The sequence below is a fragment of the Rhodovulum sp. DZ06 genome, from assembly GCF_050586345.1.
Classification (GTDB): Bacteria; Pseudomonadota; Alphaproteobacteria; order Rhodobacterales; family Rhodobacteraceae; genus JBOCEF01.
Genome location: NZ_JBOCEF010000033.1, coordinates 1 through 55,443 on the forward strand (window position 1 = coordinate 1; position 55,443 = coordinate 55,443).

General features: G+C 73.5%; 44 protein-coding genes. 22 read left to right on the plus strand and 22 right to left on the minus strand.

What is annotated here, in order from left to right; all coding sequences use genetic code 11:
- Positions 1–167: 167 nt before the first annotated feature.
- Entirely contained in the window at positions 168–860 is a 693-nt protein-coding gene (locus tag ACQ5SO_RS14205) for a hypothetical protein (RefSeq protein ID WP_430942273.1), read from the plus strand.
- 34 nt (positions 861–894) lie between these two features.
- Here ACQ5SO_RS14205 and ACQ5SO_RS14210 read toward each other — a convergent pair whose 3' ends face one another.
- From ACQ5SO_RS14210 to ACQ5SO_RS14265, 12 genes are all read right to left on the minus strand, one after another.
- Positions 895–1,791 (minus strand): FAD:protein FMN transferase, encoded by an 897-nt coding sequence (locus tag ACQ5SO_RS14210; RefSeq protein ID WP_430942274.1) that lies wholly within the window; start codon positions 1,789–1,791, stop codon positions 895–897.
- A complete protein-coding gene (locus ACQ5SO_RS14215; protein WP_430942275.1) occupies positions 1,788–3,875 on the minus strand; it encodes a 4Fe-4S binding protein in 2,088 nt (695 codons plus the stop codon). Before ACQ5SO_RS14215 ends, ACQ5SO_RS14210 begins: the two co-directional genes overlap by 4 nt.
- Before the next feature lie 313 nt (positions 3,876–4,188).
- Positions 4,189–5,202, minus strand: coding sequence for a tetraacyldisaccharide 4'-kinase (lpxK, locus tag ACQ5SO_RS14220; protein WP_430942276.1), 1,014 nt, complete (start codon positions 5,200–5,202; stop codon positions 4,189–4,191).
- On the minus strand, positions 5,199–6,488 hold the full coding sequence (locus ACQ5SO_RS14225; protein WP_430942277.1) for a 3-deoxy-D-manno-octulosonic acid transferase: 1,290 nt from the start codon (positions 6,486–6,488) through the stop codon (positions 5,199–5,201). The genes lpxK and ACQ5SO_RS14225 overlap by 4 nt, the downstream gene beginning before the upstream one ends.
- The gene (locus ACQ5SO_RS14230) at positions 6,485–7,303 is read right to left on the minus strand and encodes a lysophospholipid acyltransferase family protein (protein WP_430942278.1); all 819 of its coding nucleotides are present in this window, start codon (positions 7,301–7,303) and stop codon (positions 6,485–6,487) included. Before ACQ5SO_RS14230 ends, ACQ5SO_RS14225 begins: the two co-directional genes overlap by 4 nt.
- A 29-nt stretch (positions 7,304–7,332) precedes the next feature.
- Entirely contained in the window at positions 7,333–7,575 is a 243-nt protein-coding gene (locus ACQ5SO_RS14235; RefSeq protein ID WP_430942279.1) for a DUF4170 domain-containing protein, read from the minus strand.
- A gap of 448 nt (positions 7,576–8,023) precedes the next feature.
- Positions 8,024–8,839 (minus strand): 3'(2'),5'-bisphosphate nucleotidase CysQ, encoded by an 816-nt coding sequence (locus ACQ5SO_RS14240; RefSeq protein WP_430942280.1) that lies wholly within the window; start codon positions 8,837–8,839, stop codon positions 8,024–8,026.
- A gap of 4 nt (positions 8,840–8,843) precedes the next feature.
- Positions 8,844–10,205: a TldD/PmbA family protein gene (locus ACQ5SO_RS14245; RefSeq protein ID WP_430942281.1), complete on the minus strand. Its 1,362-nt coding sequence runs from the start codon at positions 10,203–10,205 to the stop codon at positions 8,844–8,846.
- Complete coding sequence (locus tag ACQ5SO_RS14250; RefSeq protein ID WP_430942282.1) at positions 10,205–10,618, minus strand: MAPEG family protein; 414 nt, start codon at positions 10,616–10,618, stop codon at positions 10,205–10,207. The genes ACQ5SO_RS14245 and ACQ5SO_RS14250 overlap by 1 nt, the downstream gene beginning before the upstream one ends.
- A gap of 362 nt (positions 10,619–10,980) precedes the next feature.
- Complete coding sequence (locus tag ACQ5SO_RS14255) at positions 10,981–11,676, minus strand: orotate phosphoribosyltransferase (RefSeq protein WP_430942283.1); 696 nt, start codon at positions 11,674–11,676, stop codon at positions 10,981–10,983.
- Between the two features lie 126 nt (positions 11,677–11,802).
- Entirely contained in the window at positions 11,803–13,029 is a 1,227-nt protein-coding gene (locus ACQ5SO_RS14260) for an alpha/beta fold hydrolase (protein WP_430942284.1), read from the minus strand.
- 317 nt (positions 13,030–13,346) lie between these two features.
- Positions 13,347–13,637 carry an SCP2 sterol-binding domain-containing protein gene (locus ACQ5SO_RS14265; protein WP_430942285.1) on the minus strand — a complete coding sequence of 97 codons (291 nt, stop codon included), beginning with the start codon at positions 13,635–13,637 and terminating at the stop codon, positions 13,347–13,349.
- 235 nt (positions 13,638–13,872) lie between these two features.
- On the opposite strand from ACQ5SO_RS14265, the gene ACQ5SO_RS14270 reads away from it, so the two are divergent.
- The 6 genes from ACQ5SO_RS14270 (at position 13,873) to ACQ5SO_RS14295 (ending at position 21,183) form a co-directional block, all read left to right on the plus strand.
- Positions 13,873–14,493 (plus strand): tetratricopeptide repeat protein, encoded by a 621-nt coding sequence (locus tag ACQ5SO_RS14270; RefSeq protein WP_430942286.1) that lies wholly within the window; start codon positions 13,873–13,875, stop codon positions 14,491–14,493.
- A gap of 335 nt (positions 14,494–14,828) precedes the next feature.
- Positions 14,829–17,801 carry a helicase-related protein gene (locus tag ACQ5SO_RS14275; protein ID WP_430942315.1) on the plus strand — a complete coding sequence of 991 codons (2,973 nt, stop codon included), beginning with the start codon at positions 14,829–14,831 and terminating at the stop codon, positions 17,799–17,801.
- A 109-nt stretch (positions 17,802–17,910) separates the two neighbouring features.
- On the plus strand, positions 17,911–18,282 hold the full coding sequence (locus ACQ5SO_RS14280) for an RNA-binding S4 domain-containing protein (RefSeq protein ID WP_430942316.1): 372 nt from the start codon (positions 17,911–17,913) through the stop codon (positions 18,280–18,282).
- 371 nt (positions 18,283–18,653) lie between these two features.
- Positions 18,654–18,992, plus strand: coding sequence for a ferredoxin FdxA (gene fdxA, locus ACQ5SO_RS14285; protein WP_430942287.1), 339 nt, complete (start codon positions 18,654–18,656; stop codon positions 18,990–18,992).
- 396 nt (positions 18,993–19,388) lie between these two features.
- Positions 19,389–19,904: a CarD family transcriptional regulator gene (locus ACQ5SO_RS14290; protein ID WP_430942288.1), complete on the plus strand. Its 516-nt coding sequence runs from the start codon at positions 19,389–19,391 to the stop codon at positions 19,902–19,904.
- Between the two features lie 472 nt (positions 19,905–20,376).
- Positions 20,377–21,183 carry a tyrosine-protein phosphatase gene (locus ACQ5SO_RS14295; protein WP_430942289.1) on the plus strand — a complete coding sequence of 269 codons (807 nt, stop codon included), beginning with the start codon at positions 20,377–20,379 and terminating at the stop codon, positions 21,181–21,183.
- Positions 21,184–21,418: 235 nt separating this feature from the next.
- Here ACQ5SO_RS14295 and ACQ5SO_RS14300 read toward each other — a convergent pair whose 3' ends face one another.
- Positions 21,419–22,645, minus strand: coding sequence for a glycerophosphodiester phosphodiesterase family protein (locus ACQ5SO_RS14300; RefSeq protein ID WP_430942290.1), 1,227 nt, complete (start codon positions 22,643–22,645; stop codon positions 21,419–21,421).
- Positions 22,646–22,798: 153 nt separating this feature from the next.
- Positions 22,799–23,857: a tRNA dihydrouridine(20/20a) synthase DusA gene (gene dusA, locus ACQ5SO_RS14305; protein WP_430942291.1), complete on the minus strand. Its 1,059-nt coding sequence runs from the start codon at positions 23,855–23,857 to the stop codon at positions 22,799–22,801.
- Positions 23,858–24,253: 396 nt separating this feature from the next.
- On the opposite strand from dusA, the gene ACQ5SO_RS14310 reads away from it, so the two are divergent.
- The 15 genes from ACQ5SO_RS14310 (at position 24,254) to ACQ5SO_RS14380 (ending at position 45,811) form a co-directional block, all read left to right on the plus strand.
- Positions 24,254–24,979, plus strand: a complete 726-nt coding sequence (locus ACQ5SO_RS14310) for a PEP-CTERM sorting domain-containing protein (protein ID WP_430942292.1) — start codon at positions 24,254–24,256, stop codon at positions 24,977–24,979.
- Between the two features lie 80 nt (positions 24,980–25,059).
- A complete protein-coding gene (locus tag ACQ5SO_RS14315; protein ID WP_430942293.1) occupies positions 25,060–25,854 on the plus strand; it encodes a hypothetical protein in 795 nt (264 codons plus the stop codon).
- Positions 25,851–26,354 carry a hypothetical protein gene (locus ACQ5SO_RS14320; protein ID WP_430942294.1) on the plus strand — a complete coding sequence of 168 codons (504 nt, stop codon included), beginning with the start codon at positions 25,851–25,853 and terminating at the stop codon, positions 26,352–26,354. Before ACQ5SO_RS14315 ends, ACQ5SO_RS14320 begins: the two co-directional genes overlap by 4 nt.
- 4 nt (positions 26,355–26,358) lie before the next feature.
- Positions 26,359–27,159: a hypothetical protein gene (locus tag ACQ5SO_RS14325; RefSeq protein WP_430942295.1), complete on the plus strand. Its 801-nt coding sequence runs from the start codon at positions 26,359–26,361 to the stop codon at positions 27,157–27,159.
- A 9-nt stretch (positions 27,160–27,168) separates the two neighbouring features.
- A complete protein-coding gene (locus tag ACQ5SO_RS14330) occupies positions 27,169–27,828 on the plus strand; it encodes a hypothetical protein (protein WP_430942296.1) in 660 nt (219 codons plus the stop codon).
- A 3-nt stretch (positions 27,829–27,831) separates the two neighbouring features.
- Positions 27,832–29,763, plus strand: coding sequence for a trypsin-like peptidase domain-containing protein (locus ACQ5SO_RS14335; RefSeq protein ID WP_430942297.1), 1,932 nt, complete (start codon positions 27,832–27,834; stop codon positions 29,761–29,763).
- Positions 29,760–31,718 carry a hypothetical protein gene (locus tag ACQ5SO_RS14340; protein ID WP_430942298.1) on the plus strand — a complete coding sequence of 653 codons (1,959 nt, stop codon included), beginning with the start codon at positions 29,760–29,762 and terminating at the stop codon, positions 31,716–31,718. Before ACQ5SO_RS14335 ends, ACQ5SO_RS14340 begins: the two co-directional genes overlap by 4 nt.
- Positions 31,719–31,805: 87 nt before the next feature.
- The gene (locus tag ACQ5SO_RS14345; RefSeq protein WP_430942299.1) at positions 31,806–34,931 is read left to right on the plus strand and encodes a virulence factor SrfB; all 3,126 of its coding nucleotides are present in this window, start codon (positions 31,806–31,808) and stop codon (positions 34,929–34,931) included.
- Positions 34,932–34,945: 14 nt separating this feature from the next.
- Positions 34,946–37,648, plus strand: a complete 2,703-nt coding sequence (locus ACQ5SO_RS14350; protein WP_430942300.1) for a virulence factor SrfC family protein — start codon at positions 34,946–34,948, stop codon at positions 37,646–37,648.
- Between the two features lie 19 nt (positions 37,649–37,667).
- Positions 37,668–38,774: a hypothetical protein gene (locus tag ACQ5SO_RS14355; protein ID WP_430942301.1), complete on the plus strand. Its 1,107-nt coding sequence runs from the start codon at positions 37,668–37,670 to the stop codon at positions 38,772–38,774.
- An 11-nt stretch (positions 38,775–38,785) separates the two neighbouring features.
- On the plus strand, positions 38,786–40,765 hold the full coding sequence (locus ACQ5SO_RS14360) for a VWA domain-containing protein (RefSeq protein ID WP_430942302.1): 1,980 nt from the start codon (positions 38,786–38,788) through the stop codon (positions 40,763–40,765).
- Positions 40,762–41,532 carry an ABC transporter ATP-binding protein gene (locus ACQ5SO_RS14365; RefSeq protein WP_430942303.1) on the plus strand — a complete coding sequence of 257 codons (771 nt, stop codon included), beginning with the start codon at positions 40,762–40,764 and terminating at the stop codon, positions 41,530–41,532. The genes ACQ5SO_RS14360 and ACQ5SO_RS14365 overlap by 4 nt, the downstream gene beginning before the upstream one ends.
- On the plus strand, positions 41,529–42,746 hold the full coding sequence (locus ACQ5SO_RS14370) for a hypothetical protein (RefSeq protein ID WP_430942304.1): 1,218 nt from the start codon (positions 41,529–41,531) through the stop codon (positions 42,744–42,746). The genes ACQ5SO_RS14365 and ACQ5SO_RS14370 overlap by 4 nt, the downstream gene beginning before the upstream one ends.
- A gap of 3 nt (positions 42,747–42,749) precedes the next feature.
- Positions 42,750–44,360 carry a formylglycine-generating enzyme family protein gene (locus ACQ5SO_RS14375; protein ID WP_430942305.1) on the plus strand — a complete coding sequence of 537 codons (1,611 nt, stop codon included), beginning with the start codon at positions 42,750–42,752 and terminating at the stop codon, positions 44,358–44,360.
- 137 nt (positions 44,361–44,497) lie between these two features.
- Positions 44,498–45,811, plus strand: coding sequence for an NAD(P)/FAD-dependent oxidoreductase (locus ACQ5SO_RS14380; protein ID WP_430942306.1), 1,314 nt, complete (start codon positions 44,498–44,500; stop codon positions 45,809–45,811).
- Between the two features lie 55 nt (positions 45,812–45,866).
- On the opposite strand, the gene ACQ5SO_RS14385 is transcribed toward ACQ5SO_RS14380, so the two are convergent.
- From ACQ5SO_RS14385 to ACQ5SO_RS14420, 8 genes are all read right to left on the minus strand, one after another.
- Entirely contained in the window at positions 45,867–46,340 is a 474-nt protein-coding gene (locus tag ACQ5SO_RS14385; protein ID WP_430942307.1) for a hypothetical protein, read from the minus strand.
- Positions 46,337–47,221, minus strand: coding sequence for a hypothetical protein (locus tag ACQ5SO_RS14390; protein WP_430942308.1), 885 nt, complete (start codon positions 47,219–47,221; stop codon positions 46,337–46,339). Before ACQ5SO_RS14390 ends, ACQ5SO_RS14385 begins: the two co-directional genes overlap by 4 nt.
- A gap of 4 nt (positions 47,222–47,225) precedes the next feature.
- A complete protein-coding gene (locus ACQ5SO_RS14395; protein WP_430942309.1) occupies positions 47,226–47,600 on the minus strand; it encodes a hypothetical protein in 375 nt (124 codons plus the stop codon).
- 148 nt (positions 47,601–47,748) lie between these two features.
- On the minus strand, positions 47,749–50,427 hold the full coding sequence (locus ACQ5SO_RS14400; protein WP_430942310.1) for a TRAP transporter large permease subunit: 2,679 nt from the start codon (positions 50,425–50,427) through the stop codon (positions 47,749–47,751).
- A gap of 18 nt (positions 50,428–50,445) precedes the next feature.
- Positions 50,446–51,456, minus strand: coding sequence for a TRAP transporter small permease subunit (locus tag ACQ5SO_RS14405; protein ID WP_430942311.1), 1,011 nt, complete (start codon positions 51,454–51,456; stop codon positions 50,446–50,448).
- A gap of 204 nt (positions 51,457–51,660) precedes the next feature.
- The gene (locus ACQ5SO_RS14410) at positions 51,661–52,752 is read right to left on the minus strand and encodes a TRAP transporter substrate-binding protein (protein ID WP_430942312.1); all 1,092 of its coding nucleotides are present in this window, start codon (positions 52,750–52,752) and stop codon (positions 51,661–51,663) included.
- 246 nt (positions 52,753–52,998) lie between these two features.
- Positions 52,999–54,093, minus strand: coding sequence for a TRAP transporter substrate-binding protein (locus tag ACQ5SO_RS14415; RefSeq protein WP_430942313.1), 1,095 nt, complete (start codon positions 54,091–54,093; stop codon positions 52,999–53,001).
- A 431-nt stretch (positions 54,094–54,524) separates the two neighbouring features.
- Positions 54,525–55,295, minus strand: a complete 771-nt coding sequence (locus tag ACQ5SO_RS14420; protein WP_430942314.1) for an SDR family NAD(P)-dependent oxidoreductase — start codon at positions 55,293–55,295, stop codon at positions 54,525–54,527.
- Positions 55,296–55,443 lie beyond the last annotated feature (148 nt).

Sequence of the window (55,443 nt, forward strand, 5' to 3'; positions counted from 1 at the left end):
GCGGTCGCGGGCGCCGCCTGAAACGGCGCGAGACGGTGAAGATGAGGCCCCCCGCCGGGAACGGCGGGGGGTTTTGCATGGAATCAGCGTTAACACGCGAAACCGATCAGTTTTCGGGAACGTTTCTCCTTCACACCTCCGGTCGTGCGGTGTTGCGGAGAAGCGGGATGCGTATGCGAAAGAGGGGCGGCGGCGCCTGGCGGCTCGCCGGGGCGTCGATGCTGGCGGCGGGCGCCGCGGCGGCCCATGAAGATTTTCCGGCCGAGTGGTGCGGCGGGCAGGATTGCCGCTTCGCCGAACCGGGCGAGCTGAACCCTGTCTGCGGCGGGATCGAGGTCGAGGCGCCCGAGGTGCGCTGGACCGTGCCCGCGCAGCAGCTCTCGGTCTGGAACGGCGAGCGGCCCGCGATCTGCGCCAAGTCCCGCAAGCTGAACCTGTGCAACCCCAACAAGGGCGACTGCACCGACCAGGAGGGGCTCGGGCTGCTGATCCCCGAGGACCGGATCGCGGCGCTGCGCAAGCGGATGGCCGCGATCTGCGTCGAGAAGCGCCAGGAAGCGGTGGATCGCGGGCAGACCGTGCCGGGGCTGGATGCGCCGCGGGGCGCCCTGCCGCCCGGGGGTCCGGTCTTCGTGCGCGGGGGCGGGGGCGGCGGTGGAGGCGGCGGCGGCGGAAGCCCGTCGCCCCGGCCCGACCGGGAGCGGCCGGACCGCGAGCCCCCGCCGCAGAAGCCGCCGGAGGCGACGGAAACCCTGACCGAGGAGAAGACGCTCTCCGTCATCCCGGTTCCGCCCGCGCTGCTGCTGATGGCGGCGCCGCTGGCGGCCTTCGGCTGGTTCGCGTCGCGCCGCAAGGGCTAGGCCGGGCCTGCGCCGCCCGCCGCCGCGCCCGCGCTCAGCCCAGCCGCATCTCGCGCCCGTCCGCCAGCCGCGCCAGCATCCGGGCGCCCGGGGCGCGCGCGATGATCCCGGCCGCCCGCCCCGGCCCCGCGGCGCAGAGCGCGGTGGAGAGGCCGTCGGCCAGCGTCGCCGAGGGCGCGCGCACCGTCACCGTCTCGAACCCCTCCGCCGCTGCGCCGCCCGGGGCGAGGATGTGCCCGCCCTGCCCCAGGAGCAGCGCGCCGGGGGCGCTGGTGGCCGCCGCCTCGCCCGCCGCCAGCCCCAGCGTGCCGAAGCCCGAGCCGAGCCGCCAGCCGCCGCCCAGCGCCCGGTACTCCCCGACATTGACCAGCGCGCGGTCGAACCCGTGCGCGGCCAGCGCCGCCGCGGCGCGGTCGGTGGCGAAGCCCTGGGCGATGCCATTAAGCGTAAGCGCCATGCCCGGCCGGTCGAAGGCGACGGCCCCCGGGTCGACGCGCACCCCGTCCCAGCCGACCAGCGCGCGGGCCTGCGCCAATGCCCCAGGCCCCGGCGCGCCGCGGCTCTCGGCCAGCAGGCGCCAGACCGGCTGCACGCTGGGGTCGAAGGCGCCGCCCGAAAGCGCGTGGACCCGCCCCGCCGCCTCCAGCAGCGCCAGCAGCTCGGCCGGGGGCGCATCCAGCCGCCCCGCCGCGTTCAGCCGCACCAACGCCGAGGCGGGATCGAACAGCGAGGCCGCGGCCTCGACCCGCCGGATCGCGTCAAGGGCGGCGGAGAGCGCGGGCTCCGCCCCCGCGCCGCGCAGGGTGATCGACGCCTCGGCCCCGAGCGCCCTGCCCCGCCACTCCACCTGCGGCGCGCGCGCGGCCAGCCCGACGCCTGCCGCGCAGGCGCTGAGGGCGATGAACCGGCGACGGGTCAGAAGGCCCGTCATGCCATCTCCTCCTGCTTCGCCCGCGCCGCCTGCGCCTTGCGGGCGGCGAGGATCAGCGGCACGCATTGCGCGCGGTCGTCATGGATGGTCACGCAGTCGAGGCACTGGAAGCACTCGTCATACTGGATCTTCCCCGACCGCTCGATGGCCTGGTAGCGGCAGCGCGCCTCGCACAGCCGGCACGGGGAGCCGCAGGCCTCGCGCCGCGGGATCCAGGCGCGGATGCGCAGTGCGTCGCCCAGCGCCAGCAGCGCGCCCAGCGGGCAGACATAGCGGCAGAAGCCCTTGAACAGCGTCATCCCGAGGACCAGCCAGAACCCGGCATAGACCACGTAGGGAATGTCGCGGATGAACCAGGTGGTGACGGCGGTCTTGAAGGGCTCGACCTCGACCATCGCGTCGGTGGCGGCGGGCGAGACCAGCGTGGCCACGGCCAGCGCCGCCAGCACGCCGTATTTCACCTTCTTCAGCCGCCGGTCCCAGGCGGCGGAGACCTTGCGCTGCTTCACCCCCGCCAGCCGCCCCGCATGGTGCGCGTATTCCTGCATCGCGCCGTACGGGCAGAGCCAGCCGCAGAAGAAGCCCCGCCCCCACATCACCAGGCCGATGATGGCGCCGCCCCAGATCACCAGGCTGAACGGGTCGTAGAGCAGGAACGCGAAGCTGCCCCCCTCGACACCCGTGCGCATCACCGCCAGCGGCGTGACGATCGAGAGCTGCCCCTGCCCCCACCAGCCGACGAAGACGATGACGAAGCCGAGCACGCCGAGGCGCAGCGCGGTGAACCGCTTCAGCCCCGCCATCCGCGACTGGCGCAGCGCCAGCGCGGCGCCCAGCAGCACCAGCATCCCGGCGGCGACGGCCAGGTCCGCCCCCCGCGCCAGCGCCGCCTCGACCCAGATCGGCATCGGTTCGGGCGGCGGCGGCGGGGCGATGTAGAACTCGGGCGCCGAGCGGATCTCGGCCGAGAAATCCGCGTGCCCCACCTGCGGCATGAAGGAGCCATGTTCGCGCAGCGCCCGCACCGTGATCTCCCACGCCCGCGTCGCGTCGAAGCCAAGCCGGGTGTCGGCGCGCAGGATCATGAACGCCCCCGGCTCGGGGACCGCGTCGTTCAGCCCCCCCAGCAGGTCGGCGTCGCGCAGCGCGATGGGCAGCCCGTCCTGCCGCGCGGACAGCAGCGCAGGCGCGGTGTTGCGCACGAAATCCTCCGCCACCAGCCCGTGGCGGCCGTAATCCATCACCAGGATCGGCGCGTTGAAGGGCTTGATCGACAGGAACTCCTGCAGCTCGGCGAAGGCGTCCGGGGACAGCGCCGCGCGGGCGGCGGCGGGCGGGCCGAGATCCACGACCACGAGGTCGAGATACGCGCCCCCCGGGTCGGCCTTCGCCTCGGGGTCGTCATCTTCCCACAGCGTGCCCGCGAACGCCGCGTCAGCCTCGGCATTGGTCACGAGGCGCCGATGCGCGAGGCCGCGGGCGAAGAGGTCGTCCCAGGACAGCTCCGGCATCATCGCAGGGTCGGGCCGCGGCGGCGCGGCGCCGCCCCCCGCCGGGCCGTCGCGCACCACCTTGAAGGCGGCGGCGAGGATGCTCTCATGCGCGATCCGCACCGAGGCGGTGGCCTTGGTCACGCCATCCAGCGCGATCCCGTCGCCCCCGCCCCCGGCCGCCCCGTACGGCACGCCGACGGTGATCTGGTCCGAGATCGACAGGCCCCGGTACTGGCGCAGGAATTCGTGCAACGGGGCGGAACCGAGGCCCGAGACGAAGATCGGCTCGTTATGCGCGATCAGCTCGACCTCGATGAAGCGCCCCTCGGCGTCGATCTCCACCAGCATGTCGATGGGCGCGCCCGAGAAGCCCGGCAGCGGCGCCAGCGGCGCGGTCTGGAACACGTGGCCCGCATCCGCGCCGTCGAGATTGACCAGCGTCCAGACGCCCTTGTCCGAGACCTGTTCGCCCAACTGGTAGGGCGGCTCGATGCGCGCGGCCAGCTCCTCGGGGGTGAGGAGCTCGGCCGCCTGCGCGGCGGCCCCGGTCGCGGCCAGGAGCGCGGAGAGGAATGCGGTACGCCATTTCATGGCGAGGACGCTGCCCGGCGGCGGGCGGCGCGGGAATAGGACTTTGGTTGGGGGCGGGCGCGTGTGGGGCGCCGCGGGGCGGATTGGCGCGAATTGCGGCGAAGGAACCAATCTGCCCCAAAAAGAGCTCGGGGTGCGATCTACGGCAAAAAACGCCGTCGCACCCCGAAAAGTCAGTGTAAATAGATGAAAATGACCCGAAGGACAGGATTGAAACTCCCCCACGGGTCGGGCCGCGAGATGGCCCAATGGTGGCGGAAATGTGTCCGAGCGTGAAATTTGGATCAAACAGTCGATTTCCGCGTGAAACCGCTCAATCCTTGGGCGTTTGCCCGAGGGGCGCCGCCAGCAGGGCGCGCAGGGCGGCGGCGCCCTCCCCCGCCCAGGCGGCATGGACCGGCAGGGGCATGGCGCGGCCGCGGAAATCGGGCGGCAGGCGGACGGCGTCCTTCTCGGTGGTCACCAGCATCGCCTGCTCGGCCGCGGCCTCCTGGATCAGGCGGCGCAGGGCGCGCGGGGTGAAGGGGGCGTGGTCCGGGAACGGGTGCGCGGCGCGCAGGTCGACGCCGAGGCCGCGCAGCGTGGCGAAGAACTTCTCGGGGCGGCCGATGCCGGCGAAGGCGACGACCCGCTGGCCGCGCCAGTCGATGCCGATGGGGCGCGGCTGCACCTGCCCTTCGAGCCGCGGCAGGGCGGCGAGGGCGGGCCAGTCGGCCAGGACCTGCGCGCGGGCGGCTTCGGGCCCGAGGATCACCGCCGCGTCCGCGCGCGCAAGGCCCGCGGGGACGGGTTCGCGCAAGGGTCCCGCGGGGATGCACATGCCGTTGCCGAACCCCGCCTCGGCGTCCACCACCAGCAGCGACAGGTTCTTGGCCAGCCCGGGGTTCTGGAACCCGTCGTCGAGCACGATGGCCTGCGCCCCCGCCGCGACGGCGGCCTTCGCCCCGGCGGCGCGGTCGGCGCAGACCCAGGTCGGCGCGAAGGCGGCGATCAGCTGCGCCTCGTCCCCCGTCACCTTCGGATCGTCCGACAGCTGCACCCGGTGCGGCGCGCCCTTCGAGGCCGTGCCGCCATGGCCGCGGGTGACGCAATGGGCGGCGACGCCCATCTCCGACAGCTCCTGCAACACGGCGATGGCGACGGGGGTCTTGCCGGTTCCCCCGGCGGACAGGTTGCCGATGCAGATCACCGGGACCGGCGCGGTCCAGTCCGGCGCCCGCGCCACCCTGCGCGCGGTGGCGGCGGCGTAGAGGGCCCCGAGGGGCGAGAGCAGGCGCGCCAGCAGCCCCGGCTTGCGGGACCAGAAGCGCGGGGCGCGGAGCATCATGGCGCGCCCTCCTGCGACGGCGGCGGCAGCAGCGGCGCCAGCAGCGCCATGGTCGCCGCCCGCGCGCCCCGCCCGTCGGGCAGCGCGGACCGGGCGGCGTCGGCCAGTGCGGCGCGGGCGGGCGCATCCCCAAGCAGGCGGATCACCGCATCGGCGAGGGCGGCGGAGGAGCGGACCTCCACCGCCCCGCCCGCCGCGGTGAGCGCGGCATAGTCGGGGGCGAAATTGGCCACGTGCGGCCCGTGCAGGATCGCGGCCCCGATCGCGGCGGGCTCATGCGGGTTATGCCCGCCGGTCTCGGACAGGGAGCCGCCGATGAAGGCGACGGGGGCGAGGCGCAGCCAGGCGCCCATCTCGCCCAGGGTGTCGAGGACATGCACCGCGTCCCCGGCTCCGGGCAGCGCATGTTCGGCGCCCCGGCGCGAGGCGCGCAGGCCGCGGGCGCGCAGGGCCTCGAGGATCTCCGGCCCCCGTTCGGGGTGGCGCGGGGCGATGAGGGTCAGCAGGCCCGGGATCGCGGCGGCGGCGCGGACATGGGCCTCCGCCGCCAGCGCCTCCTCCCCCGGATGGGTCGAGGCGGCGAGCCAGAGGGGGCGTCCGGCGGCGGCCTCGGCCAGCGCGGCGCGGGGGCCGGGAAGGTCCGGCGGCGCGACGCCGCCCTTGAGGGTGCCGGTCACCTCGGCCTTCGCGCCGAGGCCCGCGAGCCGCGCGGCGATCTCGGCGTCCTGCGCGCCGACCGCGTCGAAGGCCCCGAGCAGCGCCCGCGCCATGCCCGGCGCGAAGCGGGACCAGTTGCGGGCCGAGCCCTTCGACATGCGCGCGTTCACCAGCGCCATGGGGATGCCGCGGGCGCGGGTCTCGGACACCAGGAAGGGCCAGAGCTCGGATTCCGCCCAGATGGCGAGGTCGGGATGCCAGTGGTCGAGGAACCGCCGCGCGGCGGGGGCCACGTCGAGGGGCACGTATTGGTGGATGGCCCCCTTCGGCAGCCGCGCCGCCATCAGCCCCGCCGAGGTGACGGTCCCGGTGGTCATCAGGATGTTCAGGTCGGGCCGCGCCGCGCGCAGCGCCTCGACCAGCGTCAGCAGCGACAGCGCCTCGCCCACCGAGGCGCCGTGGAGCCAGACCAGCTTGCCGTCCGGGCGCGGCGCCCCGGCATGGCCGAGCCGTTCGCCGATGCGCGCCGGGTCCTCCTTCCCGCGCGCGGCGCGGCGGGAGAGGAGGGCGCGGCCCAGCGGCTCCGCCACGGCGGAGAGGGCGCGGTAGAGGGAGAGCGCGGCGCTCAAGACCCGGCGCGCTCCGCCTCGGGGCGCTCCGGCTCTGCCTCGGGCGCCGGCGGCCAGGGCGCAAGGCCCCCGCCCGTCACCCCCGGGCGGTCATCCGGGACGATGGGATCGCGGCCGAGGAAGGTGTCGACGCGGTGCGCGGCCTCGAGCATCGCCGCCTCGATCCGCAGCCGGTGCTCCTCGATCGTGGCCGGGTCGTCCGAGGTCGGGGCCGGGACCGGGCGGCCGAACAGGATCACGCCGCGGTCGAACGGAAGCGGCAGCATGAAGCGGTCCCAGCTGCGCAGCACCTTCGCGCGGCGGGTGGCATAGGCCCAGGGATAGACGGTCTTGCCGGTGCGCGCGGACAGCAGCGCGATGCCCGGCTGGCAGCGCATCCGCGGGCCGCGCGGCCCGTCGGGGGTCAGCGCGACGATGACGCGCCGGTCGCCCTTGAGCTTCTCCAGCGCCGCTTCCAGCGCCTCGCGCCCCTGCTTGTCCTTGTCCGGCTTGCGCCGGTCGGCGGAAGAGCCGCGGATCACGTCGATCCCGAAGCGCTTGACCGCGGCGGCGATCAGCTCGCCGTCGCGGTTGGCCGAGATGATGGCGTGAACCTCGAGCTGCCTGGTCATCAGCGCGGGGACGGCCAGAAGGCGGCCGTGCCAGATGCCGAGGATCACGTTGTCGGGGCCGTGGCGGACGGCGTCCTCCGCCTCGGGGCCGAGGATGGTCCAGCGCACGGTCCGGTGCACGAGGCGGATATACCCCGCCCCGAGCCGCGCGGCCAGGCCGCGCAGCAGGGGGTTGGATCGGATGGCGCGCAGGATGTCGGCCATGGGTCAGGCGGCGCCGCCCGGACGGGCGGTCAGCCCAGCTCCTCGGTCGGGGAGACTTCCTGCTCCTCGTCCCGCAGGCGGTGGATATGGGCGATGAAATAGCGCATGTGAGCGTCGTCCACGGTCCGCTGCGCGGCGGCCTTCCAGGCGTCATAGGCGCTGGCGTAGTCGGGGAACATGCCGACGATGTCGATCTTGTCGACGTCCGCGAAGGTGGTTTTCTGGGGGTCGACGAGCTCGCCGCCGAAGACGAGGTGCAGGCGCTGGGGCATGGGGTCGGTCCTCCGGGCTCGGGCCGCGCGCGCCGGGGAGGGGCGCGCCGGTCGGGAACGGGCGTCGGCGCGCGGCGCCGGGCCGTGGTGGAGCAAGGGCGTACCTTGGGCCGGGCGGGCGGTCAATGCGGCGCGCGCGCCCTTTGCATACAGCTGTACGCAATTCACGTTGATGGCGGGTCGGCGGCGGCGTTCGCGGCGCCGTTCGCGGCGCGGCCCGGATCGGCGCGCCCGGCGGCGGCACGCCGCCTCCGACGGCGAACGGGGGGCTTGCCCCCCTGAGCCGGCGGACGCCCCGGGGAGGGGCGCCTTTCCCGGGGAGCGGCCGTCCTCGGGGGGCATGGAGCCCCCGCTCGGCCGTCCGCGCCGCACCGCGCGCGGCAGGCGCGCAATACCAGGGACGGCGCGGCAGGCGCGCAAATCAGGGGGCGGCGCGGATGGGCGCCCCTCAGCCCGCGGCGCCCATCCGCGCCAGCAGCGGCCCGATCAGGCCCGGGGCGGCGGCGACCATGCCGTGGACCCGCGGATGCTCGGCATTGTAGCGCGCCGGGCGCCCGTCGCGGTCGCGCACCACCGCGCCCGCCTCGGTCGCGATCAGGTCGCCCGCGGCCACGTCCCATTCCCAGGCGGGCCGGAAGGTCACCATCGCGTCGAACCGCCCCTTGGCCACCAGGCAGAGCCGCCAGGCCAGCGAGGGCCGGAAGTTCGGCTTGATCCGCGGCGCCCCGCCCGGCCAATGCTCGGCCTTCAGGTGCGGGCCGGAGATCAGCGCCTGCGCCGCGTCCGGGTCCGTCGCGGCCGAGGGCGCGATGCGCGCGCCGTTGAGGAACGCGCCCCCGCCCTCGACCGCCCAGTACGTCTCCTCCCGCGCGGGAAGATGCACCACGGCGGCGCGGATCTTCCCGTCCACCGACAGGGCCAGCGCGTGCGAGAACCCGGCCTCGCCCGCGATGAAGGCGCGGGTGCCGTCGATCGGATCGACGATGAAGACCCGCTCATGCGACAGGCGCTTCGGGTCGTCCTCGGTCTCCTCCGACAGCCAGCCATGGTCGGGCCGCGCGGCCAGCAGGCGGGCGTGCAGCATCTCGTCGACCTCGAGATCGGCCTCGGAGACCGGGCCCAGCCCGCCCTCCTTGTCCCAGCTTTTCGGATCGGCGCGGAAATGGCGCAGCGCGATCTCGCCCGCCGCCTCGGCGGCGGCGCGCAGAAGGGCGAGGTCTTCGGCCCAGGGGGAGGCGCCCGGCGCGGGCGCGGAACCGGCCACGCGGTCAGACCCCGGCGACCGTCAGACCCTCGGCCACCAGCAGGCTCGGCGCGATCACGCCCAGCTCGGGGTTCGGGTCGTCAGCCGCCTCCAGCGCCGCCAGCATCCGGTGCAGGTTGCCGGCGATGGTCAGCTCGTTCACCGGGTAGACCACCGCGCCATCCTCGACCCAGAAGCCCGAGGCGCCGCGGGAATAGTCCCCGGTGGTGCCGTTGATCGAGGCGCCCATCAGCGAGGTGACGATCAGACCCCGGCCCATGCGCGCCGCCATCGCGTCCCGCGCCGCCGCCACCGGCGCGGCGAGGCGCAGGTTGGTGGTGGCGGGCGAGGGCGGCGAGGCCATGCCGCGCCCGGCATTGCCGGTGCTCTGCATCCCCAGCTTGCGGGCCGAGGCGAGGTCCAGCGTCCAGCCGTTCAGCACCCCGTCCGTCACGATCTCGCGCCGCGCGGCGCGCAGCCCCTCGGCGTCGAAGGGGCGCGAGGAGGGGCCGCGGACGCGGTCCGGTTCCTCGATCAGCGTGAAGCCCGCGGGCAGCACCGCTTCCCCGAGCTTTTCCGACAGCCAGGAGGCGCCGCGGGCCACCGCCGCGCCGTTGGCCGCCCCCACGAGGTGATGCAGCAAGGAGGTCGAGACCCGCTGGTCGAACAGCACCGGCACGGCGCCCGTCGGCGCGCGCCGCGGCGACATCCGCGCGACGGCCCGGCGCCCGGCCCGCGTCCCGATCCCCTCGGGGTCCGGCAGCGCGGCGAAGGCGCGGCGGGTCTCGGCGGCGTGGTCGCGCTCCATCTCCAGCCCCTCGCCGGCGATGGCCGAGGCATAGGTGGTGGCATGGGCGCGCGCGTAGCCGCCGGAAAACCCGTTGGTCGCGGCGAGGAACAGCTCGTTGCGCGACCAGGAGGCGCCGGCGCCGTCCATGCGGCTCACGCCCTCGACCGCCGCGGCGGCGGCCTCGGCGGCGAGCGACGCGGCCTCGAGCGCGGCGGGGGACGGGGGGCCGTCGGGGTCGTCGAGCTCCAGCGCGGCGGCGTCCCGCAGGTCCGCCGGGCAGAGCTGCTCGGGATCGGCAAGGCCGCACCACGGGTCCTCGGGCGCGGCCTTCGCCATCGCCACGGCGCGTTCGGCGAGGGCGCGCAGGGTCGGCGCGCGCAGGTCCGAGGCGCTGACGCAGGCCTGGCGCTTGCCGATCAGCACCCGCAGGCCGGCATCCACGCCCTCGGCGCGCTCGGCATGTTCCAGCCGCCCGTCCCGGGTCTCGGCCGAGAGGCTTTCGCCCGCGGCGACGACCACGTCGGCGGCGTCGGCCCCGGCGGATTTCGCCAGGTCCAGAAGCTGGGCGGCGACGTCCTGGAGGTTCGGTTTCGCCATCAGAGCGCCCCCAGCCCGTGGGCGATCAGCCCCAGCGCCGCCACGCCCTGCGCGGCGAAGGTGCAGGCCATGCCCGCCACGCGCAGGTTCAGCGGCATCGCGTCCTTCATGAAGCACAGCGCGTGCAGCGCCCGCCCGACCAGCAGCAGCAGGCCCAGCGCGTGGATCGCCACCGCGGGCGCACCCGCCAGCGCGGCCAGCGTGATCAGCCCGAGGGTGAGGGGGATCGTCTCCACCGCGTTTCCATGGGCGCGCACCGCGCGGTTCAGCGGGTCCTGCCCGCCATCGCCAAGGCTCACGCCCAGCGCCCGGCGCAGGCGCACCACGCGGATGGCGAGCGCCATCACCAGCAGGGTGCAGAGCCCGGCATAGAGCGCCGCGGCCGCGAGGGCCGGGGTCAGGGATGCCAGCATTGGTTCGGCCTCCGGTCAGTCCTGTCGCGGGGCGGGGGCGCCCCACCTCCGAAACGCGCGGGGCCCGGCCCGGCGCGTGCGGGGCGCCGACCGGGATCCGTCCACCCGCAACGGAGGGTTGCAGCGCGGGTCACGGGCCGCCCTGCATCGCTTACAACGGTTAACCACACCTGAAGCGGCGTCGCGAGAGTCGAAAATAGAAAACCCCGCCCGGTTCGGAAACGGGGCGGGTTTTTTTACCGGCACTGTCGCAATGATTGCACAGCTTTCGCCATATGCGCGAACCGGGCTGCCAGGCGGCCGGCGCCCCGTCCGCCTGGCGGACGCGGCGTTCCCGGTCCGTGGAGGCGGAAACGGGCGGATCAGTCCGCCAGTTCCGCGATTCCCCCGTGCGCGCCCGACCAGGCCAGCGGGTCCTCGAGGAACTTCTCCACCTCGTCCAGCACCGCGCCCTCGAACAGGCCCGAGGCGCGGGCATGGGGCAGCACGTCGGCCCAGGTGGCCAGCGCGTGCAGCTCGAGCCCGTGGCCGGCCAGGCGCTCGCGCGTGCCCTTGAAGGCGTCGTAGAAGAACACCACGAGGGTGTGCGAGCACTCGCCCCCCGCGGTGCGGATGGCTTCGGCGAACTTGACCTTGGAGCCGCCCTCGGTGGTCAGGTCCTCGACCAGCAGCACGCGGGCGCCTTCCTTCAGGTCCCCCTCGATCTGCGCGTCGCGCCCGAAGCCCTTGGGCTTCTTGCGCACGTAGAGCATCGGCAGGCCCATGCGCTCGGCGATCCAGGCGGCGAAGGGGATGCCCGCGGTCTCGCCGCCGGCGACGGCGTCGAACCGCTCCAGCCCCGCGTTGCGGGTGACCTGCTGCACGGCGAAGTCCATCAGGGCGGCGCGGATGCGCGGGTAGGAGATGAGCTTGCGGCAGTCGATATAGACCGGCGAGACGAGGCCCGAGGTCAGCGTGAAGGGCGGGTCGGCGCGGAAATGGACGGCGCCGATCTCGATCAGCGACTTGGCGGTGATCTCGGCGGCGGTCTCGGGCGCGGTGTAGGCGGTGGGGAACATCGGCGTCGTCCTTCGCGTCGGCGGGCTGGGGCGGGTTGGCGGGCGGGTCACGCGATAGACGATCCGCGGCCCCGCGCCAAGAGGCCGGAGGGGCGCAGGCGGCGGCGGGCGGCGGCGGGCAGGCTGCTAGAACCCCTCGTCGTGCAGGAACCGGGCGATGGCGCGCCAGATCGCGGCGCCGGGGCCGCGCGCGGGGCTCTCCATGAACCCCTCGTGCCGGGCGCCCTCGATACGCGCGAGGCGCCCGCGCGGGGCCGCGCGCATCCGCGACCGGATCGCGTCCGCCGACACCACCCGCTCGCCCGAGCCGACGAAGGCCAGCATCGGGATGTCGGGCGAGGGGCGGCCGCGCAGCTCGCGCAGCTCGTCGAAGGCGGCCGAGATGAAGCCGACCGAGGGCGCGCCCAGCGTCAGCTCGGGCCGCGCCTCGGCTTGGCGGCGCATCCAGGCGTAATGCTCGGGGTCCTCGGTGAAGGCGTTGCCCTCGAAATCATTGTCGAGGACATAGGTCCCGTTCGGCCCGTCGCTCATCGACACCTCGCGATGCGCCAGGCCCAGCGCCATGGCCCCGAGCGCGAAGCCCCGGGCGAAGAACCCCGCGGCGCCGTCGACGGGCATGCCCCAGAACGGGGCGGAGAAGATCGCGCCCTCGACCGACAGCCGCCCGTCGAGCATGGCGCGCAGGCCGATGGCGCCGCCCATGGAGTGGGCGACGAGGATGCGCGGCCCCGGCAGGTCCTGCACCGGCGCCCAGGCCAGCAGGGCGGCGACGTCGTCCTGGAATTCGTCGAAGCTGTCGACATGGCCGAGGCGCGGGCCGTGGCTGCGGGTCGAGAGGCCCTGCCCCCGCCAGTCCAGCGTCGCGACCCAGAAGCCCATGGCGGTGAAGCGGGCGATCACCCGCAGGTATTTCTCGATGTATTCCGTGCGGCCGGGGAACAGCAGGATCGTGCCGCGCGGCTTCCCCTCCCAGACCTGGGCGGGCCAGATCGCGGCGCGCAGGCGGCGGGGCGGGCCGTCGGCCGCGCCCCCCGCCGCGCCTCCGCCCGAGCGCAGCCAGGCCCGGTGCAGCGGCGCGGCGGGCCTGGGGCCGGTGAAGGCGAGGGCGGCGTAGACCGGGGGCGTGGGGCCGGGGAGCGCGCCGTCCTCCACGGGCACGAGCTGGCCCCGCGGCGGCGCGGCGGCGCTGAGCGAGAGGGCCGCGGCCTCGGGCGGCTGCGCGGGGGCGGCGAGCGCGTCGTCGGGCGCGTCGTCGGGTCCGGGTCCGCGCGGCGCGGCGGCCTCGGCGTCGGCCTCGGGCCCGGCCCCGGTCTCGGGCGCGGACTTCGCGGGGGCGGGGGCGGGATCGGACATGTCGGCTCTCCTGTCGGCGCGGGCCGCTGGCCCGGGCCGCGTGGCTTCGGCGTCTCCCATGGCGGGCAGTCTAGCGGCTCGGGTCGGGCCGCGGCGCGCCCCCGCCCGCGACGGGGCGCCGCGGGGGGCCTGGCCCGCCCGGGCCCGCGGGCGCCGCGGCGCCGGGCGGGGGCGCAGGCGCCGCCCGCCGCCCCCCGAATCGAACGCGCCCCGCCGGGCCGGGGCGGGGCGCGCATCACGGCCCCGGAACGCCCGGGGCGGCCCGCGCCGCCGCCCGCGCCCGGCGGGGCCGGGACGGCGGCGCGGATGTCGGCCCCTCAGCCCAGCGAGGACGCCAGGCCCATGGCGATCGACATGTCGCCGTCGATCTTCAGCTTGCCGGTCATGAAGGCCGAGGTCGGGTCCAGATCGCCCTCCATCATCGCGGTGAACGTGTCCTCGTCGGCGCTGATGGTGCAATCCGCCTCCGAATCGTCAAGCGTCACCGCCCCGTCCTCGACGCGGATGGCGCCGAGATCCGTCACCTCGAATTTCAGCGTCCCGGCCAGGTCGGCCCCGTCCAGCTGTTCGCGCAGCTTCGCCGCCGCGGCCTCAAGCTTCTCGCTCATTTGGGCATCTCTCCCGAAAGTCATCACGGGATCGCGCGCCGGACAGGACGTCCGGCAGTTCGCAATCGCGTCCCGAAGGGCTATGCTGCATATCGTGATGTGGATGAAAACCTTTCCCCGCCGTAACCGCGCCCCGGCCCGCCCGGGCGCCGCAACGGCCGCAACGCCCTGGGCCGCGGCGGTCCTGGCCTGCGTCGCCCCTTTCGCGGCCGCCACGGCGCAAGGAACGGACGGGGTGATTCCCCCGCCCGGCGCGCCGACGCCGCCCGAAATGCTCGCCCCCCTGCCCCCGGATGCGCCGGGGACGGAGTCGCCCGCCGGCGCCGTGGCCGGCGATCTCGCCCCCGAGCGGGGCGAGGCGCCGACCAAGAAGCAGCGCCTCGACGGGCTGTTCGAGGAACTCGCCGCCCTCGGGCCGGATGAGGAGGGCGCCCGCCGCCGCGTGGCCGGAGAGATCGGGCGGCTCTGGTCGCTCTCGGGCTCGGACACCATCGACCTTCTGCTGCGCCGCGGCCGCGAGGCGATGGAGGATGGCGACAACCACCGCGCGCTGGCCCATTTCTCGGCGCTGACGGACCACGCGCCCGGCTTCGCCGAGGGCTGGAACGCCCGCGCCACGGCCTTCTTCCTGCTCGAGGAATGGGGCATGGCGCTGGCGGATATCGAGCGGGCGCTGGAGCTTGAGCCGAGGCATTTCGGCGCCCTCACCGGCCTCGGGGTGATCCTCGAGAAGATCGACCGGCCGCAGGACGCCCTGCGCGCCTGGCGCCGCGCGCTGGAGGTCCACCCGCACCTGGAGCGGGCCGTCGAGGCGGTCGAGCGCCTTTCGGTCGAGGTCGAGGGGCGCGACATCTGATTCGCCCCCCCGGTCCGCCGCCGGATGCGCGGCGGGCCTTTGAAGGAAATCCATCCATGCGCAGCGACGATCTCGCCGCCTTCAAGGCGCAGCTCGAAGCGCAGTTCGAGGCCGACGAGAAGGCCCGGCGCGACAAGGCGCGCGAGAAGGCGCAGGACATGCGCCGCGCCCTGCGCCGCGCCGCCGGGGTGCATGACCCCGCCCCGGCCCCGGCCGAGGCCCGCGGCAAGGGCAAGGGGGCGAAGGCCCCCGCCGCCGCCGCGAAGCGCCCCGCCGCCCCGCGCCCCGCGCCGCCGCCGATCCAGGCGGCGCCCGCGGCCGAGGGGGTCACGGCCATGCTCGGCCCCACCAATACCGGCAAGACCCATTACGCGGTCGAGCGGATGCTCTCGCACCATACCGGCGTCATGGGCTTCCCGCTGCGGCTTCTGGCGCGCGAGGTCTATGACCGCGTCGTCGCCCTGCGCGGGCCGTCCGTCGTCGCGCTGGTGACGGGCGAGGAGAAGATCGCCCCCCCGCGCGCCCGCTACTGGATCTGCACGGTCGAGGCGATGCCGGTGGACCAGGGCCACGATTTCCTCGCGGTCGACGAGATCCAGATGTGCGCCGACCCGGACCGGGGCCACGTGTTCACCGACCGGCTGCTGCACGCGCGCGGCGCGAAGGAGACGCTGTTCCTCGGCGCCTCGACCATGCGCAGCCGAATCGCCGAGCTGATCCCCGGGGCGAAGTTCGAGCGGCGCGACCGCTTCTCCACCCTCTCCTATTCCGGCTCACGCAAACTCTCGCGGATGCCGGGGCGGTCCGCCGTCGTCGGCTTCTCGGTCGACAACGTCTATGCCATCGCCGAGCTGATGCGCCGCCAGAAGGGCGGGGCGGCGGTGGTGATGGGCGCCCTTTCCCCGCGCACGCGCAACGCGCAGGTGTCGCTCTACCAGAACGGCGATGTCGATCACCTGGTGGCGACGGACGCCATCGGCATGGGGCTGAACCTCGACGTCAAGCACGTCGCCTTCTCGGCGTCCTCCAAGTTCGACGGCCGCCGGTTCCGGGACCTGATGCCGCATGAGCTCGGCCAGATCGCAGGCCGTGCAGGACGTTACAAGGATGATGGAACCTTCGGCGTGACCGGAGAGGCCCGCCCCTTCGACCCCGACCTGGCGCAGGCGATCGAGCAGCACCGCTACGCGCCGGTGGCGAAACTGTGCTGGCGCAACGCGCGCCTGTCCTGGGGCTCCATCGACCAGCTGATCCTGTCGCTCGAGGCGCCGCCGACCCTGCCGGGGCTGGTGCGCGCGCGCGAGGCGGACGACCTGATGTCGCTGCGCCTGATGGGCCGGGACGAGGAGATCCGGGCGATGGCCATGGGCCCGTCCGAGGTGAAGCTGCTGTGGGAGGTCTGCCGGGTCCCCGATTTCCGCAAGACCTCGCCGCATGATCATGTAGGATTGCTGTCGCGGATTTACCGGTTCCTCCTTTCCGAACGCGGCTGTATACCCTCGGACTGGATGGCGGGTCAGATCCGCCGCGTGGACCGGGTGGACGGCGACATCGACGCGCTGGCCAAGCGGCTCGCCTATATCCGCACCTGGACCTACGTCGCCAATCGGGGGGGATGGGTCCAGGAGGCGGCGACGTGGCGAGACGCGACCCGTGATGTCGAAGATCGGCTGTCGGATGCACTGCATGCGCGGCTGACCCAAAGATTCGTCGATCGCCGCACCTCGGTGTTGATGCGGCGCTTGAAGCAGAAGGAGGCCCTGGTGGCGGACGTGAACGAAGCGGGCGAGGTGAGCGTGGAAGGTCACCTGCTCGGGCGGATCGATGGATTCCGCTTCACCCCGGACCCCGAGGCGACGGGCGACGAGGCGAAAACCCTGCGTGCGGCCTCGACCGAGGCGCTGGCCTCCGAGTTCTCGCGGCGGGCGGACAAGCTCTACAACGCGCCGGACGCGGAGATCGACCTGACCGACCAGGGCGGGCTGATGTGGGGCGAGCATGCCGTGGGCAAGCTGGTGGCGGGGCCGGACCCGCTCAAGCCCGAGGTGAAGCCCTTCGTCGACGACATCGCCGGCGACGACGTGGCGACGCGCGTGCAGCGCCGCCTGACCCACTGGGTGAACCGGCGGATCGAGGCGCAGTTCGAGCCGCTGATCAAGCTGCGGGACGACGAGGCGCTGACGGGGCTGGCGCGCGGGCTGGCCTTCCAGCTGGTCGAGGCGCTGGGCGTGATCCCGCGCCCGCAGATCGCCAAGGACGTCAAGGAACTCGACCAGGACGGGCGCGCGCAGCTCCGGAAGCACGGCGTGCGCTTCGGCCAGCACACCGTGTTCATGCCGCTCCTGCTCAAACCCGCGCCAACGCGCCTGCGCATCGTGCTGTGGTCGCTGTCCCAGGGCTTCGAGGAGTTCCCGAGCCCGCTGCAGCCCGGCATCGTCACCGCCCCGGCGGATGAGAGCGCCCCCGAGGGGTTCTACCCGCGCGCGGGCTACCGGCTCGCCGGGACCCGCACCATCCGCATCGACATGCTCGAGCGTCTCGCCGATCTCGTGCGCGCCCATGACGGCCGCGCGGGCTTCGAGGCGACGCCGGACATGCTCTCGATCACCGGCTGCACGCTCGACCAGTTCGCCGAGCTGATGCAGGGCCTCGGCTGGAAGGCCGAGAAGGGCGAGCGCCCGAAGGTGAAGGGCCCGGCCGAGACCCCGTCCAAGGCCGCCAAGGCCGAGGCCGAGGCGTCGAAGCCCGAAGAGGCCGCCGAGGGTGAGGCTGCTGCCGAGGCTGCGGCCGAGACTGCGGCCGAGGGCGACGCGCCCGCGGAAGCCGTCGCCGAGACGCCCGTGCCGGACGCGGCGGCTGAAGCGGCCCCCGAAGCGGTGGAGACCGCCGAAGCGGCGCCCGAGGCGCCCGAGGCCGAGGCTGAAGCCGCGGGTGAAGAGCCCGCCGAGATGCAGGTCTTCTACACCTTCACCTGGGCCCCGCGCCCGCGCCATGGCGGCGGCCCGCGCCGTCGTCCCGGCGGCGGCCAGCGCCAGGACGGCGCCGAGGCCGGGGGGCGTGACGGCGCCCGCGAAGGCGGTCGTGGCCGCGAGGGCGGCGGCGGCAAGCCGCGCGGCAAGGGCGGCGACGGCGAGCGTCGCGGCGGCGGCGGCCCGAAGGGCGGCGGCAAGGGCAAGGGCGGGCCGAAGGGCAAACCGCGCGACGCCGGGCCGCGCACCTTCACCGCGCGCCCCCAGAACGACAAGGGCAAGGCCGTGGACCCGGACAACCCCTTCGCCGCGCTGGCCGCGCTGAAGGACAAGTCCTGATCCCTTGGCCGGACGCGGACGCAAACTGACCGACGCGGCGGCGCCCCAGGGTGCCGCCGCAGCCGATTCCGGGGCCCCCGGAAGCCCGGCGCCCGGCGCGGGGCCTTCCCTGCGCGTGGACAAGTGGCTCTGGCACGCGCGGTTCCTCAAGACCCGCAGCCTCGCCGCGAAACATGTCGGCGCCGAGGGCGTGCGCATCAACGGAACCCGCACCGTCAAACCCGCCGCGAACGTGCGGGCGGGCGACGTGCTGGTCTTTCCCCTCGGACCCCATGTGCGCACCATCAAGGTGATCGCCCTCGGGGAACGCCGCGGCCCTGCGCCCGAGGCGCAGGCGCTCTATGAAGACCTCGCGCCCCCGCCGCCCCGCGCGCCCGCCGCGCCCGACGCGCCGCCCCGGCGCGACCCGGGCGCCGGGCGGCCCACCGGGCGCGACCGGCGCGCCCTCGACAAGCTGCGCGGCGAGCCGGGGGCCGAGTAGTCCCCCGCGGCGCGGCCATGCCGCCCGGCCCCACCCTCTTCCCGCCCACCCTCTTCCCGCCCACCCTCTTCCCGCCTGCCCTCTTCCCGCCTGCCCTCTTGCCGCCGCGCCGCGCCGGGCCGGATCACGTCTGCGTGCGCCGCGGCGCCGCCCCTGCCCGCGTCCGGCGCGGACGAGCGCCCCCCGCACGCCCCTTGCACCGACCAGGCGTCCGCCCCGGCCCGCGGGCGACGAAATGACCGTCCCTGCCCCTGCGTCAGCGGCGCCCGCGGCCTTGCGCCCCGCCGCCCGGGGCCATAAGACGACCCCTGCGGCAGGTGCGAGACGCGCCCGCCGCGCCGCAGCGCCAAGGACCCCGAAGGACCCCCGCCATGACCTACGTCGTCGTCGACAACTGCATCGCCTGCAAATACACCGACTGCGTCGAGGTCTGCCCCGTGGACTGTTTCTACGAGGGCGAGAACATGCTCGTCATCCACCCGGATGAGTGCATCGACTGCGGCGTGTGCGAGCCCGAGTGCCCGGCCGAGGCGATCAAGCCCGACACCGAGCCGGGCATGGAAGAATGGGTCGAGTTCAACCGCAAGTGGTCCGAGGCCTGGCCGAACACGACCACCAAGCAGGATCCGCTTCCCGAGGCCGAGAAATACGACGGCGTCGCGAACAAGCTTAACGAGATGTTTTCCGAGGCGCCCGGCCAGGGCGACTGATCATTTCGTGGGCGGAGTGATTCTCCGCCCCGCGCCGCGCGGCCTGCCGCGCCGCCGGTGAATCGGGCCTTTCGGGCGCTTTCAGCGCTTTGCAAGCCCCAAAATCCGCGCCGCACGGCGCGCGAGGGCCGGTTTTTCGCACCGCAATGGTGGGAATCCGCCTCTTGTCGTGCTATATATCCGTCATACACACTTCCGGGACAAGTCCGCAGGTCATGGATCGGCGAACTTCGCGAGCCTCGGCGACGTGACGCACACTCCAGCCGCCCCCCGTCGGCAAATCCGATGGGCGGGGTTTTTGTGCGCCCGTGCCGGGGGCTTTTCGCCCCCGGAAGTCCATATGCGCCTCGGCCGCTCCGCGCGGCCCGGCGCGGCAGAGAAGGACGTAACGCGAAGATGACCAAAGCCGCCAGCAAGAAAGCCGAGTTTCGTCCCAACGACTTCGTCGTCTACCCCGCTCATGGCGTCGGCCAGATCGTCTCGATCGAGGAGCAGGAAGTCGCCGGCATGCAGCTGGAGCTGTTCGTCATCTCGTTCGACAAGGACAAGATGACCCTGCGCGTCCCCACCGCCAAGGCCTCGGCCGTCGGCATGCGCTCGCTCAGCTCCCCCGACATCGTCGAGAAAGCCCTCGACACCCTCAAGGGCCGCGCCCGCGTGAAGCGCGCCATGTGGTCCCGCCGCGCGCAGGAATACGAGCAGAAGATCAACTCGGGCGACCTGGTGTCGATCGCCGAGGTGGTCCGCGACCTGCACCGCGCCGAGGACCAGCCGGAGCAGTCCTACTCCGAGCGCCAGCTTTACGAAGCCGCGCTGGAGCGCCTGACCCGCGAGCTGGCCGCCGTCGAGGAGATCGACGAGGCCAAGGCCGCCGCCCGCGTGGACGAGCTGCTGATCAAGCGCGCCGCCTGAGCGCGCCGCCCCCGCCGCGGGGCGCGCGATGACGACAAAGGCCCGCCGGTTGCGGCGGGCCTTTTGCGTTCTGGCGGGCGCCCCCGGGGAGTGGGGGGCGCCCGCCCGCAACCGCCCCCGAACCGCCTCCCGTGCGCGCGGCGCGGCCGGGTTGCGCCCCGCCCCGCCTTCGCGGCGTCCGCGCCCGGCCGCCCTTCCCCGGCACGGCCCCGGCCCGCCCCGGGTCCCGGCCGCCCCCGCCCGGCCGCCCGGCCCGTGCGTCCCGGCCCGTGCGTCCCGGCCACACTCCGCCCCCCGCCGTCCCCGGGGACGGGGCGAGAGACTTTCCATGCCCGCCCCGGCGCCGTAAGAGCCGGGCCGATCCCTTCCGGCGCCGACGCGCGCCCAAGCCCCGCGCCGCCGAAGCGCGCCCCGGGACCCCGGCCGCGCCTGCCGCGCCCCCGTCCCGACCGTCCCTCGACCGGAGTTCCAGATGTCCGACGACCGCACGCCGACCGGCGCCCCGGACGCCTCCGGCCCCGCCGCCGCCCCCCGGGACGTCGCGCAGGCGGACGCCGCCCCCGACGCCGCCCCGCGCCCGATGACGAAGCGCGAGATGGACGAGGCGCGCTGGAGCCGCCCCATCGACAGCCCCCGGCGGCGCTTCGACGTCTGGATGAACTCGATCTTCGTCGACCACGCCTTCATCCGCATGGTCCACCTCAACTTCCACAAGGTCGGCCGCCTCGCCTTCCGCTCGGCCCAGCCGCTGCCCGGCCAGATCGCCCGCATGGCGAAACGGCACGGGATCCGCACCATCATCTCGCTGCGCGGCGGCTTCCGCTTCGGCTCCTTGCCGCTTGAGAAGGAAGCCTGCCTCGAGAACGGGATCGACTTCCGCACCACGGTCCTGCGCTCCCGCGCCCTGCCCACGCAGGCGGAACTCGACGCCGTGCGCAAGCTGGTGGAGGAGGTCGAGCGCCCCGTCCTGTTCCACTGCAAGGCCGGGGCCGACCGCGCCGGGCTGATGTCCGCGCTGTGGCTGATCCTGGCCGAGGGCCGCCCGGTCGCTGAGGCCCGCAAACAGCTGTCGCTGAAATTCGGCCATGTCCGGGGCGGGCCGACGGGGATCCTCGACCTCTTCATGGACCGCGCGGAAGAGGCCGAGGCCCGCGGGGTCCCGTTCCTCGAGTGGTTCGAGACGGAGTATGACCGCGAGGCGCTGACCGCCGAGTTCAAGGCCAGCGGCAAGAACAAGTTCGGGACCTGGCTGGTCGACACCCTGCTGCGCCGGGAATAAGCGCGCCGCGCCCCCTGCGCCCGGGCCGCCCCGCCGCGCGGCCCCATCGCCCGCCACGCGGGGCGCCATCCGCCGGCGCGGCGCGGGACGCCGAGCGGGGCCCTGCGCCCCCGAGGCGGCCCGCCCCCGCCAGCCCCCCCGGAACGCGAAACGCAGAACGCGAAACGGGCGGCCCGAAGGCCGCCCGCCGCATCGGCGCCCTGCCCCGAGGGGCCGAGGCGTCACCCGAGGCGCGTCACTCGAGGCCCATGCACGAGGCGTAGTAGCTCACCGTCGCCGGCCAGTCCGAGAACACGCCGACCACGCCCACGTCCTGCGCCAGCACGTGCAGCAGCTCCAGGTACATCGCGTCATCCGAGGTCGCGTCCTTGATCGACTGGAAGTACCAGCCGCCGCCGCCGTTCAGCGGGCCCGAGCGCTCCAGCGTCCAGGCGACCATCTTCAGATCCGCCTCCTTCGCCGCCTTGGCATAGGCCGAGGGCACGACCGCGCCGTCCTCGACCGTCACCAGCATCCACAGCGGCGGCGCGATGTAGTTCACGCCCATCGCCTTCAGCTCGGCCATGGTCGGCTTGAAGGTCGACGGGTCGTTGGGGTCGATCGGGCCCTCTTCCTCGGTGGTCCCGGCGGCCTCGTAACGGTCGTCGAGATAGACGGCCTGCTTGCCGAACTCCGGCTCGTTCTCGATCCAGTACTTCACCACCGACAGATCGAAGCTCTGCGCCCAGACGTCCGACGCCGGGACGCCCGCCGCCTTGTACTCGTCGATCATCGCCTGCGCGTAATCGTCCATCGCGTAGCCGTCGAAGGGCATCTCTTCCGCCGGGGTCTTCAGCTCGGGCGTGAACTTCGCGCCCAGCGCCTTGATGAGCTGGATGGACTCCGCATGGGTCATCACCTCGCCCTGCTGCGCGTACAGATCCGTGCGCCAGCCCGCGGTGCCGTCCATGTAGCCCTCGACACTCGTCGCCGAGCGGTCGGCGGCGTCCATCTTGCCCTGCAGCGACTTGAACTCGGCCAGGGTGATGTCCGAGGTCCGGCACTCGGCCGAGGCCTTGGCGTCGGCGCTCGCGGGGGTGAAGCCCGCGGTGCATTTCTCGGCCAGCGGCGTCGCGAGGATGTTGGTGGTGGTGTGCAGGTCGTTCTGCGCGTGGCGGCAGACGAGCTGCTTGTCGGCGGTGAAGGCCACGTCGCACTCGATGATGCCCGCGCCCATGCGCGCCGCGGCGCGGTAGGATTCGGCGGTGTGCTCGGGGAACTGCATCGCGGCCCCGCGGTGGCCGATGGAGAACAGCGTGGTCTTCGCCTCGCTCTCGCGGCAGGCCTCCAGCTTCTCCTTCAGCGGGCCGTCCTGCAGACGGTCGAGCAGGTAGAACGGGCGCGGCCCCAGCTCCACGTTGGAGGCGAGGGCGGGCGCCGCGATGGCGGCGGCGGCGAGGGCGGCGAAAGCGGCGGTGCGCATCGGTCGGGCTCCTGTCAGACGAAATGGTCGCCCGCGCTTTTGGCCCGCCTCGATGGCAGTTCGACGAGAGTTGGTTGAAATTTTGATGACGCGGCGGGCGCTTACGCAGCGTCGCCCGGCCCGCCCCGCGCCCGGCCCGCGCCCGGTCCGCGCTCAGTCCGCGGGCGCCACGCAGGCCTGCGCCTTTACGATCACCTCGGTCCCCGCGCCCTCGAGGCGCGATTCCTCGGTCAGCACCCGACGCCACTTGCGCGCGCCCGGCCGCCCCGTGAAAAGGCCCAGCATGTGCTTCGTGATCCGGTGCAGCGGCACGCCCGCCGCCAGCATCTCCTCGACATAGGGCATGTAACGCGCGACCGCCTGCTCGGGCGTCACGTCGGGCACGTCGAGGCCGAAGACCCGCCGGTCGGCGGAGCCGAGGACCAGGTCCGGCGCGTGGTACGCCGCCCGCCCGATCATGGCGCCGTCGAGGGGGACGCCCGCTGCGCCGCCCTCCCCCGCGCCGCCGCCGATCTCCTCCAGCGCCGCGTCCAGCGTCTGGATCCCGCCGTTGATGGAGATGGACAGGTCCGGCCGCCGCGCCTTCATCGCGTGGACCAGCGGATAGTTCAGCGGCGGGACGTCCCGGTTCTCCTTGGGGCTCAGGCCCTTGAGCCAGGCCATCCGCGCATGGACCGCGAAGCGGCGCACCCCCACGGCGGCCACGCGGTCGAGGAAATCGGGCAGCACCGCCTGCGGGTCCTGGTCGTCGACGCCGATGCGGCATTTCACGGTGATCTCGGGCCCGCCCGCGGCGGCCGAGGCCTCCATCATCGCGGCGCAGCAGCGCGCGACGAGGTCCGGGTCCTTCATCAGCACCGCGCCGAAGGCCCCGTTCTGCACCCGGTCCGAGGGGCAGCCGACATTGAGGTTGATCTCGTCATAGCCCCAGGCGCAGGCGATGCGCACCGCCTCGGCCAGCTCGGCCGGGTCCGAGCCGCCGATCTGCAGCGCGACGGGATGCTCGGGCCCCGAGAAGTCGAGCATCTTCTTCAGCTGCCAGTCCTCGGCATGGGTGAGGGCCGGGGCGGTGACCATCTCGGTATAAAGCAGCGTGCAGGCCGACAGGGTCCGGTGCAGCGCCCGGCAATGGCGGTCGGTCCAGTCCATCATCGGCGCGACGGACAGCAGGTGGGTCGGGCGCGGATCGCCCGCCTTCGGCGCGTCATGCATCGGCCTTGCCCTCCATGCTTCGACCCCGGCTGCGGATCCCGCCCGGCGCCCGGGCGCGGCGGAGCGGCGCAGGGCGGAAAAAACGAGACCGCGTGCTAGCGCAGCCCGCCCCCCGGCGCAACCGCGCGGAACCGGCCGGAAAGCGCGCCGCGGGCCGCCGGGCGGCGATCTCGCGCCGATCGGGGCCGATCCGCAGCGGGCGCGCGCCCGCCGATCCGCCCCTCGGCGCCGCGCGCCGCGGGGTGGGAACCAACAATTCTGTGTTCTCCCAAACCGCAATTCATACTACGTTACGATTCCCGGCTAACTACCGCTGGGAATTTCATTTTCGGCGCATCTCATTCATTCCGGCGCGCCGCATCTTTGGGGAATCGCTCCGGGGGGGAGGGGTTGCACATGCGCATCGTCGTGCTTCTTCTGGCGCTGTTGATGGCGGTTCCCGCCGACGCGGCCGAGGTCCTGCGCCTGCAGAAGAAAGACTTCAAGGCCAGCGCCGGGCGCGTGACCTTCCGCGAGCATCCGCGCAACACCCGCGCCCCCAGTTACGGTCCCGAGGCTTTCGGCGGCGGCCCCACCGCGCCCAACGTGCGCACCGGGGGCTGGTTCCTCGGCCAGGCGCTCAGCCGCCGCGCCGGGCGCGATTGCCCGGGCGCCGCGCCCTCGGCCTGCGTGGTCGGGACGCCGCGCGCCCCGCTGCGCCTCGACACCGGCGCGCCCAAGCCCTTCATCACCCATGACGGCGCCTTCCCGACCTCGCCCACCCTGTCGGGCAGCCCGCGCTTCAACGGGCCGATCGCGCTGTGGTTCGACAAGGACCAGGTCGGCGTCGGCTTCGACGGCGGCATCTTCGACGCCCGCCGCAGCGTCGGCATCACCGCCTTCGGGCGCGACGGGCGCCGGCTCGGGACCATCTCCAACGCCGGCACGGGGGTCGAGTTCCTCGGCCTCGTGACCGCGGACGGCCAGCCCAAGATCGCCGGCGTGATGCTGGAGCTGGTCGGGGCCGAGCCGCAGGGCTTCAACATCGACAACCTGCGCTTCGGCGCGGCCGAGGACATCGAGCTGCCCGAGCAGGTCAAGCTGCCGCCCCCGCCGCCGCCGCTGGTGGAATGCTGCCACTGAGCGCCCCCCTTTCAGCCCCGGGCGCGGCCGGATCGCGCCGCCGGGGCCCCGGACGACAGAAGAAGAAGAGGAGTTCCGACATGCTTCAGCGGACTGTGAAAGGCCCCGGTCGCCGGGGAGTCGGCCTGCTCTGCGCCGCGGCCATCGTCGCGGGGCTCTCGGGCTGCGCCACCCGGCCCGACGGCAGCGTGGTGACCATCGTCGACGACGCCCAGGTGATGTCGATGAACGCCGAGGGCCTGACCCAGGTCGAGGCGCGGCAGCTCGAGCGCGCCCAGCGCTACGCCGAGATGCGCATGACCGCGGCCGCGGGCGGCGCGGTGATCGGCCTCGCCGCCGGGCTGCTGCTGGGCGGGGACAACGCCGCCGTGGCCGGCGTGGGCGGCGCCCTCGCGGGCGGCGCGATCGGCTATCTCGGCGGCGCCTATGTCGCCAACCTCAACAGCGCCGAGGAAGACAAGCGCGACGACATCGAGACCCAGCTCGCCGCCGCCCGGAAGGCGAATTCCGAGACCGAGTCCGCGCTGCGCGACACCCGCGCCATCGTGACCGCCGAGACCCGCAAGATCGCGGCGCTGAACCGCCAGTACAAGTCGGGCCAGATCACCACCACCGAGTACAAGAACCAGATCGAGTACCTCGACAAGAAGATGGTGATCGTGGACGAGACCCTGCGCACCGCCGAGGCGGACGTCGCCGCGCTCGAGGCCACGATGAAGGCCCGCTCTGACAATGGCGACACCCGCGGCGCCAACCGCCTCGCGCGCCAGCGCGACGCCCTGGCCGCCGACGTGCGCCGCCTCGAGCGCGAGAAGATCAAGCTGATCGAGGCCGTCGCCAGCATTCCCGACGAAATCGGAGGGCCCTCGGTGTGAGCGCGCGATCCTGGACCGGCCTCGCGCTCGGCGCGCTGATCGCCGGATGCGCCGCCCCGGCCGACCCTGACAAGGTCGGCCTCGGCGGCGCCATCTACCACAACGTGCTGCGCGGCGGCGCGGAGTACGAGGCGAAGAACGAGCAGCTGCGGGCCGAGATCGCGATGCTCGACCGCCAGCGCTTCGCGATGGAGGCCGAGGCCGACCGGCTGCGGGCCGAGGCGGCGCGGCTGCGCGGGGAGCGGCGCGCCGCGGCCCGGCGCCTGTCGGAGCTCAACGACGAGATGGCCCGCATGAACGGCCGGATCAGCGAGATGTCCGAGCGCGAGGGCGCCGCCAACGCCCGGCTGGCCGAGCTGCGGGGCGAGGCGACGCGCCTGTCCGAGATGATCTCGCAGGCCTCGGCCCCCGGCGCGGGCGTCAGCGCGGCCGAGATCGCCCGCCTCGAGGCGCGCCGCACGCAGCTTCTGTCCGAAGTCGACGCCCTGGCGGGGGCCTGAGCCGATGCCCCCCGCCCCAGCCCCGGCCCGGTCCCTGCCCCGGTCCCGGTCCCGTCGCCGGCCCGGGCGCCTGCCCGCCCTCGCCCTCGCGGCCCTGCTGACCGCGGGCTGCGCCGCGGGCCCGCAGGCGCCGGGCTATTTCGACCTGCGCGCGGCCGCCGAGGCGGGCGCGATGCTGAGCGCGGCGGAGACCGCCGAGCTCGACCGCCTCGAGGATTACGCCGCATACAAGGGCGGGCGGCGCCTCGGGGCCGGGCTGCTGGGCGGGATCGCGGGCGGCGCGGTGCTGGGCGGGCTGCGCCATGGCGGCGAGGGCGCCGCCGGGGCCGCGGTCGCGGCGCTGGTGATCGGCCTGCAGGTGGCCGCGCTCGCCTCGAATGTCGATGCCGATTACGGGGCCTATTCCATCGCCTGGGACGAGGCAGAGGAGGACGGTCTGCCCGACCGGGCCGCCGCGATCCGCGCCTCGGACGCCGCCATCGGCGCGGCGCGGCAGGCGCGGGACGTGGCCGCGAGCTCGCGCGCGCAGACGCTCGCCGCCGTCGAGGCGGGCCGCCCCGCGATGACCGAGGCGGCCTGGAGCGCGGCGCAGGCCCGCACGATCCTGGTGGACGCGCAGGCCGCCGCCGTCGCCGCCGACATCGCCCGGATGGAACGGGACGCCGACAACGCCCCCGAACTGGCCGACATGCTCTATGGCCGGATCAACGTGCTCTCGGCGCTCCAGCGCGAGATCGGCGGCCACGCGGACGCCATCGCCGCCGCGCTCGCCGCCGCGACGCCCCCCGCCGCGGCCCAAGGATAACCCCCCAGCATGCGCGTCCTGCTCTATATCCTCGCCCCCATCGCCTTCCTGTGCCTCGCGGTCGCGACATGGGCGACCGTGCTGCCGGCCTGCGAGGCGTCGCCCTGGCTCGGCCGGCTGACGCTCGCCGACTGCCCGCCGCCGCAGACCGCGGCGCAGGTGGCGCTGGCGCAGGAGACGCGACGGCAGGCCGTGCTCGAGGCCGAGTACGCGCGCCTCCAGGCCGAGCTGGCCGAGGCCGCCGCCTGCAAGCCCGAGCCGCGGGCGCATCCGGGCCAGCCCTTCGACGCCGAGCGCTGGCAGGCGGGGGACCTGGGGGTGATCCAGGGCTGCTGGGCGCTGACCGGGCGCATCGCGCGGGCCGACCCGCAGACCGGCATCGTGTCGCCGGTCGAACGCTGGACCACGTGTTTCGACGCCGCCGGGGCCGGCGCGCAGGAGGCCGCCTTCGCGGACGGCGCCGTGTGCAAGGGCCCCGCCTCCGCCGCCTTCCGCGAGGATGGCGCGCTCGAGCTCGACCTCTCCGAACCCGCCGCCTGCTCCGCCGGGCCGGCGCTGGCCGGGCGGGCCGGGGCCTGCATGATCGACGCCTTCGGCAATGCCGACTGCGTGCTGAGCGACGGGGCGGCCGATGTCGACGTCGCGCTGCGGCGCGCCGAACAGGAATAAGAGATGTCCGACTCGTTCTTCATCACCAAGTCCTCCGTCGACCCCGAGCAGATGATCGAGGTCGGCGGCCAGGCCGCGCTCGACCAGTACGAGGCGCTGCGCACCTTCCTTCTGTCCAAGGTCGGGCGCGAGGCGGCGGACCTGTTCGCCGAGCCGTACCTGAGCCGCGGCAACGGCGCCGCCCCCGCCAGCGTGTCCTGGTACGCGCCCAATGACGGGAGCGCGGCGCGGCTGGCCGACCTGCCCGAGGAACAGCGCGCGGCCGCCGAGCAGGAGCTGCGCCGCGGCCTCGCCGCCGTGGCCGAGCGGATGTCGGACCCGATCTTCGGCCCGCTGATCGGCGGCGCGCTGATGATGGCGGGGCCGGATGACGTCTGGACCGTGGACGGCAAGCCGCTGCTGGTGAACTGGGGCCTCGCCCCCGTCGGCGCGCAGAACTCGCTGGCCGAGCGCGACCGGCACTACGCCGCCACCCTCGGGCGGTTCCTGCCGCTCGCCGCCGCCCCGGCGCTTTCCTTTGAGGAATGGCGCGCGCGCGGCTTCGCCGAGGGCGCCGGCGCGGCCCGGGCCGAGGACGGCGCGGGGATCGGCGCCGGGACGGGCGCGGGCAAGGCCGCCGCCGCGGGCGCCGCGGGCGTCGCCGCCGGGGCCGCCGCGACCTCCGCCGCCGCCTCGACCGAGCCCGATCCGGCCGGGACCGCCGCCGCGAGCCCCGTCGCCGCCGCCCCGGTCGATGACGGCCCCGCCTCGGCCTGGCGCTGGCGCTGGATCGCGCCCGTCGCCCTCGCCATCCTGCTGGTCGGCCTGCTGGTCTGGCTGCTGCTGCCCGGCTCGCTCCTCTATCCCGAGCGGCCGGAGACGCCGGTGATCGCCGACGAGGCCGCCGCCGCCGCCGCCCGCGCCTCCAACGACGCGCTCGAGGAGCGGATCGCCGAGCTGCGCGGCGCCCTCGACGGCGCCATCTGCACCCCGACCGGCGAGCTGGTCCTGCCCGGCGGGCTGACCCCCGACGGGCGCCGCCCGCTGACGCCCGAGCAGCGCGCCGCCCTGCCCCGGGGCCAGGACGGGCCGATGTCGCCCGCGCCGCAGCAGGCCGACCCGAAGCCGCTGCTGCCCCCCTCGCCCCAGCGGCTGGTGCAGCCGCAGCAGGGCGGCGCCGACCCGGTGCCGCTGCTCGAGACGCTCGAGGAAGGCGTGGCGCTGGTGCTGGCCGCCAGCGAGCAGGGCAGCGGCCACGGCACCGGCTTCTTCATCACGCCCGAGCTGGTCATCACCAACCACCACGTGGTCGAGCGCGCGCTGAACGGCGGCCGGGTGCTGGTGACGAGCGAGCGGCTGGGCGACGTCCGCCCGGCCGAGGTGCTGGCCACGCTCGGCCCGATGGAGACCACGGGCGGCGACTTCGCGCTGCTGCGGGTGGCGGGCGCGAACGGCACGCCCCTGACGGTGCGCACGCCGCAGGGCTCGCTCAAGCTCCAGCAGGTGATCGCGGCGGGCTACCCCGGCTTCGCCATCGCCTCGGACCAGGGCTTCCAGCGGCTGATGGAGGGCGACCGCAACGCCGCCCCCAGCCTGGTGGTCACGGACGGCATCGTGAACGCCGAGCAGCCGCTGTCGCCGCAGACCCGGGTGCTGATGCACACCGCCCATATCTCGCCCGGCAACTCGGGCGGGCCGCTGGTCGACAGCTGCGGCGCCGTGGTCGGGGTGAACACCTTCATCCGGCGCGACCAGGAATCGCTCAACTCGCTCAACTTCTCGCTGGTCAGCGCCGACCTGCTGCGCTTCATCGACGCCAATGGCGGCCAGGTCACGCGCAGCGCCGAGCCGTGCACGCCCACCGTCGCCGCCGCGCCCGCCGCCCCCGCCCCGGCGGCCCCCGCCCCGGGCGACGCGGCGCCCGCCCCCGCCCCGGCGCAGGAGCAGCCCCAGTGAGCACGCTGCGCCTCGCTTCCACCCGGACCTCCGACGTCCGGCCCCTCGGCACCGCCGGGCAACGCGCGTTCGAGCTGATCGACCGCGAGGCCGAGGCGCTCGGCCCCGATGTGCGCGCGCTGTTCGCCGAGCCGTTCCACGCGCCCGCGGGGGATTCCGTCGACTGGTACGCGGACCTGCGCGGGACGGCCGTGCGCCTCGTCGACGCCCCGCCCGAGCAGCAGGAGGCCGGGCGCGCGAAGCTCGCCGACCTGGTGCAGCGGGTCACGGCCCAGGCCGACGCGCTGGCCAAGCATGCCGACCCGGAACGCCGCCGGCTGGGCGAGGCGCTGCGCAACGCGGTCGAGGTGCCGGACGAGGGCAGCGTCTACCTGGTGGGCGAGCAGCCGGTGCTGGTGAACTGGGCGCACGAAGCGAATGTCGCCGCCCCGGCGCGCGGCGTGCTGACCGGGCGCTTCGCAGCCCCGCCGCCGCCCGCGCCGCCGCCCCCGCCCGAACCCGTCGCGCCGCCGCCCCCGCCGCCGCCGCCCCCGCCGCGGACCTTCGGCTGGCTGTGGTACGCGCTCTGGGGCCTCGTCGGCGCGCTGGCCCTGGCCATCGCCTGGCTGCTGGTCCCCGCCTGCGGGATCGCGGGCGCGGGCGTGCTCGACTTCTGCCCCAAGCCGCGCGAGGTGGTGGTGGACGACCGCGGCGACGCCCTGCGGGCCGAGCTGGCGCTGCTGGAGCGCCGGCTGCACGAACAGGACGCGCTCTGCCGCCCCGAGGAGCTGGTCTGCGCCCCGCCCCCGGCCCGCACCACGGTGCTGCTCGACGCCTCGAGCAGCATGAATTTCGGGGTGAAGACCCCGGCCGAGGTGGAGCGCGAGCTCGCCGCCATCGTCGCCCGGCGCAAGCCCGACGGCAGCTGGGGCAGCGAGGAGGACGGGCGGCGCTACTCGGAGCTCGTGCGCGGGGCGCTGGCCCAGGACATGGGCCGCAAGCGCATCGAGGCGCTGCGCGAGGCGATGGGCGGCGCGTTCGAGCGCGCCGACCCGCTGCGCGTGCGCCTCGCCCCGTTCTCGGCCTGCGGGCAGCTGCAGATGGGGGCCGAGGTGACCGACCCCGCCGCCGCCCGCGCCGCGGTGGACGGGATGGAGCTGAACAGCTTCACCGCCCTCGCCTACGCCATCGGCGCCGCCGCGGCGGACATGGAAGGCGGGCTCGGCCCCGACGACCCGGCCACGCTGGTCATCGTCAGCGACGGCATGGACACCTGCGGCGGCGATCCCTGCGCCGCGGCCCGCTCGGCCAAGGCCGCGCGGCCGGGGCTGAAGATCCACGTCGTGGACCTCGCGGGCCTCTCGGAGCTTCAATGCGTGACCGAGGCCACCGGGGGCACGTATTTCGACGCCTCGGGCGACCGGATCGACGTCGACGCCCTGGCCCGGATCCTGTCCGAGGCCGCCGCCGCCGAGCGCCCCGAGATCTGCACCCCGGTCCCGCGGCAGGAGCTTCTGCCCCACACCCCGCCCACGCGGGGCGACCGGGCCGAGGCGCCCGGCCCGCGAGACGAGTTCGACCGCCGCCTCGACGAGGCGGGGGTCGACCCCGAGGACGACTCGAAGCTCAAGATCACCCTGACCTGGGACACCGCCTCCGATCTCGACCTCTGGGTCACCTGCCCCAATGGCGAGGATATCGGCTTCAAGGCCCGGCCCAACAGCTGCGGCGGAGAGCTGACCGTCGACCGCAACTCCACCGTCGCCAACGTGGTGGAGCGCCCGGTGGAGCACGTGATGTTCCACGGCGAGCCGCAGCAGGGCCGCTACAAGGTGAAGGTCGAGAATTACAACAAGCGCGCCCCCGGCGACGACCTGTTCCGCGTGCGGATCAGCAAGGGCGCGCAGGCCGAGATGCGCCAGGGCAGCCTGCCCCGCGACAAGGCCGTCGCCGAGTTCGAATTCAACTATCCCTGACCCGCCCGACCCGCGATGCTGACGGGCGCGCCCCGCGCCCCGACGACCCCCGCCTTCCACCGACCGCGCCCGAGGACTCTCCAAGACATGCAACGCGCCGCCCCTGCCGCCTGGCCCGAAGAAGTGACCCTGGCCCCCAACAGCGGGATCCAGTTCATGGAGTTCGGCTTCAGCCTCGACCAGGCCGGCCGCAAGTCGATGGAATTCGCCGAGCGCATCGTCGGCAATGCCGGCGAGGAAGACGACTGGCGTCTCTGGCCCCTTTCGGGCGAGGAGGAGAAGGACGCCGAGATCCCCGAGGCGGGCGATCCGACGCGCGAGCAGAACTACACCATCAACAACATCCGCGCGCTGGAGCCGTTCCTGCGCAAGTGGACGCCCGTCCCGGTGCTGCGCCTGCAGGAAGGGCGCGGCCCGAACGGCGAGGAGCTGTTCGACGGCGGCCCCTCGACCTGGGCGCGGATCTACCTGCTGGAACGCGAGGTCCCGGACGAGAAGACCGGCCACACCCATACCGCGATCCTGGCGCTGGACACCGGGCTCGACGATGACGACCCGGAGGAGGACGAGCCGTACCTGGCGCCCTCGATGAAGGACGCGGCGGATGAGCGCCGCTTCCGCCTTGTCGGCGCCCATGACGACGTGGCCTGGTTCGTGTGCAACCCGGTCGAGGACGAGGGCGAGGTCTACGACCAGCAGAAATGGGTCTCGGAATGGCTGCAGCAGCATTTCGACGACTTCAAGCAGGCCCAGCGCCCGGGCCGGCCGCTGCGCCCCGAGGATTACCCCTACAAGTTCGAGCACTGGGCGCGGTATCTCGCGATGCTGCGCCTCGTGGCCACCGCGGTGCGCCCGCCGGTGATGCGCCTTCTCGACACCGTCTCCGGCGACCGGCGCTATGAGCCGGTGGACGTGGACCTGATCCTCGACATCGGCAACAGCCGCACCTGCGGGATCCTGGTCGAAAGCTTCCCGGACGAGCGGCGCGTGGACCTCAACAACTGCTACGCCCTCGGGCTGCGCGATCTCGGGCGGCCGGAACTCTACGCCCGCCGCCCGTTCGAAAGCCGGGTGGAGTTCGCGCAGGCCGATTTCGGCCCCGAGCACATCGCGCGGCGCGCCGGGCGCGCCCGCCCCGCCTTCCTGTGGCCCAGCATGGTGCGCGTCGGCCCCGAGGCGGCGCGGATGGTGCTCGGCTCCGCGGGCACGGAAACCGTCTCCGGCCTCTCCAGCCCCAAGCGCTACATCTGGGACAAGCGCCCGATGAGCCAGGACTGGCGCTTCAACGGCGTCGACACGCGCCAGACCCTGCCCACCGTGGCGCGGTCCTCCTGCCGGTTCCTGAACGAGGCGGGGGACGTCATCGCCCAGGTCCGCGCGGACGTCTCGGGCAAGCTGCTGAAGCCGCGGCAGGTGAGCGAGACCCCCGCGACCCGGCCGCGCTTCTCGCGCTCCTCGCTCTACGGCTTCATGCTGGGCGAGCTGATCGCGCAGGCGCTGATGCAGATCAACGACGTGGGCGAGCGGCTGACCCGCAAGCAGTCCGAGCTGCCGCGGCGGCTGCGCAACGTCATCCTCACCCTGCCCTCGGCCACGCCGCTGCAGGAACAGGCGATCATGCGTTCGCGCGCGGAAGGGGCGCTGAAGCTGCTCTGGTCGGTGGCGGGCTGGTCGGGCCGGTCGCTCGGGCAGACCGCGCAGCCGCCGAAGATCGTGGTCGACTGGGACGAGGCGAGCTGCACGCACCTGGTGTGGCTCTATGACGAGATCGCGCAGAAATTCGGCGGCCAGATCGACGATTATTTCGAGCTGATGGGCCGCCGCCGCCGCCGTCCCGCGGACATGCCGCCGGGCGTGGGCGGGGCCGAGCCGTCGCTGCGGGTGGCCTGCATCGATGTCGGGGGCGGCACCACCGACCTGATGATCACCACCTTCTACGGCGAGGACAACCGCGAGATCCGCCCCTACCAGAACGTGCGCGAGGGCTTCCGCACCGCGGGCGACGACCTGGTGCAGGCGGTGGTGGAGAACATCATCCTGCCGCAGCTGCGCGACCAGCTCGCAGCCCATGGGTGCAGCCATGCCGAGGAGCTCTTGCGCGAGCTCTTCGGCGGCGACGTGGGCGACGTGCACGAACAGACCCGCCAGAAGCGGCGGCAGTTCAGCCTGCAGATCCTCACGCCCCTCGCGCTCGCCGCGCTGGGCGAGGCCGAGACGATGACCGGCGGCGACAACCGGCTGGTGCGCCTGATCGACGTGGTCGGCGCCCTGCCTCAGGAGGCGCCGAACGACCCGGACCTGCCGCCCCCGCCGCCGCAGCTGGCGCTGTCGCCCGCGGTGATCGAGTATCTCGAGGACCCCGCCCGCATGCGCGGCACGACCGACTGGCGGCTGGCCGACGCGGTGTTCGACATCGCCCATTTCGCCGTCGACCGGCTGGTGCGCGACGTGTTCGGCCCGCCGGTGGAGGCGATGCTGGAGCTGGCCGACCATCTCGGGGCCGACGCGCTGCTCCTCTCGGGGCGGCCGACGCGCCTGCCCACCGTCGGCGACATGGTGCGCGAGGCGATGGTGGTCCCCCCGCACCGGGTGCTGTCGATGCACGAATACAAGGTCGGCGGCTGGTATCCCTATCGCGACCGGGTCAGCAACCGCATCGGCGACCCGAAGACCACCGCCGCCGTGGGCGGGATGCTCTGCCGCCTGGCCGAGAGCAGCATCGTGAACTTCAAGGTGCATATCGAGGAGATCCGCATGCGCTCCACCGCCCGGTTCATCGGCGAGATGGAGCGCAACGGCCAGCTCCTGGACCGGCGCATCATGTTCAGCGACGTGGATCTCCAGGCCAGGCCGGGCGCGGACGAGACCGCGACCGTCGATCTGCGCGCGCCGATGCATATCGGCTTCCGGCAGATGCCGCATGAACGCTGGCCGGGCAGCCCGCTCTACCGGCTCGATTTCGCGAACGAGAGCGCGCGCCGCCTGCCGACGCCGCTGAAGGTCGAGATCGGCCGGCGCGAGAACGAGGACGAGGCCGAGACCAGCGCCGAGAAGCTGCGCGCCGAGACGCTGAAGGAAGGCTTCGACGTGCTGACGGTCGAGGACGCCTCGGGCACGCCGCACAAGGCGGACGTGGTGCGGCTCAGCCTGCACACGCTCGGGGTCGACGCCGAGGATTACTGGCTCGACACCGGCATCTTCCGGATCGGGTGAGGGGAGGGATCGCCATGACCACCGACGTCGCAACCATGTGCATGGACATCTCCGACGCCGCGCGCGAGGCGATGGACTGGGTCGCCGACCCGGCCAACGCCGAGACCGTGCGCAATGACGGCCCCGCCACGCAGCGCGAGCTGCGCCGCGCCGCGCTGCGCCTGCGCCGCCTCGGGGAAGCCGCCGCGCGCCCGATGTGCGTGTCCGTCTTCGGCCCGTCGCAGGCGGGCAAGTCGTTCCTGATCTCGGTGCTCGCCCGCCCCGAGGACGCGCCGCTGCGCGCGAACTACCCGGACCCGAACGGCAAGCTCGACTTCATCAAGGACATCAACCCCGAGGGCGAGGGCGAATCCACCGGCATCGTCACCCGCTTCACCATCCAGCCCTACCCCGCCCCGCCGGGCTTCCCGGTCAAGCTGCGGCTGCTGTCCGAGGCGGACGTGGCGCGGATCCTGATCAACTCGTTCCTGCTCGACGGCGACAAGTCCGAGGAGGAGCCGACGGGCGAGGAGATCGACGCGCTCTTCGCCAGGCTCGAGCCCCGCGCCGGGGCCGAGGGCGTCGGCTTCACCGTCGACGACGTGATGGAGATGCAGGAATACGTGGGCAAGTTCACCGCCCGCTCCACCTACGCCGCCGCGCTGGCGGAGTTCTGGGAGCGCGCGATCGACCTCGCCCCGCGGCTGAAACCGGCGGAGCGGGCGGAACTGTTCGCGATCCTCTGGGGGCGGCACGAGGCGTTCACGAAGCTCTACGGCGTGCTCGCGGGCGCGCTCCAGCAGCTCGGCTGCCCGGAAGAGGCCTTCGCCGGGCTCGACGCGCTGGTCCCGCGCGAGGACAGCATCATCGACGTGGCGCTGCTCGCCGGGCTCGACCAGCAGGGCGGATCGCAGCTGGCGCTGAAGACCACCGCCGGGGCGCAGGCGACGCTGCCCAAATCGGTGGTCACCGCGCTGACCGCCGAGCTGGTGCTGCCGATGGAGGCCAAGCCGCACGATTTGTTCGACGGCGCCGACCTGCTCGATTTCCCCGGCGCGCGCACGCGCGACGAGAAGAACCTGCGCAGCTACCTGTCGGGCGCCGCGGGGCCGCTGAAGGAATGCGTGCTGCGCGGCAAGGTCGCGTACCTCTTCGACCGCTACGTCGCGCAGCAGGAGATCACCTCCATGCTGCTCTGCATCCCCGACAGCAACGTGGAGACGGGGGGGCTGTCGCAGCTCGTCTCGGAATGGGTCGCGGGCACCCATGGCGCGACGCCCGAGCTGCGCGCCGGGGCCGACCAGCTGCTGTTCTTCGTGCTGACCAAGTTCGACAAGCACCTGATCGACAGCGCCGGGTCGGGGGACGACCCCAAGTCGCGCTTCGACAAGCGCATGCGCATGTCGCTGCTGGAGAAATTCGGCGCGATGGATGACAGCTGGCCCAAGCGCTGGACGCCGAACGAGCCGTTCCAGAACTGCTACTGGCTGCGCAATCCCAACTTCCCCGCCGAGTCGGTGATCGAGTACGAGAACGGCCGCGAGATCGAGCTGATCCAGAAAAAGCTGCCCCGCATCGCCGAGATGAAGTCCGGCTGCTGCGAGGCCGAGCTGGTGCGCACCCATTTCCGCGAGCCGGAGGCCGCCTGGGACGCGGCCATGGCGCTCAATGACGGGGGCGTCCAGTACCTCGTCGATCACCTGACCCCGGTCTGCCGGCCGGAGATCAAGGCCCGCCAGATCGCCGCCCAGGCGCGCGAGGCGGCGCAGCGCGTCTCGCTCCTGCTCGGGGGGTTCTATATCGACGACGACATCACCCGCAGGATCGAGGAGCGCACCGCCGCCGCCCAGGGCGTGATGCAGGAGCTGGTCCACGTCCACAACAACCGGCTGTTCGGCGCGCTGCTGCGCGACATGACGGTGACGGCCGAGCCGATCTTCCAGCGCATGAAGCGCCCGCCGCGCGACGTGCGGCTGGTGGCGGCGCGCACCGCCGCCCCCGCCGCGGCGCCCGCCTCCGCCGCCGCGCCCGCGGGCGGCGTCACCCTGCCCGGCGGGATCTCCATGCCCGGCGGCGTGTCGATGCCGGGGGGCGTGACCCTGCCCGGCGGCGTCTCGATGCCCGGCGCGGGCGCGGCCCCCGAGGCCGCCGCCCCGCCCCCCGCCGCCCCCGCCCGCGGCCGCACCATCTCGCGCGCCGAGTGGCGGGCCGAGGCGGCCTACGGGCTGTGGGTGGAGCGCCTCAAGGCCTTCGCGGCGGCCGAGGACCTCTCGGCCCGGCTCGCCGTCAGCCCCGGCGCGGCGGGAGAGATCGCGAACGAGCTGATCCACGCCTCGCGGCGCATGAAGCTCGAGGATGCGCTGGTCGACGAGCTGGAGCTGGCGGGCCGGATGGAGCAGGGCGACGGCGACGTGATGGTCGCGGCGATCCGCGCGGCCGAGCGGCTCAACGCCTTCAGCTGCACCGCCACCGCCGTGCGCCGTCCGGAAGAAGAGCGCCCCGACGTCGCCATCGCCGGGACCAACGACACCCGCAAGCCCTTCGTGCCGCCGAAGCAGGTGGACGACACCCACAAGCTGCCCGCCGTCCCGCGCCGGGCCGATGCGGACGCGGTGACCGACTGGCTGCACATGATCTACCAGGTGTTCCTCGACAACGCGAAGGACGCCGACGGGTCGAGCGTGGACCCCGAACAGAACGCCCGCCTGGGGGACATCCTCAAGCGGCTCGCGGCGTAAGCGCCGGGAAGGACGCGAGATGAGCATCAAGATCGTCAAGGACCCCAAGCGCCGGCTCGGCGGCGGCGCGCTGATCCGCTGCCCCGCCCCCGCGGGGGCCGGGATCTCGGTCCAGATCCGCCGCGCGGACACCGACGAATGGCTCGGCCCGCAGGAATGGCAGGGCGGGGCGCACAGCTTCGGCCCCTACACGGTCGAGGCCGACGGCAAGGGCGCCTTCCTGCGCGTCGGCCCCGAGATCGTGAACCAGATGGAGGCCTACACGCCCTTCACGCTGGTCCTGCCCGAGCTGGGCCAGGAGGCGGCGCTGGACTGGCCCGAGACGATCCTGCCCGCGCCCGACGCCGCCGGGACCGGGGGCGTCGGGACCATGCAGCGCCCGCTCGAGGCCTCGGCCCCGCGCCCGGCCGCGAAGGCCCCGCCCGCGCCGGAACCGGAGCCCGAACCCGAACCCGCCCCGGCGCCCGAGCCGGAGCCGCAGGAGCCGGCCGAGATCCCGCGCACCGTGGTGGTGGACGGGCCCGGGCCCGAACCCGAGCAAAAGGGCGGCTCGAAGACCGGGCTGCTGATCGTGCTGCTGCTGCTCCTGCTCGCCGTCGCGGGGGCCGCCTGGTATTTCCTCTTCGGCCCGGGCGCGACGCCCGCGCCCGCGCCGGAGGACCCGCCGGTCGAGGAGCCGGTCGAGCCGGAACCGGAGCCGGAGCCGGAGCCCGAACCGGAACCCGAGCCCGAGCCGGTCGACGAGGCCGCCGCCCCCGCCTGCACCCGCGAGGACATCCTGCCCGTCGTCCAGGCCGAGACGCCGGACCACGACGCGCTGCGCAGCTTCGCCGAGCTGTGCCGCGCCGCCGGGGAGGTCGACCTCGAGGTGCGGCTGCTCGGCATCCTCGCCGATGCCGGGGACGCGGGCGCCCTGACCCGCTTCGCGCAGTGGTACGACCCGGCCGCCGAGGTCGACGCCCGCCCGCTGGGCGAGCCGAGCGCAGAATACGCCGCCGATTACTACAAGCGCGCCGTCGAGGCGGGCTCGGCCGAGGCCGAGGCGGGCTTCAACGCCCTGTGCACCCGGCTGCGCGGCGCCACGGACCAGCAGGCGAAGCTGCTGGCCATGATCCACTGCAACTGAGGAGGAAGCCGATGCCCTCGCTCGCCCTCGCCCGCGCCGCCCTCCTGGCCCTCGGCGGCCTCGCCGCCGCCGGGGCCGCCGCGCCCACCGCGGCGCTCGCCGCCGACCGCCTGCCGAAACTGGTCGAGGGCAAGACCACCATCTACCAGCGCGTCCTCGCCAAGGACGAGGCGAGCCTCTTCGCCGCGCCCGGCGGCGCGCGCAAGGCCGGGATCACCCCGTTCCAGCCCCTCTATGTCTATGACCGCAAGGACGGCTGGATCGAGGTCGGCCGCGGCGTCGCCTCGGGCCCCGAGGGCTGGGCGAAGGCGGACGACATGGTGGAGTGGAAGCAGAACATCGTCGTCTCCTTCGCCAACCCGGCGGGGCGCGAGCGGCAGATCTTCTTCGAGGACGCCCCCGCGCTCGAGGAAGTGGTCCAGCACGAGGCCGCGATCTCCATGGCGCGGGAGCTGCGGCGCAAGCTGCAGTCCGAGGGCGCGGCCGAGAAGGTGGTGTCGATCGAGCCGGCCGAGCACGTGGACATCCTGCAGAACTTCTACCTGCTGCCGATCCTCGACTGGCGCGAGGAAGAGCACCCGATGACCTTCGAGATCATCCGCCTGCTCGAACTCGCCTCGCTGCCGCTGGGCGACAAGGACGAGGACGAGCCGGAGGAGGAGCAGCGCACCGCGGGCGTGGTCTTCGTGATCGACACCTCGCGCTCGATGCAGCCCTATATCGAGGCGACCCGCGACGCGGTGAAGGCGGCGGTGGAGCGGATCCAGGCCAGCCCGGCCGGCGAACACACCCGCTTCGGCCTCGTCGGCTTCCGCGACAGCGTCGAGGCGGCGAAGGCGGCCGACCCGCAGCGGGACATCGAGTACCGCACCCGCACCTTCCTCGCGCTCTCGGACGAACAGACCCCGGGCACGGTCAACGCCAAGCTCTCGGCCGTCAAGCAGGCGACCGCCTCCACCATCGGCTTCAACGAGGACGCCGCTTCGGGGGTGTGGGAGGCGATCAACATGCCCGGCTGGGAGAACGCCGGGCCGAACGGCGGCCCGATCGAGCAGCGCTACGTGGTGGTGATCAGCGACGCCGGGCCCAAGCGGCAGGGCGACGCGTCCCTGCCCGAGGCGCTGCGCGAGCTCGACGCCGGGGCGCTGCGCGAGGCGGCGCGCTCCAAGAAGGTCCAGCTCGCCGCCATCCACATCAAGACCTCGGACGGCGTCGCCAACCACGCCGTCGCCGCCGCCGCCTATGCCGAGATGACGCGCAACCCCGTCGACGGCAGCCCGGTCTACGAGGCGGTGGACCTGACCGGCGGCGCCGATCCCTACGGCGCGCTGCGCCCGCGGGTCGAAAGCTTCGCCGATTTCGTGATCGGCGAGTACAGCGCGCCCCCGACCGACGAGCTGCAGCGCGAGGCCGAGGAGGGGAACCTGTCCCCGCGCGAGCTCGCCTCGCTGGCCATGCGCCTGGAATGGCACGGCCGCCGGGTGAACGCCGAGGCGCCGCCGCTGCTGCGCTTCTGGGCGATGGACAAGTCGCTGGAGAACCCGCTGGTGCCCGCGCTCGACGTGCGGCTGCTGATCACCAAGAACGAGCTGTCGACCATGGCGGACGTGCTGCGCGAGATCTCCACGCTCGGCGAGATGACCCAGCGCCAGATGCGCGAGGACGAGTTCTTCGAGCTGCTGCGCGGCGCGCTGGCGCGGATGGCGCAGAACCCCGGCGCGCTGGTGAACGCCGAGTTCGGCAGCCTCGACGACGCGGTGGCCGAGTACCTGGACGAGCTGCCCTATTCGAGCTCGATCCTGGCCGAGATGACGCCCGAACGCTGGGCCAACGCCTCGGGGGCCGAACGGCGCCGCACGCTCGACCGGGTGAAATCGCGCCTGCAGCTGCTGGAGCATTTCAACGACGACCCGGCGCTGTGGACCGCGCTCTACGAGGGCGCGCCCTCGGGCGAACACGTGTTCGCGCTGCCGCTCGAGGCGCTGCCGTGACCGCGGCCGCGGCCCCGTCCTCCGCCCCGGCGCAGGCCGCCCTGGCGATCGAGGGGCTGCGGCACGAGCTCGGCGACGCCTCGCGCCGCTTCCGCCTGCGCGTCGACGCGCTGCATGTCGCGCCGGGAGAGATGGTCGTCCTCTCGGGCGCCTCCGGGTCGGGCAAGAGCACGCTCTTGGAGATGATCGGGCTGGTGCGCCGCCCGCAGGTTCCGGGGCTGTTCCGCATCGGCGCGGGGGCGGAGGCCGCCGACGCCGCCGCGCTGTTCGCGCGGGGCGACCGCGAGGGGCTGGCGCGGCTGCGGGCCGAGAAGCTGGGCTTCCTTCTGCAATCGGGCGGGCTGGCGCCCTTCCTGACGGTCTCCGAGAACCTCGCGCTGGCGCAGCAGGCGGCGGGGCGGCCCGACAGGGCGCTGGCCGACGCGGTGCTGGAGGCGCTGGAGCTGGGGGGTCTCGGCGGGGCCTGGCCGCGGGCGCTCTCGGTCGGGCAGCGCCAGCGCGCGGCGCTGGCCCGCGCCATCGTCCACCGCCCCGCGCTGGTGCTGGCGGATGAGCCCACCGCCGCGCTCGACCCGCCGAACAAGGCCCGGGTGGCGGAGCTCCTCTCGGCGCTGGCCGAGGGGTTCGGCGCCGCGGTGCTGGTGGCGACGCACGAGACCCACGTGTTCGACGACCTGCCCGGGCGGCGCCTGGCGCTGCGCGTCGCGGGGGACGAGCACGACGCCGAGGCGCGGCTGGAGACCCCCGGCATGGAGCCCCGGGCATGAGCCGCCCCGGCCCCCGCCTCGCCCTGCGGCTGGCGCTGCGCGACATGGCGCGCGAGCCGGCCCATGTCCTCGGCGTCGTCGCGCTGATCGCCGGGGTGCTGGCGCCGCTGATGCTGCTCTTCGCCATCAAGGCCGGGGTGATGGGCGCCGTGGTCGACGCGCTGCGCGCCGACCCGAACATGCGCCGCATCGCCATCACCGGGAACCACGCCTTCACGCAGGAGGACCTCGCGCGGCTGCGCGGCTGGCCCGAGATCGCCTTCATCGCCCCGCAGGAACGCTCGCTGGCCCGGCGGCTCGAGGCCCGCCCCCCCGAGGCCCGCGCCTATGAGCGCGCGGGGCTGATGGGGACCGAGCCGGGCGACCCGCTGCTGCCCGAAGGGCTGGAGATCGGGCCGGGCCAGGTCGCGCTCTCGCCCGCGCTGGCGCGCAAGTGGGGCGTCGGCCCCGGCGCGCGGATCGAGCTGCGCGCCGCCCGCGGCTCGCCCCCCACCGCGCGGATGCGCCTCGAGGCCGAGGTGGTCCATGTCCTCGCCCCCGGGCGGGTCGGGGGCGACGTGCTGGTCGTGCCCACCGGCTTCGTGCACGAGGTCGAGGCCTTCTATGACGGCCACGCCCTGCCCGCCTACGGCGCCCCGGACGGCCCGCCGCTGGAGGGCCGCGTCACCCGGTACGAGAATTTCCGCATCTACGCGCGCAGCATCGAGGATGTCGGCCCGCTGGCGCTGCGCCTCTCGGACGAGCTCGGCGTGACGGTGCAATCGCGCGAGGGCGAGATCGCGCCGCTGCTGGGCCTCGAGAAGGACGTCGGGACCGCGCTCGGGGTGCTCGCCGTCTGCGCGGGGCTGGGGCTGGCCTGCGCGCTCGCCTCCTTGTTCTGGTCGAATGTCGAACGCAAGCAGGGCGCGCTGGCCTTCCTTGCGCTGATCGGGCTGGGGCCGCGGGCGCTGGCGCTGTTCACGCTGGCCCAGGCCTGCGCCTACGCGCTGGCGGGCTGGCTCGCAGCCTCTGCCATCGTCGCCGGGGGCTCGGCCGCGCTCGAGGCCGTGTTCGCCGGGCGCGCGGGCGGGTCGGGGCCGATCGCGCCGCTGGACCCGGCCGTGTTCCTCGGGGTCGGCGCGGGGGTGCTGGCGGTGGCGCTGGTCGCCGCCGCCGCCGCCGCGCGCCGCGCCGCCGCCACCGACCCCGCCATCGCCGTCAGAGCCGGAGGCTGATCCATGACCACCGCCGCCACGCCCCCTTCCCTGCTCGTCGCCGCGCTGCTGGCCGCCGCCGCCGCCGCGCCCTTCGCCGCCGCGCCCGCCGCGGCGCAGGACGGCGCAGCCATCGCCTGGGACCGCAAGCTGTGGGACCCCGCGGGCCCGCAGCCCGGCCAGGTCGACCTGCCCCTGCCCTGCGGCGGCGGCATGGCCTTCCTGCCGGTCGAGACGCCGGTCGACCTCTCGAACCCGATGGACGACCGCAGCGTGCAGCTGGGCGGGGCCACGCCCGACACCGGCTACATGGACTACTTCCGCACCGAGCACCTGCGCGGCGGCTTCGAGCTGGACGGCAAGTCGGTCTATTACCTCGCGAAATACGAGGTCACGCAGGACCAGTACGCCGCCCTCGCCGGCGACGCCTGCCCCGAGCCGGGCCGCCGCGGCGCCCGCCCGATGGGGGGCCTCTCGTGGTTCGACGCCATCGAGTTCACCCGCGCCTGGAGCGAGTGGCTGCGCGCCGAGGCCCCCGCCGCCCTGCCCGAGACCGGCGGCGGCCCGGCCTATGTGCGGCTGCCGACCGAGGTGGAATGGGAATACGCCGCCCGCGGGGGCGCCGCGCTCGACGACGCCGATTTCCGCGCGCCGCTGCCGCCGATGCCCGAGGGGGTCTCGGAATACGCCTGGCACCAGGGGCGGCGGTCCTCCAACGGCGCGCTGCGGCCGATCGGGATGCGCAAGCCCAACCCGCTCGGCTTCCACGGCCTGTTCGGCGGGGTCGAGGAACTGGCGCTGGAGCCGTTCCGCCTCAACCGCTTCGGGCGGCGGCACGGGCAGATCGGCGGCTTCGTGACCCGCGGCGGCTCCATCGCCTCCTACCCCGAGGAGCTGCGCTCCTCGCTGCGCTCCGAATGGGCGTTCTTCGCCGCCACCGACGGCAAGGCGACGGCGCTGGAGACCTTCGGGATGCGGCCCATGCTCTCCACCGTCGTCAACGGCTCGCTGGCCGAGACCAACCGCATCCGCGACCAGTGGATGGCCCAGTTCGAGGAGCTGTCGGGCGAGGGCGGCGGCGACAACCCGGTGCCGGTGCTGGACGAGCTGATCCGGAACACCACCAACCTGCAGACGCGCAACGAGCTGGAGGTGGTCCGCGCCCAGATCATCGAGGACCGCCGCGCGCGGGACGAGGCGCAGGCCCGCTCGATGCGCCTGTCGCTGCTGTCGGGGGCCACGCTGATCAACTGGATCCGGCAGGAGCGCGCGGCGATGGAGAAGAACGCCCGCACTCTCGGGGTGGTGGAGAACAGCCTGGCCGGGGGCGACCTGCCCGAGGACCTCGTGCCCCGCTACGAGAAGTCCCGCGACAACCTGCGGGCCGCCATCGCCCGGCACGAGGAGAACCTCGCCCGGGCCGAGAGCATCTTCCTCTCGAGCCTTTACGACATCACCGCCAAGCATTCCCCCGAGGCGGTGAAGCAGGAGGGCGAGGTGCTGGCGATCGAGCTCGACGGCCGCGACCAGGGCGGGCTGGTGCCCGACGTGGTGCGGATGCGCGAGGCGGTGGAGATGGTGCGCGCGGCGCCCGACGCCCCGCGCGAGGAGATCGTGCGCGCCGCGATCCGCTGACGCGGCGGCGGGGCGGGCGGCGGCCGGGCGACGGCCAGACCCGGGCGGATAGGGACGCGGGCGCGGGCGGAGGCGGGCGGCGCGACAGGCGCGAAACCCTCTCACGCCCCCGGCGCGCGGGGGCTTAGGCTGGCGCGATGACCCACGATTCGCCCCCCTCCCCCGCCCCGTCCCTCTGGCAGGACAGCTGCGCCGAGACCGCCCCGACCGCGCCCCAGCCGGAGCGCGCGCAGGCGGACCTGCTGGTCATCGGCGGCGGCTTCACCGGCTGCAGCGCCGCGCTGGAGGCCGCGCAGGGCGGGGCCGAGGTGCGGGTGCTCGAGGCCGCGCGGATCGGCCATGGCGGCTCGGGGCGCAACGTGGGGCTGGTGAATGCGGGCCTGTGGATGAAGCCCGACCAGGTGCGCGCGGCGATGGGCGAGGGGCCGGCGGACCGGCTGCTCTCGGCGCTCGGGGCCGCGCCGCAGGCGGTGTTCGACCGGATCCGCGCGCACGACATTCAATGCGAGGCGGTGCGGGCGGGCACGCTGCACTGCGCCCACGCCCCCTCGGGCATGGCGGATCTCGAGGACAGGTTCCGGCAGGGCAACCGCATGGGCGCGCCGCTGCAGATCCTGGACGCGGCCGAGGCGACGCGGCGCACCGGGGCGGCGGGGGTGCATGGCGCGCTCTTCGACCCGCGCGCGGGCACGGTGCAGCCGCTGGCCTATTGCCGCGGGCTGGCCCGGGCGGCGGCGGCGGCGGGCGCGGTGTTCCACGAGAACGCCCCCGCCCTCTCGGTCCGGCAGGAGGGCGGCGCATGGATCGTGCGCAGCCCGGGCGGAGAGGTCCGCGCGAAGGCGCTGCTGCTGGCCACCAACGCCTATCACCGGGACGCCGCGGGGGCGCCCGCGCCGCGCAGCGTGGGGGTGCACTTCTCGCAATTCGCCACCGCGCCGCTGCCCGGGGCGCTGCGCGCCCGGATCATGCCGGGGGGCGAGGGGTGCTGGGACACCTCGCTGGTCATGCGCTCCTGGCGGATGGACGCGGCGGGGCGGCTGATCCTGGGGTGCATCGGCGACGTCGAGGGGCCGGGCGGCCGGGTCCATGCCGCCTGGGCGCGGCGCACGCTGGCGGCGCTGTTCCCCGAGGCCGCCGGGATGGCGTTCGAGCACAGCTGGCAGGGCCGCATCGCCATGACCGGGGACCACGTGCCCAAGGTGATGCGGCTTGGCCGCGGCGCAGGAGGGGGCGCAGGGGGGGGCGACGCGCCGGGCCTCGCCGTGTTCGGCTATTCGGGCCGCGGGATCGGGCCGGGGACGGTGTTCGGCGCCGCCGCGGCGCGGGCGCTGCTGGACGGGGACGAGGGCGCCCTGCCGCTGGCGCCGGTGGACCGGCACGCCGAGCCCTTGGCCGGCCTGCGCGCCGCCTGGGTCGAGGCCGGGGCGACGCTGACCCACGCGCTGCGCTAGGCCCCCCGCGCCCCGCCCCGCGCCCGCGCCCGGCGAGGCCCCGCCAGGGGACCCGTCAGAGGCCCAGCTTCCACTTCGCCGCCCCGATCAGCCCGCGCCGCACCGCTTCGCGCGCCAGCGGCGCCAGCAGCGGCAGGGCGACGGTCCAGGCCCATTGCGCCGCCGCCGCCCCCGCCCCGGCGCCGTCCCATGTCAGGAAGGCGGCGTTCAGCACGCACACCCGCACGAAGGCCGCGATCCGGCCCGGCGCCGCGGCCAGCCGCCCCAGCCCGCGCAGCCGCGCCGCCACCATGGCCATATGCGCCTCGAGCGCGGCCGCGTCGGCGGCGGGCGAGATCCGGGTGACGATGTCGCCATCGGCCTGCACAAGCGTCGAGGCGAAGGGGGTCGAGGCCCAGGGGGTCGAGGAGGCCGGGGGCGCCCGCCCCGCCCCCCCGCCGGGCGGCGCGGGAGAGACCAGCGTCAGCCCCTCGCCCGCCAGCGCCTCGAGGTCGCGCGCCGCCTGCAGGATCGCGCCCGGGGCGCTCACTTCCGGCCCGTCAGCAGGGTCTCGAGCAGCGTCAGCACCGTCTTCCAGTAATCGAAGGACAGGCGCACGCCGCGCTCGTGCATCTCCTTGGCCAGCTCCGGGCGGCGCGGCTTCGCGGCCGAAAGCCGGGTGACCACGTCGCCGTCGAGCTGGAGCACCGTCTGGAACTGGATCCGGTCGGTCTTGATCTCCCAGATCTTGCGGATCTGCATCCGCTGCTCCTTGCTCAGGCGCCGCAGCAGGTCCGCCTTCACCGCCTCGGCGCCGCCGGGGGTCAGCTCGGCCTCCATCATCACGTGCCGCTCGGCCGGGGCCGCGGCGCGCCAGTCGACCAGGGTGTCGGCGCGCCAGGCCGCCACCGTGTCGGCCTTGCCGGGCGCGAGAACGCCGAAGAGCGCCTGGGCGTTGCGGAAGATGCGATAGAGGATGGTGGTCCGCGGGTCCTGCCCGCGCCTGTCGCGCTCCACCGCCCGGATCTCGGCCAGCGCGGCCTCGACGATGCGCACCATGTGGGCGGGGGTGGCGCGCGGGGCGCCGATGTCGATGGCATGGCGCAGCGAGGCCTGCGCCTCGGCCAGCGTCAGCCGGTCCGCGGGCATGTCCCGGACGCCGGCGTCGGCGGCGTCGAAGCGGGGGGCCATGCCCTCGGAATCCACCGGGTCGCGCCCCGGGGCGGCCACGAGATAGCGCTCGAAGCTGCTCGCGATCTCCTCGATCGCCTGCACCGGGCCGGGCATGGCCCGCCCGGTGATGTTGGTGGATTCGATGGTGTTGACCTCGATATGCACGAGGTCCTCGAACCGGTCCGCCAGCCAGGTCGAGGGCCGGACCTGGCGCCCGCCCTTGTCGGGATCGGCGGGGGTCTTCGCGCCGAAGACCACCCGCTCAGCGGTCCCGCGCGGCGTCGATCACCTTGGCAAGCACGTCGCCGACCAGCTTGACGTTGGTCTCCATGATCTCGCGCGACAGCTGCACCTGGGCCTTGTGGAACTCCCGGAACTCGGCCTGGTCGGGGCTGAAGAAATCCTTGGGCAGCAGCGCCTTCACGTCGCCGGTGGCGATGTTGATCCCGCTATGGGCGACCCGGGCGTCCTGCGCGTCGACGGAGACCTGGAGCCGGCCCATCACCGCGTCGGGGGCGGCGGGCGCCAGCGTCACGCTCACATCCGTGCAGACGGTGGTGACGTCGAGCGTGGCGAGCCGGCCCAGGCTCTCGGTCAGCTTGTCCACGAAGCCCTGCACCTTGATGTCCTCGGCCATGACGTCGTCCTCCCACTGCGCTGACACGATTCGAACCGGGAAAAGGATAACGCCGAATGCGCCCCCGCGGCGGACAAAGGGCGCGCAACGCGAAGGGGCGCGGACCTTGCGGCCCGCGCCCCCTGTTCGTCAGCCCGTCCGGGCGGGATCAGAAGTGCAGCGAGATGTCCTCGTGATCCGCGCGGCAGGCGGCCACCGACAGGGCGACATGGTCGGGCATGCGCGCCTTGCTGCGCAGGCCGATCGTGTCGCCGGCGGCGTCGAGATAGGCCCGCAGGCCGGGGGCGACCGAGGTCCGGGCGGCCTCGCGCCACGCGACGCCCGCTTCCCACTCGGCCAGCGCCTCGTCCATCTCGGCCAGCGCCTTCTCCGGGTCCGGGTTGCGCCCGCGCAGGGCCGAGCGGGCGCCGTTGACGCCCGAGCGGACGTCGCGCGCCCCCTCGACGTCGCCGACGGTCCCGCGCAGCTCGGTCACCTCTTCGACCAGGGCGTCGAGCTCGGCCTTCTCGTAGCCGTTCTCCACGATGGCGGCGATCTTGGCCCGCATGTCGCGCAGGGCGTCCTCGAGGCCGGCGAACGCCTCGGTCGCCTCGATCACGGCCAGCGTCTCCTGCACCGGCTCATAGCCCTGGTCCGCGCTGCGGCGGTAGGACCGGCGCAGGTTGGTCTCGCGGTTGTCGAGCTCGGCGAAGGCCTTGTAGGTCTGCTCCCAGTCCGCGGGGATCTGCGCGGTCAGCTCCGCGATCTCCGCCTCGGCCTCGGCCAGCTGGGCCTCGTACTCGGCCCGGAGCGACTCCGGATCGGTGTCCAGCATCCGCTGAAGACCGGTCTTCGCCTCGTCCGCCCGCTCCTGCGCCATGCGGATCTGCTTCTCCAGCGCGCGCACCGCCCTGTGGACCGGGCGGTAGGCCGGGGCCGCCGCGTAGACGTCCTTGGCCGCCTCCTGCGCCTCGGCGAGGGCGTCGAGCGCCTTGCCCGCCTCCTCGAAGGCGCCGGCGAGGTCCCGGGCCATCGACTGCGGCAGGGCCGACAGGTCGATCCCCTGGGCGGTGGCGATGGCGCCGCGCACGCGGTCGGAGGTCGAGACCTCCTCCCACACGTATTCCTCGATGCAGGTCTGCAGCGACGGGTTGCGCGGCGGCGGCGCGGTTTCGGCCAGCAGGTTCACCCGGTTGGGCAGGTAGTTCACCAGCGCCGGGTTCATGCCGACGATGACGAGGGCAAGGATCTGCAGCGAGATGAAGGCCACCACGCCCTTGTAGATCGACACCGTCTTCACCGCCGCCGGGGCGACGCCGCGCAGGTAGAACAGCGCGAAGCCGAAGGGCGGGGTCAGGAACGAGGTCTGGATGTTCAGGCCGATCATGACGCCCAGCCACACCGCGGTGATGTTCGCGGACGGGTCGGACAGCAGGATCGGGGCGACGATCGGCACCACGACCACGGCGATCTCGATGAAGTCGAGGAAGAAGCCGAGGACGAAGATCACCACCATGACGATGACGAACTGCGCCCAGAACCCGCCGGGAAGCCCCTCGAGGAAGTTCTTCACCAGCTCCTCGCCGCCGAAGGCGCGGAAGGCCGAGGTCAGCATCGCCGCGCCCAGCAGGATGATGAACACCAGCGAGGAGGTCTTGGCGGTCTCGATCATCACCTCGTTCATGGTGTTGTCGATCTTGAGCACCCGCTTGCCCGACCACAGCAGCGCGACCAGCATGCCGCCGGTGCAGGCGAGCGCGAGCTTGAGCGCGAGGCGCTCCTCGTCCGTGTTCAGCGCCTTGATGTTGACCGGGGTCCAGGCCAGCACGAGGGCCAGCGCGGCCAGAGAGCCCAGGAACAGGACCGCCGGCCAGTACTGGCGCTCCTCGCCTTCGCGCAGCCGGTAGCCGGCCATCACGACCGCGCCCGCCGCGCCGATGGCGCCGGCCTGGTTGACCGTCGCGACGCCCGCGATGATCGAGCCGAGCACCAGGAAGATCAGCGCCAGCGGCGGCACCAGGGCGACGAAGACCCGGCCCCAGAACGCGACGTCCCAGGACCCTTCCGAATGCACCGCCGGGGCGGATTTCGGACGCAGGATCGCGAAGATCAGGATGTAGGCCATGTAGAGGCCGACGAGGACCAGGCCCGGCACCAGCGCGCCCAGGAACATCTCGCCCGCCGAGGTGGAGACGACGGCGTACTCGGACGGCATCGACAGCTCGCCGGTGGCGATCTTGTGCAGCTCCTTGCGCATCGTGCCCGCCTGGTCCACGGCCGAGGCCAGCTGGTCGGCGAGGATGATGAGCACGATCGAGGGCGGGATGATCTGCCCCAGCGTGCCCGAGGCGGCGATGGCGCCGGTGGCGAGCGGCTGGGAATAGTTGTTGCGCAGCATCGCGGGCAGCGAGATCAGGCCCATCGCGACCACGGTCGCGCCGACAATGCCGGTGGTGGCCGCCAGCAGCGCGCCCACGAACACCACCGAGATGCCGAGGCCGCCCGGGATCGGCCCGAACAGCCGCGCCATGGTCACCAGCAGGTCCTCGGCGATCTTCGACCGCTGCAGCATGATGCCCATGAAGATGAAGAGCGGGATGGCGATGAGCGTATCGCGCTCCACCTCCCAGTAGACGCCCCTGAGGTTGGTCACGCCGGCGTTCAGCCAGCTGATCGGCCCCCCGTGCAGGAAGTAGGCGTCGGCGTTGCCTTCAAGCACGTAGCCGGTCCCGGCCGCGAGCGCGAAGGTGATGATGGCGGAGCCCGGCAGCGCGAAGGCCACCGGGTATCCCGACCCGAGCGCGAAGGCCATGGTCAGGACGAGAATGGCGAGGAAGAGAAGTTCCATAGGTCGATGCGTCCCGGATCAGGCGTTTGCGTGCTGGTCGTGGTCGCGGCCGCCGGGCTGTCCCCGGACATCCGCCACCGCGTCCATCATGTAGCCGGCGAACTGGATCAGCATGGTCCCGGCGAAGAGCGCGAGGAACCCGGCCATCCAGTACTTGGTGTACATGCCCAGCTGCGCCTGGGAGATTTCGTAGTTCGACATCGCGCTGGTCACGATCGCGGTCTTGCCGCCCATGCCCAGCACCAGGATCACCCAGCACAGGGTCATGCCCAGCAGCACCGAGCCGGTCGCGTTGACCCAGCCGCGGGTCTTCGGGGACATGCCCGCGTAGAACACGTCGACGCGCACGTGGCCTTCCTCGAGCAGCGTGTAGGCCGAGGCGAACAGGAACAGCGCCGCGTACCAGAAGCGCACCAGGTCGCCCATGAAGGCCTGCTCGTAGGAGAAGATGAAGCGCGTCAGCACGATCGCCAGCTCGGCGCAGACGATCAGCAGCGCCAGCCAGGTGAAGCCCAGCGTGCGGGTGAAGATCGCGACGATGAAGCCGAGGAAGAACAGCGGCACGTGGATATAGGGGCCGCGATAGGCCGAGCGGCCGAGCTTCGAGGCCATCTCGTCGCCGACGAGGGCCGGGAGCATCTCCTCGACCCGCACGAAGGACACGGCGGCGTCGGCGAGGCCGATGAACAGCACCGCGAAGAAGGCGCCGCGGATGATGTAGCGGTTGATCGCGGTCACGAGGTCCGAATCCTCGCGCAGGCCGCGCAGCGGGGTGCGCATCACCGCCCAGACCGCGCCGATCACGGCGGCGGGATAGAGCAGCAGCATCACCCAGCCTCCGGGGGCGCCGGAGGCGAAGGCCTCGGACGGCGCCGGGACCTCCGGCGCGCCGTAGACCAGGACCGTCTCCAGCACGAAGACGCCGAGGATGGCGATGTTGATCCAGGCGAAGGCGCGCACCAGCGCGTCCCAGCCGTCATTGCCCCCGGCGGCGCCGTAGCGCGGCGAAAGCTGTTCGGCATGCGTCATGAAGTGCTCCCTGACGAGCCGCCGCGGGGTCGGTCGCGGCGGTAAGGCTGCCCCGGCGTCTCCTCCCCCGAAGAGGACGCCGGGCTGCAAGGCGCGGCCCCCGCCGCGCGGAACGGACCGGGCCGCGCCCCTGAACGGCGGCGCGGCCCGGCCTGAATTCGAAGCGGGCCGGGCCCCGGTCGGGGGCCCGGCCCTGCCCGGCCGTCAGAGGCCGAGCACGCGGTTGCGCTGGTTCGCGAACTCGATGTCGGCGATCTTGAGATAGCCGCCGAACTCGCGCAGGGCGCCCTGGTAGCTGTCGTCGATCTTGGCCGCGAGCGCGGAGTGGGCGCGGGTCTCCTCGAACACCTCGGCCGAAGCTTCGCCGAAGGCGTCCCAGACTTCCTCGTTGAACGACCGCAGCTCGACGCCGTGCTCGTTCACCAGCTTGGACAGGTAGGCGCCGTTGTTCGCGACGGCCTCTTCCGGCGCGGCGGCGTTCTCTTCCATGCAGGCGGCGGTCAGGATCGCCTGGTGGTGGGCCGACAGGCCGTCCCAGAACTGGCGGTTGACGCCGAAGGCGAGGCCGCCGCCCGGCTCGTGCATGCCGGAGGTGTAGTAGTACTTGGCCGCTTCATAGAATTTCATGAAGTAGTCGTTGTACGGGCCGACCCACTCGGTCGCCTCGATGGCGCCGGAGACGAGGTTCTCGTAGATCTGGCCGCCGGGCAGCGAGACGGTGGAGGCGCCGAGCTTCGACATCACGGTGCCGCCGAGGCCGGGGATGCGCATCTTCAGGCCGCGCAGGTCGTCCGCGGTCTCGATTTCCTTGTTGAACCAGCCGCCGGCCTGGGTGCCGGTGCCGCCGCAGGTGAGCTTCTTGAGGTTGAACTCGCCCGAGAGCTCGTCCCACAGCTCCTGGCCGCCGCCGAATTTCAGCCAGGCGTTCCACTCGGCCTGGATCATGCCGAAGGGCACGGAGGTGAAGTAGGCGAAGCCCGGGTGTTTGCCGGTCCAGTAGTAGTCGGCGCCGATATAGGCCTGCGCGTCGCCGTTCGCCACGGTGTCGAAGCTGTCGAACGCGCCGACCTTCTCGCCGGCGGCGAAGTAGTTGACGACGATCTCGCCGTTGGAGATTTCGCCGATGCGGCGGGCCAGGCGCTGGGCCGAGGTGCCGAGGCCGGGGAAGTCCCGCGGCCAGGTCGACACGATGTTCAGTTCGACACGATCCTGCGCGACGGCCGGGGCCGCGAGGGTCGTGGCGGCGGCTGCCGGCGCGGCGACGGCCGCGCCTTTCAGAAACAGACGACGATCCATGTAAATTCCTCCCGTTGGAAGCTTTCCGCACCCCCCTGGGGGGAGGGCGCGTCCTGCGAGGCCGACTAAATCAAAACGTCGCAGGTCCCACAACGGTGAATCTTCAACCGTCCGGTCGGAAATTCGCCCCCGGGGCGAACTTCCGTCCGGTCTTTCGCAGGCGCACGTCGCGCATCAGGCGAAACCGCAACCGCCAAGGGGGTCCGCCGGCCCGGACGGGACCGGGCCGGCGGACCCCGGCGACGCTCAGCCGAGGCCGAGCACGCGGTTGCGCTGGTTCGCGAACTCGGTTTCCGAGACCGCGAGATAGGTCGCGTATTCGCGCAGCTTGGCGAGGAAGTCGTCCGTGATCTGCGCCGCCATGTCGGAGTGATCGCGCGTCTCCTCGAGCACCTCCATCGCCGCTTCGCCGAACGCGTCCCAGACCTCCTCGTTGAAGCTGCGGGTCTCGACGCCGTGATCGGTGACGAGGCGCGACAGGTAGGCGCCGTTGTTGGCGACGGCCTGCTGGTGCTGGCGGGCGTTCTCTTCCTCGGCCGCGGCCGAGATCATGGCGCGGTGGGTCTCGGAGAGGCCCTCCCACCAGGGCAGGTTGGCGCCCAGCGCGATCGAGGCGCCCGGCTCGTGCATGCCCGAGACGTAGTAGTAGCGCGCCGCCTCGAAGAATTTCATGAAGTAGTCGTTATAGGGCCCGACCCACTCGGTGGCGTCGATGGCGCCCGAGACGAGGTTCTCGTAGATCTGGCCGCCGGGCAGCGAGACGGTGGAGGCGCCGAGCTTGGACATCACGGTGCCGCCGAAGCCGGGGATGCGCATCTTCAGGCCGCGCAGGTCGTCCGGGGTCTCGATCTCCTTGTTGAACCAGCCGCCGGACTGGGTGCCGGTGTTGCCGCACAGCATGGCGGTCAAGCCGAAATCGGCCGACAGCTTCGCCCACAGCTCCTTGCCGCCGCCATAGTTGATCCAGGCGTTGAACTCGGAAGCGGTCATACCGAAGGGCACGGTGGTGAAGTAGGCGAAGGCCGGGTGCTTGCCGGTCCAGTAGTACTCGCAGCCGACATAGGCCTGCGCGTCGCCGTTGGCGACGGAGTCGAAGCTGTCGAAGGCGCCGACCTTCTCGCCCGCGGCGAAGTAGTTGACGATGATCTCGCCGCCCGAGATCTCGGCGATGCGCGCCGCCAGGCGCTGGGCCGAGAGGCCGAGGCCCGGGAAGTCGCGCGGCCAGGTGGAGACGATGTTCATCTCGACCCGCTCCTGCGCCAGGGCGGGGGCGGCGAGGGTCGAGGCGGCGGCGGCCGGCGCGGCGACGGCGGCGCCCTTCAGGAACAGACGGCGGTCCATGAGATCTCCCTTTCTCGAAGTCCGGCGCCGCGGCGCGTCACGTGCGCAGCGGCGGCCATTTCGCGGGGAAGTGATCATGAACGCGCCGGGCGCCGCAAGGTGAATGCGCAGCAAGTGCCTGAAAATATTATTGTCTTTGAGAAACCTGAAAACGAAGCGGGGCGGATTCAAACTCGTACACATGTAAATGATTTTTTGCAGATCGGACATGCGGCGCACGCATGGCTTCTGCAATCCATAATCGTTGACCCGGGCGAGCTTCGCGCTAGCGCAGCGGCCCGGCGCCGGGCGGCCGCCCCCTGCCCCCGCCCCCGCGCCGGGGCCCGATTCCCCCCGGCCGTCCCCCCGCCGCGCTGCGCGCGAAAAAGCCCGCCGGAGGGGATCCGGCGGGCCATGCGCGCCCGTGCGAGGGGCGCCGGGCGAACAGGGCCTCAGACCGCGGTCACGCCGCCATCGGCCACCACGGTCTGCCCGGTGATGAACAGCGCCGCGTCGGAGGCGAGGAAGGCGCCGATGCCGCCGATATCCTCCGGGTCCCCGATCCGGCGCAGGGGCACGGTTTCATTCGTCGCCTTGATGCGCTCCGGGTCCTCCCACAGCGCTTTCGCGAAATCGGTCTTCACCAGGCCGGGGCAGATGCAGTTCACCCGGATGTTGTCCGGGCCCCATTCCTGGGCGTAGTTGCGCGCCAGCGCGATGTCCGCGGCCTTGGAGATGCCGTAGCCGCCGATCATCCCCGCGGCCCGCAGCCCGGCGATGGAGGACACGATGGTGATCGAGCCGCCGCCGATCTTCTTCATCCCCGGCGCGACGCCGGTGGCGAGCCACATGTTCGACAGCACGTTCGACTTCATGATCTTCTCGAACGCCGCGTCGGGCAGCTCGGACATCGGGCCGTAGACCGGGTTGATGGCGGCGTTGCAGACCATCGAGGTGATGGTCCCGTAGGCCGCCTCGGCGCCCTTCAGCAGCGCCTCGACCTCGTCCTTGCGGCCGATATTGCAGGGGATGGCGGTGGCGTCGCCGCCATTCGCGCGGATCTCCTCGGCCACCGGCCCGCAGGCGTCGAGCGAGCGGGAGGAGACGACGACCTTCGCCCCCAGGTACGCCATGTGCTCGGCGATGGACTTGCCGATCCCGCGGGAGGATCCGGTGACGACGGCGACCTTGCCGGTGAGGTCGAACGGGTTCTTGAAGCTCATGCAGCTGCTCCGTGTCAGGCGGCGCGACGGCGCGCGCCGGAAAAAATGGGGGGAGGCGTGTCGGGGCCGGCGCGCCGCCAAAGGGTCCGGCCTAGGCGTCCCCCACCCTCCCTTCCTCTTCTCTCTCCCACTCTTCCCCACTCAAGTC

Bases quoted from the DNA above. Each gene is read 5' to 3' on its own strand.
- ACQ5SO_RS14205 (WP_430942273.1), top strand. From the start codon at position 168: ATGCGTATGCGAAAGAGGGGCGGCGGCGCCTGGCGGCTCGCCGGGGCG.
- ACQ5SO_RS14210 (WP_430942274.1), bottom strand. From the start codon at position 1,791: ATGACGGGCCTTCTGACCCGTCGCCGGTTCATCGCCCTCAGCGCCTGC.
- ACQ5SO_RS14215 (WP_430942275.1), bottom strand. From the start codon at position 3,875: ATGAAATGGCGTACCGCATTCCTCTCCGCGCTCCTGGCCGCGACCGGG.
- lpxK (WP_430942276.1), bottom strand. From the start codon at position 5,202: ATGATGCTCCGCGCCCCGCGCTTCTGGTCCCGCAAGCCGGGGCTGCTG.
- ACQ5SO_RS14230 (WP_430942278.1), bottom strand. From the start codon at position 7,303: ATGGCCGACATCCTGCGCGCCATCCGATCCAACCCCCTGCTGCGCGGC.
- ACQ5SO_RS14235 (WP_430942279.1), bottom strand. From the start codon at position 7,575: ATGCCCCAGCGCCTGCACCTCGTCTTCGGCGGCGAGCTCGTCGACCCC.
- ACQ5SO_RS14245 (WP_430942281.1), bottom strand. From the start codon at position 10,205: ATGGCGAAACCGAACCTCCAGGACGTCGCCGCCCAGCTTCTGGACCTG.
- ACQ5SO_RS14250 (WP_430942282.1), bottom strand. From the start codon at position 10,618: ATGCTGGCATCCCTGACCCCGGCCCTCGCGGCCGCGGCGCTCTATGCC.
- ACQ5SO_RS14255 (WP_430942283.1), bottom strand. From the start codon at position 11,676: ATGTTCCCCACCGCCTACACCGCGCCCGAGACCGCCGCCGAGATCACC.
- ACQ5SO_RS14260 (WP_430942284.1), bottom strand. From the start codon at position 13,029: ATGTCCGATCCCGCCCCCGCCCCCGCGAAGTCCGCGCCCGAGACCGGG.
- ACQ5SO_RS14265 (WP_430942285.1), bottom strand. From the start codon at position 13,637: ATGAGCGAGAAGCTTGAGGCCGCGGCGGCGAAGCTGCGCGAACAGCTG.
- ACQ5SO_RS14275 (WP_430942315.1), top strand. From the start codon at position 14,829: ATGCTCGGCCCCACCAATACCGGCAAGACCCATTACGCGGTCGAGCGG.
- fdxA (WP_430942287.1), top strand. From the start codon at position 18,654: ATGACCTACGTCGTCGTCGACAACTGCATCGCCTGCAAATACACCGAC.
- ACQ5SO_RS14290 (WP_430942288.1), top strand. From the start codon at position 19,389: ATGACCAAAGCCGCCAGCAAGAAAGCCGAGTTTCGTCCCAACGACTTC.
- ACQ5SO_RS14295 (WP_430942289.1), top strand. From the start codon at position 20,377: ATGTCCGACGACCGCACGCCGACCGGCGCCCCGGACGCCTCCGGCCCC.
- ACQ5SO_RS14300 (WP_430942290.1), bottom strand. From the start codon at position 22,645: ATGCGCACCGCCGCTTTCGCCGCCCTCGCCGCCGCCGCCATCGCGGCG.
- dusA (WP_430942291.1), bottom strand. From the start codon at position 23,857: ATGCATGACGCGCCGAAGGCGGGCGATCCGCGCCCGACCCACCTGCTG.
- ACQ5SO_RS14310 (WP_430942292.1), top strand. From the start codon at position 24,254: ATGCGCATCGTCGTGCTTCTTCTGGCGCTGTTGATGGCGGTTCCCGCC.
- ACQ5SO_RS14315 (WP_430942293.1), top strand. From the start codon at position 25,060: ATGCTTCAGCGGACTGTGAAAGGCCCCGGTCGCCGGGGAGTCGGCCTG.
- ACQ5SO_RS14325 (WP_430942295.1), top strand. From the start codon at position 26,359: ATGCCCCCCGCCCCAGCCCCGGCCCGGTCCCTGCCCCGGTCCCGGTCC.
- ACQ5SO_RS14330 (WP_430942296.1), top strand. From the start codon at position 27,169: ATGCGCGTCCTGCTCTATATCCTCGCCCCCATCGCCTTCCTGTGCCTC.
- ACQ5SO_RS14335 (WP_430942297.1), top strand. From the start codon at position 27,832: ATGTCCGACTCGTTCTTCATCACCAAGTCCTCCGTCGACCCCGAGCAG.
- ACQ5SO_RS14345 (WP_430942299.1), top strand. From the start codon at position 31,806: ATGCAACGCGCCGCCCCTGCCGCCTGGCCCGAAGAAGTGACCCTGGCC.
- ACQ5SO_RS14350 (WP_430942300.1), top strand. From the start codon at position 34,946: ATGACCACCGACGTCGCAACCATGTGCATGGACATCTCCGACGCCGCG.
- ACQ5SO_RS14355 (WP_430942301.1), top strand. From the start codon at position 37,668: ATGAGCATCAAGATCGTCAAGGACCCCAAGCGCCGGCTCGGCGGCGGC.
- ACQ5SO_RS14360 (WP_430942302.1), top strand. From the start codon at position 38,786: ATGCCCTCGCTCGCCCTCGCCCGCGCCGCCCTCCTGGCCCTCGGCGGC.
- ACQ5SO_RS14370 (WP_430942304.1), top strand. From the start codon at position 41,529: ATGAGCCGCCCCGGCCCCCGCCTCGCCCTGCGGCTGGCGCTGCGCGAC.
- ACQ5SO_RS14375 (WP_430942305.1), top strand. From the start codon at position 42,750: ATGACCACCGCCGCCACGCCCCCTTCCCTGCTCGTCGCCGCGCTGCTG.
- ACQ5SO_RS14380 (WP_430942306.1), top strand. From the start codon at position 44,498: ATGACCCACGATTCGCCCCCCTCCCCCGCCCCGTCCCTCTGGCAGGAC.
- ACQ5SO_RS14395 (WP_430942309.1), bottom strand. From the start codon at position 47,600: ATGGCCGAGGACATCAAGGTGCAGGGCTTCGTGGACAAGCTGACCGAG.
- ACQ5SO_RS14400 (WP_430942310.1), bottom strand. From the start codon at position 50,427: ATGGAACTTCTCTTCCTCGCCATTCTCGTCCTGACCATGGCCTTCGCG.
- ACQ5SO_RS14405 (WP_430942311.1), bottom strand. From the start codon at position 51,456: ATGACGCATGCCGAACAGCTTTCGCCGCGCTACGGCGCCGCCGGGGGC.
- ACQ5SO_RS14410 (WP_430942312.1), bottom strand. From the start codon at position 52,752: ATGGATCGTCGTCTGTTTCTGAAAGGCGCGGCCGTCGCCGCGCCGGCA.
- ACQ5SO_RS14415 (WP_430942313.1), bottom strand. From the start codon at position 54,093: ATGGACCGCCGTCTGTTCCTGAAGGGCGCCGCCGTCGCCGCGCCGGCC.
- ACQ5SO_RS14420 (WP_430942314.1), bottom strand. From the start codon at position 55,295: ATGAGCTTCAAGAACCCGTTCGACCTCACCGGCAAGGTCGCCGTCGTC.